The sequence below is a fragment of the Serratia sp. LTN-2 genome (assembly GCF_059740205.1).
This window is the reverse complement of the sequence record NZ_JCAXDO010000011.1, coordinates 55,615-109,741: the sequence shown is the minus strand read 5'-3', so window position 1 is coordinate 109,741 and position 54,127 is coordinate 55,615. Positions and strand designations below refer to the sequence as shown.

The following is a 54,127-nucleotide window of genomic DNA, read 5'->3' as shown; positions in this document are numbered from 1 at the left end:
TTGAGTATAGGCGTGCGGAGGCGTCGACTCAACAGTAAATCGCACTCGGCACGCATATTCTTTAAGTGATTATTAAGCTTGGCAATTATGACGCTGAGTTAGCATGTTCCCGCTGCGCCTTTTGCTGCGCATCGGCCGTTTTCCCCCGCTGCAGGAAATACCCCAGCGCGGCCAGAATCACCGTAGACACCATTACCGTCACCGTCGCCAACAGCGGCTGGGCAATAAACGCCGATACCAGCATGCTCGCCACAAAACACAGCCCCAGCTGCAGCGTATTTTGCAGCGCGGCGGCTTTGCCGCTGCTTTCCGGGAACGGCATCAGCGCATTCGCCACCATAATCGGGTAGCCGGCGCCATTGACCAGCGCCATCACGCAGAACGGGATCAGCAGCGTGGTGAGCGTCGGAGAGGTCAGCGTCGCCACCAGATACAGCGCCACCATGCTGACACCATAAGCTACCAGCAGCCACGGCAGCAGAGTTTTGCCATTGATGCGCTTGAGCGCGGCGCGGCAGCCGTAGCCGCCCAGCAGGAAGGCCAGCGTTTGCGGCACATAGCTCAGACCGATGTCGCTCGGGCTATAGCCCATATCGCCGAGGATAAACGGCGAACCGGTCAGCCAGGCGAAGAAACCGGCCGAGCAGGCGGCGTACATAGTGACGTTGCCGCTGAACACCGGAGATTTCAACAGTTGCCAGAAGCTGACGCCGTTTTTTGGCGCGTCGGTGGCGGGTTGCGTTTTGGCGCGCTCTTTGAGCATCAACGTCGGCAGCAGCAGCAGCGCGGTGATCACCAACAGCGCGGCGAAGATCGCCCGCCAGCTGGCGTGGTTCAGCAGCCAGGCGCCAAGCAGCGGGGCCAACGCCGGTGACAGCGCCACCAGCGGCATTATGGTGGCGAACACGCGGTTGGCCTGACCTTCACGATAACGGTCGACCACCAGCGCTTGCCAGATGGCGGTGGCGGAACAGACGCCGACGGCCTGAATAAAGCGCAGGATCCACAGCTGCAGGGCGTTTTCCACCCACAGCATGCCGAGGCAGCCGAGGGCGAACAGCGTCAGGCCAATCAATAATACCGGTTTACGCCCCAGGCGATCGGAGAGCGGCCCCCACAGCAGCTGCGCGAAGGCGAAGCCGGCCAGGAAGATGCTCAGGCTGGCGCTCACGGCGCCGGCGGAGATTTGCAGTTCTTCGCGCATGGCGCCGAAGGCAGGCAGATACATATCGGTCGCCAGATAACCCAACATGCTCAGGCCGGCGAGGTAGAACATAAAGCCAAAAGAATTTCGCATGGTATTTCTCGTTAATATTTTAGTGTCGCAGGTTTTTAGCGCCGGCCAGTGTATCCGGCTGGATCTCTGCTTGTGAAACGGTAATATTTGCAAAGTGCTGTTAAAAAAATTGAAGGCAAAGCGATGTGGTCTGAATATTCACTTGAAGTCGTCGACGCGGTAGCGCGCACCGGCAGTTTCAGCGCGGCGGCGCAGGAGCTGCACCGGGTGCCGTCGGCGGTGAGTTATACCGTGCGGCAGCTGGAGCAATGGCTGGCGGTGCCGCTGTTTGAGCGGCGTCACCGCGATGTGGAGCTGACGCCGGCCGGTGCGTTGTTTATCAAGGATGCGCGAGCTGTTATCAAAAAAATGCTCGACACCCGCCGGCACTGTCAGCAGGTGGCCAACGGTTGGCGCGGTCAGCTGAATATCGCGGTGGATATCATCGTCAAACCGCAGCGCAGCCGCCAGCTGGTACTGGATTTCTACCGCCATTTCCCCGACGTCGAGTTGATGCTGCAACCCGAGGTGTTCAACGGCGTCTGGGATGCGCTGGCGGACGGCAGGGCGGACATGGCGATCGGTGCCACGCGTGCGGTGCCGGTCGGCGGCGGTTTTGCCTTCCGCGACATGGGCTATATGAACTGGCTGTGCGTAGTCAGCCCGCAACACCCGCTGGCGCAGCTGGCGGGGCCGCTGCACGACGATCAGTTGCGGCCGTACCCTTCGCTTTGTCTGGAGGACACCTCGCGCAATTTGCCCAAGCGCGTCACCTGGACGCTGGATAACCAGCGGCGGCTGGTGGTGCCGGACTGGACGTCGGCGCTCGACTGTTTGTGCGCCGGGCTGTGCGTCGGCATGATGCCGGCACATCGGGCGCTGCCGCTGGTGCAGCGCGGTGAGCTGAAGGCGTTGCAGCTGCAGCAGCCGTTTCCCGCCAGCCCTTGCTGCCTGACCTGGCAGCAGGATAAACCGTCACCGGCGATGAGTTGGCTACTGGCGTATCTGGGCGATGGGGAGACGCTGAATCAGGAGTGGCTGAGCGAGGCGGCACCGGAAGCCGTGCAGGCTTCCGGCTCAGGGGATTAGCGGCGGTAGTCGATGAACGGGCCATCGGCGACCGAGCGGCGTTCGATCAGCTTCGGATGCACTTCGATCACCTGCGACTCTTCGCGCTTGCTGATGATGCGATCCAGCAGCATGGTGAAGGCCATTTCGCCCAGGCGTTCTTTCGGCTGATGAATGGTGGTCAGCGCCGGGGTGAAGTAGCGGGCGTTGCGCACGTTGTCGTAGCCGATTACGGAAATATCCTGCGGCACCCGCAGCCCCAGTTCGTCGGCGGCGCAGATGGCGCCCATCGCCATGATGTCGCCGCCGCAGAATACCGCAGTCGGCCGCTGTTTTTGCGACAGGATCTGGTGCATCGCCTTGTAACCGGATTCCGGCTCGAAGTCGCCCTGCACGATCCACTCTTCGCGAATGTCGATCTGCGCTTCCTGCAGCGCCTTCATAAAGCCTTGATGACGGCCGCCGCCGGTATTGCGCGACAGCTGGCCCGGGATGGCGCCGATATCGCGGTGGCCGCGTTCTATCAGGTAACGGCCGGCCAGATAGCCGCCTTCGAAGGCGTTATCGATGATGGTGTCGGTGAAGTCGCCGCGCGCCGCGCCCCAGTCCATCACCACCATCGGGATGTTACGGTAGTCTTCCAGCATGCCCAGCAGCTGATCCGGGTATTCGGAACACATCACCAGCAGGCCGTCGACGCGCTTTTGCGCCAGCATCGCCAGGTAGGCGCGCTGTTTGTCCAGGTTGTTGTGCGAGTTGCACAGGATCAGGGTGTAGCCTTTGCTGTAGCAACTGTTTTCCACCGCTTCGATCACTTCGGCGAAGTAGGGGGCTTCACTCGAGGTGGCCAGCAGGCCGATCGACTTGGTGTGATTGACTTTCAGGCTGCGCGCCACGGCGCTCGGCGAGTAGTGCAGTTCTTTGATGGCGGCCCACACGGCCGCTTTGGTCTCTTCGGCGACGAAACGAGTCTTATTGATGACGTGCGAAACGGTGGTGGTGGAAACGCCCGCGCGTTTGGCCACATCTTTAATCGTTGCCATGTAAGGAATGACTCCTGAACTCACATGTTTACAGCATGTAAGTGTGATGTTAATCGTTTGCCTACGTAGATCCTTCTCCAGAGAAGCGAAAACTGAGTTTTTAGTGTGTTGAAGTCTTCAGCGCTTAATCAGGAGGGGCATGGATGCCGGTACGCAGTTGTGAACTGCGAATTTTGTCGCATATTGAGCAAAAGTGGAAGAGGTAATCGATATTATAAACCGGGAAATGATAACAAGATTTTATCGGCGAACTGTGGGAAAATGATTTGACGTACTAATTGTACGCCTTTTATCCTTAGGAAAGCCCATTTTAAAGGAGTTGTCATGGATACCGAATTGAAGATGTCGCTGTTCACCACCGTTTGCGCGCTGGCGGTCATTATCGCTTTCAGCTTCGTTGCCGCGTTGAACTGATTTCCCTCCGGCGCTAAAAAAGGCGCAGCTTGGCTGCGCCTCGTCACATCAGAAACCGGTGCTTACGCTAGGTTTTCCGCTGCGAAGGTCCAGTTGACCAACGCCCAGAAGTTTTCCAGGTATTTTGGACGCGCATTGCGGTAATCGATGTAATACGCGTGTTCCCACACGTCAACGGTCAGCAGCGGTTTGTCTTCACCGGTCAGCGGGGTTGCCGCGTTAGAGGTGTTGACGATCGCCAGCGCGCCGTCCGGTTTTTTCACCAGCCAGGTCCAGCCGGCGCCGAAGTTTTTCACGGCGGCATCGGTGAACTGCTCTTTGAACGCAGCGAAAGAGCCGAAGGACTTGACGATCGCCGCCGCCAGTTCGCCCTGCGGTTCACCGCCGCCCTGTGGCGACAGGCAGTGCCAGTAGAAGGTGTGGTTCCACACCTGCGCCGCGTTGTTGAACACGCCGCCGTTAGAGGTCTTGATGATCTCTTCGAGCGATTTGCCCTCGAACTCGCTGCCTTTCACCAGGTTGTTCAGGTTAACCACGTAGGTGTTGTGGTGTTTGCCGTAGTGGTATTCCAGGGTTTCGGCGGAGATGTGCGGCTCGAGCGCGTTTTTCTCATACGGTAATGCAGGTAATTCAAACGACATTGCTTCCTCCTTTACAGCGCCATGTGCTTCCCGCCGGGGCGAGAGCCGGATGGGCCGTTTTTTATTGTGGTCATTCAATCTTAACAATTTTCATCATAAAAAACAGGAGGAAAAGCGAGAAATGCGCGTGGGGAAGTGCGATGGGCGATAGCTTGAGCAGGCGGTTGCGACCGGGCCGCAACCGCGCAGAGCGGGAAATTAACGAATGGTTTTCGGCGTCACTACGCGGCGTGCGCCGATGTAGTGGTTCTGCCAATAGTCGTTGTCGAGCTGGCTGATGCGGATCTCTTCGCCGGTGCGTGGCGACTGGATGAATTTGCCGTTGCCGAGGTAGACGCCGACGTGGTCCGCCACGCCGCGGTTGTTGATGCGGAAGAACACCAGATCGCCGCTTTCCAGCTCGCTTTTCTTGATCGGCGCCGCGTCGCGCAGGTGATACATCTCGTTGGCGGTGCGCGGCATCTTGATTTTCACCACGTCTTTATAGGCGTAATAGATGAGGCCGCTGCAGTCGAAGCCGGTGCGCGGCGAGCTGCCGCCCCAGCGGTAAGGTTTGCCCATCTGGCCCATCAGCTTGGCCATCGCGGTCTGTTTGGCGTGCTGGTAGCGTTTCTTGTGCGCCGGGCTGAGTTTCAACGGCTTTTCTTCACGCGCCAGCTTGGCGGTGGCCATGCCGGCTTCGCGGTGGCGGCCATAGCCTTTTTTGTAGCCCTTTTTCGGCGGGGTGACTTTAATCTTGGCGGTTTTCTGCGCTTTGGCCTTGGGTTTGGCGCTGACGATCTTTTTCGCGCTTTTCTCGCTTTTGGCCTTGGCGGTCTTGGTTTTTTTCTCGGGAGCCGTCACTTTGGCTTTCTTGGCGGCTTTATCCGCTTTCTTTTTTCTGCGGTCATCGGGCCGCGCTTCATTGGCATGGCTTTTACGCTGCTCGGCGGCAACACGCGCCTGTGGCGCAGCGTGCGCCAAATTGAAGAAGAGCTGCGTAAACAGCAGCGCAAAGAGCGTAAGAATTAAACGCATGTCGACGTCACCAACCTTGGCCCCGAAACGGATATCGAAAGAGTTACAGTATTCCCGAATTTCGCCATATAAAACAGCGAAGAACTCAGAAATAATAATCCATATTGTGAGAAAACGTTAATGACATTTTTTTTGGTTTAAAATCAGCCTGTTGGTGTATGAAAAAACGTCAATCCATGGCGGATGGGATAATTAATCCGCGCCGTCGTCGCGGCGCAATATATTAGTGAAATGGTCGGATTAAAAATGTTATTCTCAGCGTATGTTTTGACCGGAATGACGTGGCCGGTGAAACGCGATCGGCGGCGGGTGAATATCCTTGCAAAAGATGGCGTTTTCTTGCGACTGTTCCAGCCGCTACAATAGAGCGCGTGATGCATGTTGTAGCCATGAAATGTGGCTTGAGGAAGCAATAAATGACGACGACAATTGAAAAAATTCAGCACCAGATCGCTGAAAACCCGATTCTGCTGTACATGAAAGGCTCGCCAAAGCTGCCGAGCTGCGGCTTCTCCGCACAGGCTGTGCAAGCGCTGTCCGCCTGCGGCGAGCGTTTCGCCTACGTGGATATTCTGCAGAACCCGGACATCCGCGCCGAGCTGCCAAAATACGCCAACTGGCCGACTTTCCCGCAGCTGTGGGTGGACGGTGAGCTGGTCGGCGGTTGCGATATCATCATCGAAATGTATCAGCGCGGCGAGCTGCAGCAGCTGATCAAAGAGACGGCTGAAAAGTATAAAGCGCAGGAAGACCAGCAGTCTTAATCGACAGGCTTGCGGTTATCGCGTAACGGGCGGCGCCAGTGCAAACTGGGCCGCCTTTTTCATTGGTTTTATTCGGCGAGATCGGCGGCGGGCAGCGGCCAGCCGCCGAGGCGTTTCCAGCGGTTAACCAGCTCACAAAACAGCAGGGCGGTTTGCTCGGTGTCGTACAGCGCGGAGTGCGCCTGGCTGCTGTCGAACGGCATGCCGGCGGCGATGCAGGCTTTGGCCAGCACCGTTTGGCCCAGCACCAGGCCGCTCAGCGCCGCAGTGTCGAAGGTGGCGAACGGATGGAACGGGTTGCGCTTCAGCCCGGCGCGTTCTGCCGCGGCCATCAGGAAGCTGTGATCGAAGTTGGCGTTGTGCGCGACGATAATGGCCCGGTTACAACCGCGATCCTTGAGCCCTTTGCGCACCGCTTTGAAAATGGCGTGCAACGCGTCATATTCGCTGACTGCGCCGCGTAGCGGGTTGTGCGGATCGATGCCGTTAAACGCCAGCGCCTCCGGCTGAAGGTTGGCGCCCTCGAAAGGCTCCACGTGGAAGTGCAGGGTTTCGTCCTGCTGCAGCCAGCCGTCTTCATCCATTTTCAGCGTCACGGCGGCGATTTCCAGCAACGCATCGGTATTGGCGTTGAACCCGGCGGTTTCAACATCTATTACTACGGGATAAAACCCACGAAAACGACCACTCAGGGCGTTAAGATCACTTTTCTCGGCCATCAGTTTCTTATCTTCATCGAATGCAGCGCGCATTATGGCAAATTTTGCGCCCGGTTGCAGGCGCTATCGCGCGGAGAATCAGCAGGGCGCGGGGCGCCCTGAAGGGGAGGCTTAGTGGCCGAGGCCCTGACCGGCGTGTTTGTTTTCGATCAGCTCGATTTTGTAACCGTCCGGATCTTCGACGAAGGCGATCACCGTGGTGCCGCCCTTCACCGGACCGGCTTCGCGGGTGACCTTGCCGCCGGCGCGGCGGATGCTGTCGCAGGTGGCGGCGACGTCGTCCACGCCCAGCGCCAGGTGGCCGAAGGCGGTGCCCATGTCGTAGCTGTCGGTACCCCAGTTATAGGTCAGTTCGATAACCGCGCCTTCGCTCTCTTCCGTATAGCCGACGAAAGCCAGCGAGTATTTGTACTCCGGGTTCTCACTGGTGCGCAGCAGGCGCATGCCTAATACCTTGGTGTAGAAGTCGATGGCGCGTTGCAGGTCACCGACGCGGATCATGGTATGGAGTAAGCGCATAATTCCTCTGAATTAACTGTGCCGTGGCAGACGGCGGGTGGATTGAAGCACAAGCGAGTATAGCCTTGTCCCGCAAGGAAATTCAATGTAACGACTGAGTGACAATGTCACATGTTGTCGTCATGCCGGTGATGCCTAATTATTGATCGAGCGCGCCGATCGATACGAAGTAATTGATCTGCACAATCAATTATCAATCCTGCGTGCAACCGTGTAAAAATTAAACGGCAGTATAAACAACACCAGGGAACAGCGGCCCGCCTTGTGCGGGCCTTTTTGCAAGCGGCGCATAAAAAAACGGCCATGCGCTTGCGTGGCCGTTGGGCGTCAGGACGGGTTACTTCGCCAGAAACGGATAGTCGGTATAGCCTTCGGCACCGCCGCCGTAGAAGCTTTCCGGCTTAGGTTCGTTCAGCGGCGCGTGCTGACGGAAACGCTCGACCAGATCCGGGTTGGCGATATAGCTGCGGCCGAAGGCTACCGCGTCGATGAAACCTTTTTCGATCAGCGCTTCGGCTTTTTCGGCGGTGTAGGCGCCGGCGCCGACGATCACCCCTTTAAAGTGGGCGCGCACCGAGTCGCGGAAGGCGTCGGAATACGGTTTGCCGCCTGCCCAGTCCGGTTCGGAGATGTGCAGGTAGGCGATGTTGCGCTTGTTCAGCTCTTCCACCAGGTACAGCGCCGCTTCCTCCTGATCTTCCCCGTTGTCCAGACCGTTGAACGGCCCCAGCGGCGAGATGCGGATGCCAATATGTTCGGAACCCCATTCGGCGACCGCCGCGTCGACCACTTCCAGCGTCAGGCGGGTGCGATTCTCGATGCTGCCGCCGTATTGATCGGTACGTTGGTTGGAAGCAGGGGACATGAACTGGTGCAGCAGATAGCCATGGGCCGCATGCAGTTCGATGAAGTCGAAGCCGGCCTCGCGCGCGTTGGCGGTCGCCTGACGGAAATCGTTGACGATACCCGGGATCTCGCTGGTTTCCAGCGCACGCGGCGTGGAGGTCGGTACGCGCACCCAGGCGCCGGTTTCATCGCGTACGGTGGTGCGCGATTCGGCGTTGATGGCCGAAGGGGCGACCGGCGCTTGTCCGCCCGGCTGCAGGCTGTCGTGGGAGATGCGCCCTACGTGCCACAGCTGCACTGCGATGTGGCCGTTTTTGTCATGCACCGCCTGCGTGATGTTTTTCCATGCGGCGATCTGTTCCGGAGTGTGCAGGCCCGGTGCACCGGCGTAGCCTTTCGCCTGGAAAGAAACCTGCGTCGCTTCGGTCACGATCAGGCCGGCGCTGGCGCGCTGCGCATAGTATTCCGCCATCAGCGGCGTAGGAATGTCGCCCGGCTCGATGCTGCGCAGACGCGTCAGCGGAGCCATAAACACGCGGTTGGGCAGGGTGACGGCGCCAACTTTCAGCGGAGAGAGCAATTTTTCAGTCTTCATAGTGCATCCTGTATTTAATAGACCGGTCGTCTAGCAATGGGCGATAAAAAAACACGAACTGCATTTTTCAATAAAAAGAGATTGTTACCGTTACGGCTGCGGCGAGCGCAGCAGCAACTCGATGCTTTCCAGCGCGCTGGTCAACGGCGCCAGCGAGCGACGGATCTTGGCGCGCAGCGAGGCGCCTAGCCACAGTGAATACAACGTCTCCGCAGTCGCCGCCGGGCTCATGGCTACCGACAGCGAGCCCTCGGCAATACCGCGCTCAATAGCCGCCTGCAGGTGGCCAATCACGCGAGCGGTCCCGATTTCCAGGGCATGACGCATCGGTTCCGACAGATCGCTCACCTCGGCGGAAAGCTTCACCGCCAGGCAGGCGTTGTGGCACTCGCTGCGGCAATGGTAGCTGATGGCCTGGGCGTAATAGCCGAGCAGCTGGTGGCGGGCATCGCCGCGTTCGTCGGCGAACAGCGCCTGCATTTGCGCGTCATAGTGCGTGAAATAGCGTTGTAGCATCGCTTCGCCGAAGGCTTCCTTCGAGCGAAAATAGTGGTAGAACGAGCCTTTCGGCACGCCCGCGGTGGCCAGCAGCTCGCTCAGCCCCATGCCGGTAAAGCCCAGGCGCAGGCTGAGAGTTTCGCCGGTGGCGAGCAGATGTTCACGTGTGTCCACGTTGCAATGCGTTGATTTGGTCATCATGGTGCCGAGCATAATAGACCGATTGGTCTAGGTCAATGGGAATAAAAAAACCGGCGCACAAAACGCCGGTTGTCTGTAAACCATTGTGCCTCAGCGGCATGAGGAAGTTAAGCGCTTACGCCGCGCTGCGGCAACGCTGCAGGATATCCAACCGGGACTGATATTCGCGGGTTTGTACGTTCAACATGCCCAGCAGGGTGTGGAACAGGTTATCCTGCGAAACCTCGTCTTGTTCCGCCAGCGCGTTCAGGCACTGGCGATCGATGCCGAAGTTGCGTTGATAATCGGCGGACATCCACATCAGGAAAGGCACGTGAGTTTGCTGGCTCGGCGCGAAGACATAAGGCGTGCCGTGCAGATACATGCCGTTTTCACCCAGCGATTCGCCATGATCGGACAAGTAAACCAGCGCGGTATTGAACCTATCGTCATACTGCTGCAGCAGCTTGACGGTGGCATCGAGCATCGCGTCGGTATACAGAATCGAGTTGTCGTAGGTGTTCACCAGCTGTTCATGGCTGCAATCCTGAATCTGATTGCTGTTGCAGGTCGGCGTAAACGTCTGGAACTCTGGCGTGCTGCGACGGTAATAAGCGGGTCCGTGGCTGCCCATCTGATGCAGCACGATGACGCCGTCGTCTTTCAGGCTACTGATGTAGTCGTTCAGCTTGTACAGCAGCGCGTTGTCCATGCACACCTCGCCGTCACAGTCCTGCGGCAGTTTCAGCTTGGTCATGTCGATGTGCGGCACCCGGTCGCAAGCGCCTTTGCAGCCGCCGTCGTTATCGCGCCACAGCACGTTGACGCCGGCGTGCGCCAGCACGTCGAGCATGCCTTCCTGGTGCGCCGCCAGAGTCGCGTCGTACTCTCTGCGCGGCATGTTGGAGAACATGCAGGGCACGGAGATCGCCGTCTCGGTACCGCATGAGCTGGCGTTCTTGAAGTAGACCACGTCGTCCTGCTTCAGGCGCGGGTTGGTTTCGCGCGCGTAGCCGCCGAGGGAGAAGTTTTCGGCGCGGGCGGTTTCGCCTACCACCAGGATCACCAGCGTTTTCTTGGCCTGCCCGGCGATCAGCGGCCCTTTGCGCGCGTCTTCGCCGATTTTGACCAACGGCAGATTGCGGGTGAAGTAACGCTGTTCGGTGAACTTGATAGAGCCGGCGACGAAGTTGGAAGGCGTCAACATTTTCACCACGCTTTTATTGTTGCGGATCAGCGAAGCGTAGTCTTTGTAGAACAGGGCGGCGACGATCAGGATCACCACCAACGACAGCATGACGTTGGCGGCGCGCAGCCCGACCATATACCACCAGGGGCGAGTCTGGCGAATATGGGTGAAGCAGACCGCCAGCGCCGGCAGAATGCCGAGCAGCGCCAGCCACACCCCCATGCGCGGCGTCAGCAGCGCCGTCGCTTCCTGGGTATTGGTTTCGAAGGCGTTTTGCATCATGTTGCCGTCGATCACTACGCCATAGCTGTACATGAAATAGTTGGCTGCGGCGCTGCCGAGCAAGAAAAAGACGATCAGCGGCTTGCGCAGATAGGGCACGGTCAACACGCTGAAGATGATATTCAGCGCACAAAAGATCACCACCGGCATGCTGGCGGCGAAAATCACGCTGTGGACGCTATCGAAGGCGATATACGACCAGGCGCGATGCAGGAATAACGCGTTTTGAAACAGAGTGAAGAACAGGGCGGTGGCGAGGATAAAACCGAGGCTGTTGCACTGTAAGCGTTGACGTAACCACATTGCCAAATCTGGATCCTGAGAGTAGATAATGCCTTGAAATCTACCGGATGAAACTTAAGAAAACCTTAGAAATTCAGAATACTGGCGGCGGTGAACGCGGGGAAAACGCCAGGCCGGGCGGCCTGGCGGCGAGACGGTTTAGTAGGCGGCGGTGAACTGCGTGCGAATAAACTGAGGTTTTTCAATCTCATCAACGATAGCGACCGCCAAATCTTCCACCGAAATGCTGGCCGGTGCTTCGCCGTTCATCAGCAACTGCGTGGTGCCGAGGCGGAACTGACCGGTGCGTTTGCCCGGTTCCAGCAGGGCGGCCGGCGAGAGATAGGTCCAGTCGAGCGCCGACTCGTTGCGCAGTTTGTTGCGCAGATCGCGTACCGCCTGAGCGCCAGGGCGAATTTCTTCCGGGAACTGCGGCGTATCCACCAGTTCAACCCCCGGCGCCACTTCCAGGCTGCCGGCGCCGCCGACCACCAGCAGGCGCTTGACGCCGGCCTGTTCGACCGCGGTGAGGATCTGCTGGGCGCCGCGGACGGTTTTCTCATACAGGTTGTCTTCGCCCCAGCCGGGGTTGTAGGCGCTGATCACCGCATCCTGACCGCGCAACTGTCCCGCCAGCCAGGCGGTATCGGCGACGTCGCCCAGCGCGACGGTCAGATGGGCGTGCTCCGGCAAATCTTTGTTCTGGCGGGCGATCGCCGTCACCTGAATGCCGCGAGCCAGCGCTTCATCCACCACGCGGCGGCCAACAAAACCGGTTGCTCCAATAATGGCTACTTTCATCTGCATGCTCCTTCGGGGATGGGTCAATATCGTGAGGCAGGCCAGTGTGCCTGCTGCGTGGGTTCTACTCTAGCCCTTAACAATAGCCGTGATTAGTGCCATATTCATGCTTTCTTGATTAAGTAAAACTTCCTAATCGTGGATAAACTCAATCGAATGGCGGTATTCGCCACCGTAGTGGCGGAGGGATCGCTGGCCGGCGCCGCGCGGCGGCTGGGCATGACGCCGTCGGCGGTCAGCCAGCACATGCGCTCGCTGGAGAAGGCGCTTGGGGTGCCGCTGCTGCACCGTTCCACCCGTCGTCTGGCGCTGACCGAGGCGGGGGCGGCGTTTTACCCCGGCTGCGAGGCGATGTTGCAACAGGCGCAGCAGGCGGAGCAGCGGTTGGCCGAGCTGCGGGATACGCTGGTGGGCGAGCTGCGCATCGCTACCCCGGTCGGCATCGGCGGCCGCTCGCTGGCGGAGGCGTTGTCGCCGCTGTTGCAGGCGCATCCCAAGCTGACGCTACGGGTGCTGGCGGACGATCGCATCGTCGATATGATAGAACAGCGGGTCGACATTGCGCTGCGAGCCAATCGTCAACTGGCGGACGCCAATATGATCGCCCACCCGCTGACGGAATGGCCGATGGTGCTGTGCGCGGCGCCCCGTTATCTCAGCCAGCATGGGGTGCCGGAAAGGCCGCAGGATTTGGTGCAGCACCGCTGGATCTCCAGCGGCTACAGCGGGGCGCACCTGGACTTGCTGCATCAGTCCGGGCAGCAGGTCAAGCTGCGGCTGGCAGAAGGGCAGATCGTCAGCGAGAGCATGAACGTGATGCGCGCCTTTACCCGCGCCGGGCTGGGGATTTCCGTTCAGCCGCTGTATGAAATTGGCGACGAGTTGCAGCGTGGCGAGCTGTTGTTGCTGCTGCCGGAATGGCGGCCTGCGCCGCTCCGCTTACACGCGCTGACCCTCGAGCGCACCATGCCGGAGAAAAGTCGCCAGGCGCTGCGCTATTTGCGCGACTATTTTCGCCGCAATGGCGAAAAGGGACTTGCCAGCGGCGGCGATGGCGTCTTCAATTAGCAAGAGAATGCAGGAGGCCCCGTGGCGCAGCAGCTTGAATTTTTCGACATCCCCAGCCCGTGTCGCGGCATTTGCCAGGCCGACGATCGCGGTTTCTGCCGTGGCTGCCTGCGCAGCCGCGAGGAGCGCTTCGGCTGGATGAGCATGAGCGACGCGCAAAAGCGCGAGGTGCTGCGCCTGTGCCGTCAACGCTTCCTGCGCCTGCAGCGCGCCAATAAAGCCCCCGACGAGCCGTTGCCGGAACAGCCTTCGTTGTTTTAACCTTTCCTGATCTGCCGCACGTTCGCGCGGCTTAGCGCTTCCCTGGGCCTCACCGGCTTGTGTATGCTGGCTGACAACTAATGTCATGAGGTTTTCGCAATGGTAGAACGTATTCGTCTCGCGCCGCAGGGGCCTGAGTTTTCCCGCATGATTTGCGGTTACTGGCGGTTGATGGAGTGGGGCATGTCGCCGCAGCAGCTGCTGACGTTTATCGAACAGCATGTCGAGTTGGGCGTCACCACCGCCGATCACGCGGATATCTACGGCGGTTATGCCTGCGAACAGGCGTTCGGCGACGCGCTGCGCCTGAAGCCGGCGCTGCGCCAGTCGCTGGAGCTGGTGACCAAGTGCGGCATCGCCACGACCGCCAGGCCCGGCAACCCGATCGGCCACTACATCACCGACCGCGATCATATCGTACAGAGCGCGGAACAGTCGCTGCGCCATCTGCATACCGACTACCTCGATCTGCTGCTGATCCACCGCCCGGACCCGTTGATGGATGCCGACGACGTGGCCGAAGCCTTTGTCGCGCTGCACAAAAGCGGCAAGGTGCGCCATTTCGGCGTCTCCAATTTTACCCCCGCGCAGTTCCAACTGCTGCAGTCGCGCCTGCCGTTCACGCTGGCCACCAATCAGGTGGAAATTTCGCCGATTCATCAACCGGCCATTCTCGACGGCACGCTCGACCAGTGCCAACAGCTGCGCATCAAACCGATGGCCTGGTCTTGTCTGGGCGGCGGGCGCTTGTTCAACGACGCCGAGTTCCAGCCGCTGCGCGATGAGCTGCAGCGGGTGGCGCAAGAGATTGGCGCCGAGACCATCGAGCAGGTGGTGTACGCCTGGGTGATGCGCCTGCCGTCGTCACCGTTGCCGATTATCGGCTCCGGCAAGATTGAGCGGGTGCGTTCGGCGCTGAAGGCGCAGAAATTGGTGTTGAACCGCCAGCAGTGGTTCCGCATTCGCAAGGCGGCGCTGGGGTATGACGTGCCTTAAGGCGGAGCGGCAAGAGCAAAGCCGGGCGGCGCAAGCGCCCGGCTTTTTTTACGTTGGTCCTTAGGCCAACACCACCTGATCGGTGTTGAAGTGATCGAGCGAGACGCCGATCAGCGTTACCTGGCTGTTGCCGAAGGCCAGCACCAGATCGTCGTTTTGCTGCGTGGCGTAGTCGCGGATATTGCCGCTGGCGCCTTCGGTGCCGATAAACACCAGTTTATCGGTGGCGTTGAAGCCATACAGCTGGTCGTGGCCGAAATCGCCGCTGAACAGGAAGGTATTGCCGTTGCCGACGCCCTTCAGGATGTCATCGCCGCTGCCGCCGACGAAGGTCAGGTTGCCGCCGGCGTGGCCGATAAGCGTGTCGTTGCCGGCATTGCCGAACAGCCAGGCGTCGTGGCTGCGAGCCTGCAGGACGTCATCGCCGTCGCCGCCGGTGGTGGCGGCCGCATAGGCTTTGAGGCCCGAATCCGATTTCAATCCGGCGGCGGTCACCTGATGATCCACCTCTTTGCTGAAAATCAGCCAGGAGGTTTCTTTACTGCGCAAGGTGCTGATGTCGTCCGCCAATGTAATGCCGCCCTTGGCGTCGCGCAGGTAAAGCGTATTGCCGTCGTAGGCGACCTCGGTGTTTTTCAACGCCTGCTGGGTATCGAAGATATTGTGACCTTTGCCGCCGGCGATCAGATTATAGCCACCGGCGTCGCGGAAGATATCGTCGCCGTCGCGGCCCTCGAGATAGTCGTTGCCTTTGCCGCCCTTGATCAGGTCATTGCCGTCGCTGCCGATGATAAACGTCGGCCCGCTGTGGGTTTCCGCGTTGCGGTTCAGATCTTCCACCCAGGTATTGCCGCGCGTGACGTTCGACAGGTTGGAGACGATGATGGTCGAGTCTTTGTCGGTCAGCGAATAAAACTCGGAGTTCAGCACCCGCATCAGACCATCCTGATAGAAAAACGGCAGGTGGGACAGCCAGGTCGGAATGTTGAGGATGGAGAACGGCAGCAGGTTCCAGGCGTCCGACGCGTAGTGGTCGTTGAAGTTGACGATATTGTTGGTGGCGGAGGTATGCGGCGCATCGTGGACGCCCAGTGACGGCAGGGTCAGCGAAGTGCCGTCGAGCGCACGGAACACCGGATCGTTCTCATAGCCGATATTGATCACCTTGCCGCCGGCTTCGTACTGGGTCGGCGAGGCGAAGGCGACATAGTTGGACTGCGCGTAGAAACCACCCCAGTTGGCGTCGCTCTGCGCCGCCATGCTGTTGACCGCCAGTCCGCCGAGGCTATGGCCGCTGACCACCACGTCCTCGCCGCTCAGCCCGTGCGCCTGCGCGAATTTTGCCACGTCGCCCAGCAGTTGGCCGAAGGCCTTCAGCGTGTAGCCGTCGGCGTAGCCTTTCGGCCCGAACCCGGCCAACAGATCGTTAATCACATCGCCGATGGTATCGCCGATCAGCGTCTCGCGCGGGCCGCTGGTACCGCGAAATGAGATGCCAATGGCGGTGAGATTGCCTTCGCTGTCATATTTTCCCAGCACCTCGGCCTGCGCGGTGGTGTAACCGGCGGTTTCGCCGTAGTAGGTGCCGCGCGCATCGGTTTTACCGGCGTAGCCCAGCTGCGCGGCGCTGATGACCGACCAGCCGGCATTGTTCACCGCCTCCTGCGCGGCCTGTTCGGAGTCGGGGTTCCAGGGAAGGCCGGGCAGACCGCCCTGTGATTGGGTACTGCCGATGAGCGCGGTGATCAGCGTCAGCGGCAGGCCCAACCCGAAACCGGTTTGGTGGTAGCCTTCATCGAAGCCGTTATCGATATTGTGGTAAGCGTAGGTAGAGATGGCCAAGGCGTCGGAGAACAGCGCCTTCGACGCGTTTTCGTCAAGATCCTTATAGCTAAAGATGCCCATATCAGTTCCTTATGAAGTATGCCGCCTGGCCTGGATGTGAACTCTCATGCGCTGGCGGTAGAAACAGGGAAACAACGTTAGCCGAACGACAGCTGGTCAGAGGACCAACATCGGTAAAATGATTATTAGCGCTAAATATTAGGCCTGCGAATCAAATTGGCGAGATTGTGCGTTGGTTAACAGTGCCGGCACTGGCTCTCCTATACTGATAACTCGATATAGTCATTAAGGAGACTGATTGATGAAACGTTATTGGTATGCGGCGTTTGGCCTGATGGCCTGTGGGGCCGCTCAGGCGGCAACGGTCGACGTTGAGATGAATTTGGTGACCGGGCAGGGCATCGGTCAGGATATCGGCAAAGTGGTCATCAGCGAAACGCCGTACGGCTTGCTGTTCACGCCGGATTTGAAAGCGTTGCCGGCCGGGGTGCACGGTTTCCACGTGCATGAGAAAGGCAGCTGCGAACCGGGCATGAAGGACGGCAAGGCGGTGGCGGCGCTGGCGGCCGGCGGCCATTTCGATCCGCAAAAGACCGGCAAACATCTCGGGCCGTATGCCGACGGGCATCTGGGTGACCTGCCGGCCATCTATGTGACCGCCGACGGCATGGCTACCTATCCGGTGTTGGCGCCGCGGCTGAAGAAAATCAGCGAAATTGAAGGCAAAGCGCTGATGGTGCACGCCGGCGGCGATAATCATTCGGATCATCCACTGCCGCTCGGCGGCGGCGGTGAACGTTTCGCCTGCGGCGTGATTAAGTGATCATCCGCCGCTAACGGCCGGGGCAGCGGCGGGCTGGCCGGTAGCCAGCTGCAGCTGCTGCAGCGAACAGTAGAGCCGCCAAATCAGGCCGGCCAGATCGCGCGCCGCCTGTTCCGGGTGGTGCGCCAGCGCGTTGCTGATGCGCTGCAGCTCCTGCAGCGTGGCGTCGAGCGAGCTGTGCTGCACGCCTTTCTCCGTCATGATGCCGCGCAGGTGGTGAATGCAGACGTTGCGCACCGCCGACAGCGGATCGGAACGGGTTTGCCAGTCGCGCAGTTGCCAGACGATATGGCTGCAGTTGAGCAGCACCACGCCCCAGCGCAACAGCCAGGTGCGCGCCTCTTGATCCTGACTTTGGTTAAGCTGGCTGATGCGGTGGTAGATCAGCGATTCGAACTGACTTTCGCTCTGCTGCGGCCGTTTGCTCAACTGATCGATAAAATCGCGCCGCAGCGCGCGGATAATGCGGCGGCTTTTGCGTTTGTCCGAACTGGGGCGCAGGATTTGAAACGCCAGCCCGGCCAGCAGCACGCCGACGACTTTAGCGATATTGTCATTGATAAAGGACTGGTAGTCATAACTCGGCGGATTGCTGACGGTCAGGAACGAGCCCATAAAGACGATCAGCTGCCCCCAGAGCGCGGCATAAGGCGGATGCTGCAGCTTGAGCATTTGCATGGTCACCAGGATCGGGAACAGGAAGGCGCAGAACACCCAAAAATCGTCGATCTGGATCATCAAACCGAATTTCACCACGAAACAGGCGACCGAGAGCAGCAACACCGCCTTGAGCAAGGTGCTGATGCTGTTGATCGGTGAAGGCGTCGAAGAGTAAAGCACGCAGCTGATGGCGGTGAGCGTCAGCGCCGCGCTGCCGGCGTCCCACTGCGTGTTGATCCAGTAGGCACAGCCGATCACGATGCATAAAAAGGTGCGCAGGCCGTTGTAAGCGGCCTCATAACTGTCGGTGTGGCGCGCCAGCGAGGTGACGCGCGGCGGCTGGAGTTCGCTGACCGCCGTGGCGTTCTCCAGCCGCTGCAGCCAACGGTTGCAGCGCAGGTAAAGCCAGCAGAAATGTCGCAGACGCAGCCAGAAGGCGCGATGGCGATAGTCCGTCGGATCTTGCGGGGCGATTTGCTGGAGCAGGCGCGCCAAACGGTATTTGTCGGTGGCGGGATCGCGCAGTTCGTCCAGCAGCTGCGTCAGCACCGGCATCAGGTTGGCGGGGCGATCCGGCCAGTTCAGCAGCATGCGGCGCAGGCTGGAAATGACGCTGGTAATGCGCAGCTGCTGGTGCAACAGATAATTGAGCAGATTGTTTTGCCGCCGCAGCCGGTAGTGGCTCCAAAACGCCTGAATGCGCAGCAGGTTCATGGTCAGAATCTGGCCGATGACCCCCTCGTGCGAGGTGCGCATCTGCGCGGTGACCTCCGGCTGCCACAGCATGGCGGCGTGTTCCAGCAGGCGCAGCTGCATGCGCCGCAGCGAGGTCAGCAAGGCTTCGCCGTCGGAGGTGCTGGGCAGGATCATCATCATCAACCCGCCGCACAGAATGCCGGTGATCACTTCACAAACCCGCGCCTGGGCAATATCGAAGATCTGCTGGGTATCGGTGACGTTGACCGTACCGAAGGCGATGATGGCGGCGGTATACCCCGCCAGCGCGAAGGCATACGAAACGTTGTTCTGGTAATGGTTGGAGATATAGGTGCACAGCCCGATCCAGGCGGCGATGAACAGCGTGAACAGCCAGGGATCGTTCAGACAGTGGCCGGCGATCGCCACCGACGCAGCGGCGCCCAGCAGGCTGCCGAAGATGCGGCCGATGCTTTTGCTGATCACGCCGCCGATGGTGGGGAAGCTGACCACCGCGGCAGAGGTCAGCGCCCAATAGGGTTCGTCGAGCTCGAGCACGAACGCTACCCACAGCGCCAGACACATCGCCAGCGAATTGCGCAGCGCGTAGCGCCATTGGCCTCCGGTCGCCTTACCCCAAGGGGTGCGGCTCCACTCCAGAAAAGGCAGGTTCACACTTTAGTTCCGCTGATGAATCGAAATGGTGCAGGTGGTGCCGGCGACCAGCGTCAAATCGGCGGGCACGTTGAGCAATTTTATCCGTACCGGCACGCGCTGGGCCAAACGTACCCAGGGAACATTAGGCTTAACGTCCATTAATAGATCGTTGCTGCTGTCAACGCTCTGATCGTAAATGGCGCGGCCGATGCTCTCTACTTCCCCCTGCAGCGGCGTGTTGCCGTTATATAAAACGATGTCCGCTTTATTGCCTTCTTTTATATGCTTCAGCTTGGTTTCTTCGAAATAACCGAGTACATAAAACGAGTGCACATCCACCAGCGCCACCAAAGGCGTGCCGGCGTTGGCGTAGTTTCCGACTCGCGCCTGCAGGTTGGTGATATAACCGTCCGTCGGGGCGTAAATTTTGGTTTTGCTCAAATTCCATTTGGCCTGCTCCAGGTTGGCCTGAGCGGCTTTATAGGCGGCCTTCATTGCCTGAGCGGCTAAATTGGACTCGTCCAAATCTTCAGCGGAAATAACGTTGCGCGGCAAACCGCGGCGGCGGGCGGCCTCGTGGTCCGCCTTGGCCAGATCGGATTGCGCTTTTGCCACAGCGGCCTCGGCATTGTCCAGCGCGATCTGGTAGGGCACCGGGTCGAGGGTAAAAATCAGACTTCCCGCAGGTACGAACTGATTGTCATTCGCGCTTATTTTCTCTAATCTTCCAGAGACTTCAGGGGTGATATTGACGAGTTCGGCGCGCACTTTTCCATCACGGGTCCATGGCGATTGCATATAATAATTCCAGAGCCACCAACCGGCACAGACGGCAATGGCGCAGACGATCACCGTAGAAAAGTATTTTAATGTTTTATGCTGCATGGGTTACCAACTCGCTAAAATCCATAAGGAACCGCTGACGGTAAGAACGAAAATGGACAGATCCATCAACATGGGATGCCAGATTTCGCCGGAATACATCCAGTCTCGCAGCAGCTGATGAATCAGCAGCCATAAGACCAGCCCTAGCAAAAAAGCTTTAAATATAGGCGGAAAATAAAGCGATGCCCCCAGCACCAAATCGGGCAAGGGGGAAGAGGCGTGTAACCATGATGTATTCACATTAACAATCCCTAAGGGTGAATATGTTGAATATTTGCATAACGATTAAACAATAGCGGCTAAAAACAGTGGCTATTTCCACAATATACATTATATACATTTGTGTTTTTAATGTGAGTTACCCAAAATAGTCTAAACTCTGGGAGGTAATGTTAGCATGCTAATTATAAGGAGGGGGAAGTGGAGTCAACATTAGGTTCAGATTTAGCACGATTGGTTCGTGTTTGGCGCGCGCTCATCGATCATCGGCTCAAGCCGTTGGAGCTGACCCAAACACACTGGGTCACTTTGCACAATATCAATCGTTTGCCGCCGGAGCAGTCGCAGATTCAGCTGGCGAAGGCGATCGGTATCGAGCAACCGTCACTGGTTCGTACGCTGGACCAATTGGAGGAGAAGGGGCTGATTACGCGCCACACCTGTGCCAACGATCGCCGTGCGAAGCGCATCAAGCTGACCGAAGCGGCCGATCCGATCATCAGGGAAGTGGACAGCGTGATCACGTCTACGCGCAGTGAGATTTTAAGCGGCATTACCGCCGACGAAGTGCATCTGTTGGTTGGGCTGATTGGCAAGTTAGAACAAAATATCACCGAACTGCAAAGCAAATAATAATATTCTTATTTTTTCTACGATTACAGTTTCACAGCATCAGAAATAAAACCGGAGGCGATTGCCTCCGGTTTGCCGTGTGTCGCCTGCTGACTTACAGCGGAGAGACGGTGATGGTGTCGCCCATGCGCGCCATGCGTACGCGCTGGCCCGGGCTGAACTTGGTGTCGCCCGCTTTTTGTACCACCACGATGTTCTCTTTCTGGTCGGTTTTGATTTCCAGCTCGTAGCCTGAGGTACGGCCGGCCACTTCACCGATGCTGTTGCCTGCCGCGCCGCCGGCGATAGCGCCCGCCGCGGTAGCCAGCGTACGGCCGGTGCCGCCGCCAACGGTGTTACCCAACAGGCCGCCAATCACCGCGCCGCCGATCATCCCCAAGGCGTTGGAGCCTTCGCCGCCCTGAATTTTCACCGGACGCACGGAAACCAGCGTCCCGTAGGTGACGTTTTGCACCTGTTTGGCCTGCGAGGACGAGTAGACATCGCCGGACATGGATTCATTGGCGCACCCAGCCAGCGTAACGGCGGCGACGGCAACGACGAGAAGACGCTTGATCATATAAAACTCCTGATGGTAGTAGTCCATAACCTGGCAATGCTCTCCAGGCAAGATTCAGTGAAAATGATAGACAAAGTATGGCGGAAAGTTGGCATATCACCATGCTTCATCGCTGCACGCAGCTTAACTTTCCTCTGTTCAACCAATAATAAACCGCGGTTTACCTTTATGACAGCCTCGGCGACATTCCGTTGCCGGTTAAGGCACGGTTTAACACATAAAGTGTGCCACAGCGGCGCATCTGGCTCACGCCCCGCAAAAAAAAGCATCATAATTCATGGCGTTAATTCGTCAATTCTGGTTTATTTGTCAGGATGAAATTTGCTTACCGCGCAGGTTAGAGGATGTTGCTATGAAGTCAGGCCGCTATATAGGCGTCATGTCCGGCACCAGTCTGGACGGGATCGATGTGGTATTGGCCGCGATCGACGATCGCATGGTGGCGCAGCAGGCCAGCTATAGCCATCCGATGCCGATCGCGCTGAAAAAAGAGATTCTTGGCATGTGCCAGGGGCAGCAGACCACCCTGGCCGCCGTCGGCCGGTTGGACGCTCAGTTGGGCACGCTGTTCGGCGAAGCGGTGCTCGGCCTGCTGAAGCAAACCGGCATCGACGCGGAGCAGATCACCGCCATCGGTTGTCACGGCCAGACGGTGTGGCACGAACCGGAGGGCGACGCGCGTTTCTCAATGCAGCTCGGCGACAACAACCGCATCGCGGCGTTGACCGATATCACCACCGTCGGCGATTTCCGCCGGCGCGATATGGCCTACGGCGGGCAGGGCGCGCCGCTGGTGCCGGCGTTTCATCAGGCGCTGCTGGGGCATCCGCTCGAACGGCGCATGGTGCTGAACGTTGGCGGCATCGCCAACCTGTCTTTGCTGCTGCCCGGTACGCCGGTGCGCGGTTTCGACACCGGGCCGGGCAACATGCTGATGGATGCCTGGGTGTGGCGCCACCGCGCGCAGCCTTACGATCAGGACGGCGGCTGGGCTATGCAGGGGCGAGTCTGCTTGCCGCTGCTGCAGCAGATGCTGGCGGATCCTTACTTCGCGCTGCCGGCACCGAAAAGCACCGGGCGCGAGTATTTCAATATCGCCTGGCTGGAGCGCCAACTGGCCGGATTGCCGGCGATTGCGCCGGTCGACGTGCAGGCCACGCTCACGGAGTTGACCGCGGTCAGCATCAGCGAGCAGGTGCAGCTGGCCGGCGGGTGTGAAAGGCTGCTGGTGTGCGGCGGCGGGGCGCGCAACACGCTGCTGATGGCGCGTCTGTCGGCGTTGCTGCCGGGGACGGAAGTCGGGTTGACCGACGACTGCGGGGTCAGCGGCGACGACATGGAGGCGCTGGCCTTCGCCTGGCTGGCGTTTCGCACGCTGTCCGGCCAGGCCGGCAACCTGCCGTCGGTGACCGGCGCCAGCCGTGAAACGGTGCTGGGTGGGATTTATCCGGTTTTGCCATTAGGGTGCCGTTAGCTCTGTTAGGATAGCCTGTGAAGGATTTTTCTAAGGAGCAACAGCATGAAAAAAGTCATTTTCGTCGCCGGCGCGTTGGCGCTGTCCGGCTGCAGCTACATCCTGCCGCAGAGCAGCCAGACGATGCACTATCAGTGCGGCACCACGCCGCTGACGGTGGCGCTGGACGGCAAGGCGAGCGAAGTCAGCCTGCTGATGGATGGCGAACAGCTGCATCTCAAGCAGGTGCTGGCGTTGACTGGCGCCAAATACAGCGATGGTAAATACACGTTTTGGTCGAAAGACCGCAACGCCTATCTTGAACGCAACGGCAAAGTTGTGATGAGCGACTGCGTGCTGACGGACTAAAGGCCGGTGGCGGCGTCGGAGCGATTGAGTTCCTGACGCCGCAGGCGCAGAATGTAACGACGGATTTTTTCAGTTGGTCGATAACCCAGATGATTGAAAAGAATGAGTTTGATGTTGCGGACCTGCGCCGTGAATACACCCGAGGCGGCCTGCGCCGCAACGATCTGACCGCCAGCCCGCTCGAGCTGTTCGAGCGTTGGTTGAAACAGGCCTGCGACGCGCGCCTGGCCGATCCCACCGCCATGTGCGTCGCGACCGTCGACGAGCACGGCCAGCCTTATCAACGCATCGTGCTGCTGAAGCACTTCGATGAGCAGGGGCTGGTGTTCTACACCAATCTCGGCAGTCGCAAGGCGCAGCAGCTGGCGCACAACCCGCATATCAGCCTGCTGTTCCCCTGGCACATGCTCGATCGCCAGGTGATTTTCCTCGGCCAGGTGGAGCGCCTGTCGACTTTCGAAGTGCTGAAGTATTTCAACAGCCGGCCGAAAGACAGCCAGATCGGCGCCTGGGTTTCGCAGCAGTCGTCGCGCATTTCCGCGCGCGGCGTGCTGGAAAGCAAATTCCTCGAGCTGAAGCAGAAGTTCCAGCAGGGCGAGGTGCCGCTGCCGAGTTTCTGGGGCGGATTCCGCGTGAAATTCGACTCCGTCGAGTTCTGGCAGGGCGGCGCCCATCGCCTGCATGACCGTTTCCTGTATCAGCGGGACGGGAATGACTGGAAAATTGACCGACTGGCACCCTGAAGACGGAAAATCCCCTCTAAGCGCTGGTGCTGACGCCGCCGGCGCTTTATTCTATGCGCTACCCTGAATTTTTATTTCGCCACTGGGCGAAAGGCCGTGTACCGGCAAAGGTGCATTCGTTTATACATGGAGTCATTGATGGCAAGCAGCAACTTGATTAAACAACTGCAAGAGCGGGGCCTCGTTGCCCAGGTTACGGATGAGGAAGCGTTAGCGGAGCGACTGGCGCAAGGGCCAATTGCACTGTATTGCGGTTTCGATCCGACCGCTGACAGCTTGCATTTGGGCCATCTGGTTCCTCTGTTGTGCCTGAAGCGCTTCCAGCTGGCCGGCCACAAGCCGGTAGCCTTGGTGGGCGGCGCCACTGGCCTCATCGGCGATCCGAGCTTCAAAGCGGCGGAGCGCAAGCTGAACACCACCGATACGGTGAACGAGTGGGTCGAGAAGATCCGCAAGCAGGTTTCCCCGTTCCTCGATTTCGACTGCGGCAGCAACAGCGCTATCGCCGCCAACAACTACGACTGGTTCGGCGGCATGAACGTGCTGACCTTCCTGCGCGACATCGGCAAGCACTTCTCCGTCAACCAGATGATCAACAAGGAAGCGGTCAAGCAGCGCCTGAATCGCGACGACTCCGGCATCTCCTTCACCGAGTTCTCCTACAACCTGCTGCAGGGCTTCGATTTCTCCGAGCTGTATAACCGCCACCAGGTGGAGCTGCAGATCGGCGGTTCCGACCAGTGGGGCAACATCACCTCGGGTATCGATCTGACGCGTCGTCAGCACCAGAAACAGGTGTTCGGCCTGACCGTGCCGTTGATCACCAAAGCGGACGGCACCAAGTTCGGTAAAACCGAAGGCGGCGCGGTCTGGCTGGCACCGGAAAAAACCAGCCCGTACAAGTTCTACCAGTTCTGGATCAACACCGCCGACGCCGACGTCTACCGTTTCCTGAAGTTCTTCACCTTCATGAGCCTGGAAGACATCAACGCGCTGGAAGAAGAAGACAAGAACAGCGGCAAGGCGCCGCGCGCCCAGTACGTGCTGGCGGAAGAAGTGACCGGCATGGTGCACGGTGCGGAAGGTTTGGCGGCCGCCAAGCGCATCACCCAGAGCCTGTTCTCCGGCGCGTTGCATGACATGACCGAAGCGGACTTCGCCCAGTTGGCGCAGGACGGCATGCCAACCATCAAACTGGATAGCGACGCCGATCTGCAGCAGGCGCTGGTGAATGCCGAGCTGGTACCGTCACGTGGCCAGGCGCGCACCATGATCGGCTCCAATGCGGTGACCATCAACGGCGAGAAACAATCCGATGCCGAATACCGCTTCAGCGACGCGGACCGTCTGTTCGGCCGCTACACGCTGCTGCGCCGCGGCAAAAAACACTACTGCCTGGTGGATTGGCAGTAAGCGAATCATGACGGTAAGGGGCCCTGGCGGCCCCTTTATTTTTGGGCAGCCGCCCGGCTGCCGTATCCCGAACGAGTTCTGTCGATGAAAAACATTCTTTCTATCCAGTCGCACGTGGTGTTTGGTCACGCCGGCAACAGTGCGGCGGAGTTTCCAATGCGTCGCATGGGCGTCAACGTCTGGCCGCTGAACACGGTGCAGTTCTCCAACCATACGCAATACGGTCAGTGGACCGGCTGCGTCATGCCGGCCAGCCACCTGACCGAGATCGCGCAGGGCATCGCCAATATCGATCAGTTGAAGCGCTGTGATGCGGTGTTGAGCGGCTATATCGGTTCGCCGGAGCAGGGCGACCATATTCTGGAGATCGTGCGTCAGGTTAAGCAGGCGAACCCGAACGCCTGGTATTTTTGCGATCCGGTGATGGGGCATCCGGAAAAGGGCTGCATCGTGGCGCCGGGCGTGGCCGAGTTTCACTGCCGCCAAGCGCTGCCGTGCAGCGACATGATGGCGCCGAACCTGCTGGAACTGGAGATGCTCAGTCAGATGGCCGTCGCCAATGTGGACGACGCGGTGCAGGCCGCCCGCGCGCTGATCGCCAAAGGGCCGAGGCTGGTGCTGGTCAAGCACCTGGCCCGCGCCGGCTATCACGCCGACTGCTTCGAAATGCTGCTGGTGACGGCGGACGAGGCCTGGCACATCAGCCGGCCGCTGGTGGACTTCGGGGCGCGTCAGCCGGTCGGCGTCGGCGATTTGACCAGCGGTCTGCTGCTGGTGGATCTGCTGAAGGGCGAGGCGCTGGATAAAGCGCTGGAGCACGTGACCGCCGCGGTGTATGAGGTGATGCTGACCACCCAGGAGATGGGCGAGTACGAACTGCAGGTGGTGGCGGCGCAGGATCGGATCGTGCAGCCGCGCAGCGAGTTCAAAGCGGTAAAACTGTAAGTGAAACGGGCCCCGGCGATCGCCGCCGGGGCCGAACCTTTACTTCAAACCTTCGGCGTTCAGCGCCGCATCCACTGCCGGGCGCGCGGCGACGCGATCGAACCAGGCCGCCAGATGGGCGTGCTTGCGCACATCGAACTGCAGGGCGAATGCCCAGCGCAACACGGTGAACAAGTAAGCGTCGGCCACGCTGAAACGGCTTCCCAACAGGAAGTGCTGCTTCGCCAGCACCGAATCCAGATAGCTGAACTGCTGCTCCAGCTTGGCGCGCGCGATGGCTTTGTATTCCTCGGGCGTTTTCGGGTTGAACAGCGGGCTGAACCCTTTGTGCAGCTCGGTGGCGATGTAGTTCAGCCATTCGATCGCGTGGTAGCGCGACAGGGTGCCTGCCGCCGGAATAAGGTTGCGATCCGGCACGCGGTCCGCCAGGTATTGCACGATCGCTACGCCTTCGGTCAGCAGGCTGCCGTCATCCAGCAGCAGCGCCGGTACCTGTCCCTTGGGGTTGATGGCGAGGTAATCGGCGCCGCTCTCGGTTTTCTTGTGCGCCAGGTCGACCTTCTCCGCCGTAAAATCCAGCCCTGCCTCACGCAGCACGATATGCGGGGACAGCGAACAGGCGCCGGCTTTATAGAACAGTTTCATCGGAAGCTCCTTGTTGATGACGAATGACGGGCATGCTTAACCTCTCATCGTAGTCCCATAGCGCCAAAATTACAGCGGCTTAGCTAACAAATTTAACCGACGATCGCCTCGACGGGCTGCAGCTGCGCCAGCGTCGCGGCGATCTGCTGTTGCAGCGCCTGCGGCGCCACCTGCATCGGCGAGCGCAGTTCGTTGACGATCAGCCCTTGTTGGGCCAGCACCGTCTTGACCGGCGCCGGATTCGGGAAGCTGAACATCTGGTGGATCATCGGCAGCAGCTCATAGAAGTTGCTGCGCGCCGCGGCCAGATCGCCGGCGGCGACCTGCTGCGTCAACTGGACGAAACGTTCCGGGTGCACATGGGCGGCGGCGGAGATGGCGCCGGTGCCGCCGAGGCACAGCGTGGTGAGGATCAGATTGTCTTCCCCGGTCATCACATCGATCTCGCCGTCGGCGATCAGCGCCATGGTGGCGTCAGGGTTGCCGCCGCAGTCCTTGATGGCGGTGATGCGCGGATGGCGCGCGAGCCGGCGCAATGTGGCCAGCTCCATGGCGATGCCGGTGCGCTGCGGAATGTTGTACAGGATCACCGGCACGGTTGAGGCGTCGGCCAGCTGGGTAAAATAGTCGATCAGACCGCATTGCGAAGGGCGGATGTAGTAAGGTGCCGGGATCAGCACGCCGGCGATGTCGCGCAGCTGAATGGCCTGCTGCATCTGCAGCGTGGCGGCCATGTTATTGCCGGACAGTCCCATCACCACCTGATGGGCGGGCGCCACTTCCAGCACCGCGTCGAGCACCGCCAGCTGTTCTTCTTTGCTCAGTGCGGCGGCTTCACCGGTGGAGCCGCAGACCACCAGGCCTGAGACGCCGGCGTCGAGCAGGTACCGCGCCAGGCGTTTCACCGCTGGCAGATCGACGGCATCGTGATTGAAAGGGGTAACCATCGCCACCCAAATACCCGAAAATGAGGCCATAAAATATTCCTTCTGTGTGACCGACAGAGAAGCCAGATGAGAAAATTGAAGGCGGGGCGTTGCGTGCCATCCAGTCAGCTCATCTGACGGGACAGCTCGCCCCGGTCAAATGAGCGTCTGTTTCTTCGATTTAACCGCTGCCAAACCGCCAACAGGCAACGCAGGCGTCATCGGAATGTCAACGTTGCGTGGATAGGCCATGGCAGTCTCGCGAAAAGGGGAAGTGGGGTGATAATGAATATTCTTCATCAGGCTGTCAATTTACAACAGATTGATAACATTGTTATTCATGATTCGGCAGCGGGGATGAGTTTGGCTAATAAACCACAATCCCCGCGGCGGCGGGGATTGTTGGGCTGGCTCAGCGCGGTGGGCGGGAACCGATGGTGGCGGACCAGCTGAAGGTATCGCCACTCGGCCGGTAGCGATTGGCCTTGCGTTCCGCACGCTCCGCCTTGGCGAGTTTCGCTCTGGCGGCCATGATGCGCGCCACCGCTTCATCCTTGACCTTGTGCTGTTCGGCGTTGGTCAGTGGCCGCCCGTGGCTCTTGCGTGCCTTGTCCAATTCGGTTTTCACTTCCCGCTGTTCGCTTTCCGTCATCTCTTTCAACGTCAACTTTTTCATCTGTGCCGCCCGTTCGGTGAAGTTGACTTACAGTTTAGCGGCGTTATATGACCGAAAATGTTATGGGCATAACGAAATCGTCGCGCTATACCTCTTCCAACAGCTCGTCGACAAAGCGCCGCATGCGTTGGGTGCGCTGTTCGGCCATGTGCCGCCCGGCGGCGGTCTGGAAGCCGTCTTGCAGCTTGAACAGCTTGGTTTCGAAGTGGTCGAGGCAGAAACGCTTGTCGTCGTATTGACGATGTTCGGCCTGCGGATCGGCGGCGTCATACAGCGCGCTGCGCATGCGGCCGCCGATATAGAAGCAGCGCGCCACGCCGATAAGACCTATGGCGTCGAGGCGATCGGCGTCCTGCAGGATCTTGGCCTCCAGCGTTTGCGGGGGGATGCCGGCGGAAAAACTGTGCGCTTCGATGGCGTGCGCCACCGCCGCGATGTCCGCCGGCGCCCATTCCAGCCGGGCCAGCGTCAGCGTGGCCTGCTGCGCCGCCATGAGCGAGGCCAGATGGCGCTGCGGCGAATTCTTTTCCACCGCCACCGCGTCATGCAGCAGCACCGCCGCACAGAGAATGCGCCGATCGCCGCCTTCCAGCTTGCTGATCCGGCGGCAGTTCTTCCAGACTCGGTGCAGGTGCGCCACATCGTGCGAGCCGTCGTCAGACTCGAGGGTGAGCGGCAGCAGCGCTTGCGCCAACGACTGATAGGGGGAAAACGGTTGTAACAGCTCTTGCGTCAGCGAGGGTAAAGACACGTTCAGCTCCTGTTGGGGGAAATCGGTCAATCAGCATAGCCGCGTCGGATGCCGGGAAAATGACGGCGAAGCGGCTATTGTTTACTAAAGTGCAACTGACTATTGTCATAACTGCGGTTTTTGCAGCGAAACAAGCAACCTAAAATAGCCACGTTCCGCCGTCTCCGCTTGGTGAGAGCCTGTGTCCGCGGAGATGGCCGGAATATCCTCATCAGCCATGGGAGAAGAGACATGCCAACCCCTCTTGAAATAGTGCGCGCGACCTATGAAGGCAGCTCCGAAGAAAACGGCCGTAATCTGCTGGCGGCGCTGGCCCCCGATGCCGAGTGGACCGAAGCCGCCGGTTTCCCTTACGCCGGCACCTACATCGGTCCGGAGAACATCATCAAGAACGTGCATCAGCGTTTAGGCAGCGAATGGCAAGGTTACCGCGCCGACGTCGATCATTTTTACGACGCCGGCGACAATGTGATCGCTCAGGGTTTTTACCACGGCACCTACCGGTCCACCGGCAAATCCTTCAGCGCCTCTTTCGCGCATATTTATACGGTGCGCGCCGGTAAAATCGTGAAGTTCGTGCAGATCGTCGACAGTGCTAAGGTGCTGGAAGCGATGCAGCCTTAATCGCCGCTGCGCTTGCCGAATTTGCGATCGAACTCGCGCCGGTAGCCGCGAGCCTTGTTGCGATCGCGGATCCACAGATAACCGCACACCAGCGCGACCGCTCCCGAGAAGGTGACGTTGCGCATATCCCGGTCATACCAAAACACCAACAACGCATCCAGCGCCGCTACCAGGGCGATCCATTTATACATATGGGATTGGCGCCGCGTGGCGGCGTTGAGTCGCTTTAACTGTCTGGCTTCGTCCAACACCGGTTTTTGCTGCATAGCGTTTCGTTATCATCTGGCTGTTCACGCTAAATTAGCAGAATCCTCCCGGCCGCCGCAAAGATTAACGCGTGCCGTCCTGCGGTTTTCATCGCTCCTGGCGCGATGCTGAAAATTTCTGCGCAGACGCTTGAATTGTCCATTGGGCATGATAGGTTATTTATTCGCTATTTCTGTGTTTTTATTCAATTGCCGCGTGTCATCAAGCTGCCGCATTGAGCGGTTATGGTGAGGGGTTCGACGCATGCGGCGGTTAACTTCGGCAGGAGGATGTGATGAACGATAAAACGGTACGCCCGCAGGATGTGGTTCAACGCCAGCTCGACGCTTATAACGCCCGTGACATCGAGGCCTTTATGGCCTGCTGGGCGGACGATGCGCAGTATTACGAGCACCCCGACACGCTGTTGGCCAGCGGCAAGGCGGCGATCCGCGAACGGCACCTGGCGCGTTTTCGCGAGCCGAGCCTGTATGGTGAACGGATAAAACGCATGGCGGTGGGGAATATGGTGGTCGATCAGGAAGTGGTGACGCGCAACTTCCCGCAGGGGCGCGGCAAAATGGATGTTATCGCCATTTACGAAGTGGAGCAGGGGCGGATCGCCAAAGCCTGGTTCAAAATCGGCCCCTGCGTACCGGACGAAGGCGCGCTCTAACGCTGCGCTATTGCAACGCCATCACCGCCTCTATCTCCACGCACACCGCAGGTGAGAACAACGCGCTGACCGCCATCAATGAGCAGGCCGGCAGCGCGCCGTCGAAGTAGTCAAACAGCACCGGGCGCACGCCCGCCAGATCGGCGATGTCGGTCAGGAACACGCTGATTTTAATCAATGCCTTGAGATTCACGCCTTCGCTGGCGGCGATGGTCGCCAGCTGTTCGAGGATTTCCTGCGTTTGCTCTGACGCGCTCAACCCCTGAGCGTCGGTGGCGAAGGCGGTCAAGCCCGACACGTACAGGCGATCGCCGTGACGCACGGCGTGCACGTAAGGGCCACCCGGCGTAGGCAATTGCGGATAATTAATGCGTTTTAATGATGTCATGGTCGAACCCCGCGCAAGACCGGTTAATAAAATCGACAAACTTGGTTAGGATACTGATGAAACGGCGGTCAGACGCCGCGCACCGATGATATTTGAGAGTATCATCTCTCTTTATTTTATACGTCGTCTCTCACCTGAATGTGACAGTGCGGCGCAGCTCGGCCACAAGGACGCATGAGACGATGAACCCGCTTTTTACTCCCTACCTGCAACGCTGGCAACTGGAGCAGGACGGCAAAGCCTTCGAAACCCACAGCAGCTTGCTGATGCCGGTGCGTTACCGCGGCGAGGCGGCCATGCTGAAGATCGCCCGCGAGCAGGAAGAGCGCTTCGGCGGTCAACTGATGTGCTGGTGGCGCGGGGAAGGTGCCGCGCAGGTGCTGGCATGGCATGACGACGGCATTCTGCTGGAGCGCGCGCAGGGCGAAGGTTCGTTGGCACAGTTGGTGCGCGACGGCGACGATGAGCAGGCCACGCGGATCCTGTGTCGGGCGATCGCCGCCCTGCATGCGCCGCGTGCCGCGCCGTTGCCCGAGCTGATCCCGCTGCAGGAGTGGTTCAGCTCGCTGTGGCCGGCGGCGCAGGCGCACGGCGGCATGCTGCGCCTCAGCGCCACGGCGGCGGCGGAGCTGCTGAGCAGCCCGCGAGAAGAAAGCGTGCTGCACGGCGATATCCACCATGACAACGTGCTGGACTTCGGCGAACGCGGCTGGCTGGCGATCGATCCCAAGCGCTTGTTCGGCGAACGGGGCTTCGATTACGCCAATATCTTCTGTAATCCCAACTACGGCATCGCGACCGATCCGGCCATTTTCCAGCGGCGCGTGGAACAGGTGTGCCGCCTGGCCGGGCTGGAGCGCCGGCGCTTGCTGCAATGGGTCCTGGCCTGGTCGGGGCTGTCCGCCGCCTGGTTTATGGAAGACGGCCAGGCGGCGGATATCGACTTCCGCGTGGCCGAGCTGGCGGCGCGCGCATTGGATCTCCCGCTGCCGGACGGCGATTCAGGGTTCATCCTGCCAGTAATCGAGCGAGGTTGAAGGGCGTTGCAGGTAGCGTACCTGCTCGCCATCATTGCCGCGCGCCATCGCCTGGTATTTGCCGGAGTCCGGGTACATCACCAGCTCCGGCTGCTCGCGCGTGCTGACGGACAGGTACTTCAGCGGCGCATCGGAGGTGTTGATGATCTGGTGCGGGTATTCCGGGCCGGGCGGAATGAAGATGACATCCCCGCTGACGATCGGCAGCATTTCTCCGGCCACCCGCAGCGTACCGCTGCCTTCCAGAATGATGAACATTTCCTCCTGAGCGTAGTGAAAATGGTAGGGGCAGGAACGCATGCCCGGCGCCACGCAATCGAAAGAGGCACCCAGCTTGTCGGCGGCGGTGCCGGTGCCGAGGCGCGCGCCGACGCTGTCATACAGCGGCGGCCGCCGATCGTGCTGCTTATCTACCCGTTCGACATTGCGTATCAGGCGCTGAGCCAACAGCGCCGCTTTCTCAGTCATAAGCTTCCTTGGTGACATTGTCACTTAAAAGTTGACGATAGCCAGAGAGAATCCGTCCCAGCCCTTGCTGCCCACGGTTTGCAATGCGGTGGCGCTCAGGCGGGGTTCCGCAGCCATCATCGTGAAGAATTCGCGTACGCCTTGTACACGGGCGTCGGTACTGGCAGCGTCGGTGACTGTGCCATCGCGCACCACGTTGTCACCGATAATCACCGTGCCCGGGCGCGCGAGTTTAAGCGCCCAACGCAGGTAATCCGGATTGCTCGGTTTGTCGGCGTCGATGAAGATCAGATCAAAGGGAGCCAAGGCTTGCAGCGCGGGCAGGTGAGCGAGAGCGGGGCCGACGCGCAGTTCGACCTGGCCGGCGAGCCCGGCGCGAGCGATATTCTGGCGGGCGATGGCGGCGTGGTTTTCATCCGCTTCCAGGGTGACCAACGTGCCATCCGCCGGCAGCGCGCGCGCCAGCCAGATGGTGCTGTAGCCGCCCAACGTACCGATTTCCAAAATGCGTTTGGCGTTAATCATGCGGGCGAACAGCTGCAGCAACTTGCCCTGATTCGGCGCCACGTCATGGGCCGGCAGCCCGGCGGCGGCGTTGGCCGCCAGCGCCTGCAACAGGGCATCGTCTTGTTCTACCAGGCTGTCCGCGATATAGCGATCGACCTGGGACCATTGTTCCTTTTCTTGCATGTGGGCCTCGTGCGTAAATCGCAGTGTGCCCATCCAGTGAAGGTGCCGCCGCGCTGCTTGTCAATGCACCGCGTGCGTTTGGCATTTTATGTTGCTGTTCCTCGCCGCGGCAGCGATAGCAGCAGATGCGCGATGGCGCCGCCGACAATGCCCCAGAACGCGGAGCCGATGCCGAGCAGCGTGACGCCGGAGGCGGTGATGAGAAAGGCGATCAGCGCCGCATCGCGCTGTTTTTCATCCTGCAGCGCGCGCTGCAGGCTGCCGCCGATGGTGCCGAGCAGCGCCAGCCCGGCGATGGTGTGGATCAGCGCGGTCGGCAGCGCGCTGAACAGCAGACCGATGGCGCCGCCGAACAGGCCCGCCAGCAGGTAGAAGCCGCCGGCGGTCACCGCGCCCATGTAACGCCGCTGCGGATCGGGATGTACGTCCGGCCCCATGCAGATGGCGGCGGTAATGGCGGCGATGCACACCGAGAAGCCGCCGAACGGCGCCAGCAGCAGCGCGGTCAGCGCCGTCCAGGCGATCAGCGGCGAGGTGGGAACACGGTAGCCCGCCGCCTGCAGCGTAGCGATGCCGGGCGCGTTCTGCGAAGCCATGGTCACCACGAAGAACGGCACGCCGATGCCGAGCAGCGTCGGCCAGCTGAAGTGCGGTGCGATAAATTCCGGCATGGCGAACGCCGGCGCCTGCTGCGCCAGATGGATATTGCCCTGCAGTGCGGCGATCGCCAGCCCGACTGCCAGCGTCAGCACGATGGCGTAGCGCGGCAGATAACGGCGGCTGAGCAGATAGGCCAGCCCCATACCGGCGCTGAGAAGGAAATTGAGCTGCAGCGAAGCGAAGGCGTCCAGCCCGAAACGCAGCAGGATCCCCGCCAACATCGCGGCAGAAATCGCCTGCGGAATATAATCCATCAGGCGAGCGAACAGTCCGGTGACGCCGCACAGCAGGATCAGACCCGAGGCAAAGATAAACACGCCGATCGCGTCGTTGATCGGCGTGCCGGGCAGGCTGGTGACCAGCAGCGCCGCGCCGGGCGTCGACCAGGCGGTGAGGATCGGGGTGCGGTAGTAAAGCGAGAGCCCCAGCGAAGTGACGCCCATCGCGATCCCCAGCACGCTCAGCCAACCGCCGATCTGCGCCGGTGTCGCGCCCGCGGCGGCGGCGGCCTGGAAAATAATCGCGGCAGAGCTGGTGTAACCGACCAGAACGGCGACGAAGCCGGCCATTACGGCAGGCAGGGTCAGATGGCGCAGGGAGAGGGCTGGGCGCATGAGTGGCTCCAATCGGTGATTGTGCGTTATAGCGCACGGTAAGAAATCAGCATAGCACCGTGCGCTATAGCGCACAAGCGGGTATAATCGGGCGCGATACGCAGAGGAGAACAGGATGCAGGAACTTGCCGGCCATTTGGCGCACACCCTTCGCACGTTGCGCGCGCAGCGCGGCTGGAGCCTGACGCAGGCGGCGGAATACACCGGCGTCAGCAAAGCGATGCTCGGGCAGATCGAACGCGGCGAATCCAGCCCGACGGTAGCGACGCTATGGAAGATCGCCACCGGTTTCAACGTGGCGTTCTCCGCCTTTCTTGAGGCGTCTCCCGCCCAGCAGCAGGCGACGCTGCACCGTTACGGCGAGCTGCCGGTGTACGATCAGGACAACGCCGATATGCGCGTAGTGCCGCTGTTTCCCTACGATCGCCAGCTGGGTTTCGATATGTTCGTCATCGATCTGGCGCCGGGCGCGCTCAGCGAATCGTCGCCCCATGAGCCGGGGGTGATAGAGCATGTGATCGTGATCAGCGGGCGGTTGGAGTTGGCGATAGACGGCGAATGGCACAGCCTGGCGGCCGGCGAGGCGATGCGCTTTCAGGCCGATCGGCCGCACGCCTACCGCAACGCCGGTTCACAAACGGTGCGCATCCACGATCTGATCCACTATCCTCAATCCTGACTCAACGCGGCGGCCATGGGCTTTGACTCCGCGCCGCCAAACGCCTACCTTGTTGAAAATGACTCTTATTTCACAGGCTGTCGCCCACGACGGGGCGGCGTTGCAGCCGACTCAAAAGGAGCTTGATTTTGCCGGTCACCAATCGACGTCAGTTCATTAAACTCAGTGCGCAAACCGCAGGAGCCGTATTCGCGATGACTTCATTACCCAACAGTATCCGCCTGGCGATGGCGGCGGAGGGCGGCGCGGCCGCCGGCGATGAATTCCTGTGGCTGGAAGAGCTGCAGGGTAAAAAAGCGCTGCACTGGGTGCAGCAGGAAAATCAACGCACCACTGCGCGCTTCGCCCAGGGCGAAGACTTTCAGCGCATTGAGCGCGAGGTCCTGGATATCCTCAATAAAGACACCCAGATCCCGTGGGTGAGCAAACGCGGCGAGTTCTATTACAACTTCTGGCAGGATAAAGCCAACCCGCGTGGCCTGCTGCGGCGCACCACGCTGGACGAGTATCGCAAGGCCAAACCGGCCTGGGAGACGGTGCTGGATATCGATGCGTTGGGCAAAGCCGAGGGCAAGGATTGGGTCTATCAGGGCTCGCAGCCGTTGGCGCCGGAATACCGCTATTGCCTGATGCAGCTGTCGCCGGACGGCGGTGACGCCACCGAAATCCGCGAATTCGATCTGGTGGCCAAACGCTTCGTCAAAGACGGCTTCAACGTGCCGGTGGCGAAAAGCCGGGTCTCCTGGGTCGATCGGGACACGCTGTTCATCGCCACCGACTTCGGCCCCGGCTCGATGACCCAGTCCGGCTACGCGCGCATCGCCAAACGCTGGCGGCGCGGTACGCCGCTGAGCGCGGCCGAAACGCTGTACGAAGCGCAGCCCGAGGACATGGCGGTCTTCGCCTATCACGACCGCACGCCGGGCTTTGAACGCGATTTCGTCGGCCGCAGCCTGGACTTCTATCGCCGCGACTATTTCTTGCTGGCTCAGGACGGCCGGCAGAAAAAAATCGATATCCCGGCCGATGCCGAACTGGATACGCATCGCGAATGGCTGCTGATCAAACCGAGCAGCGATTGGGAAGTGGGGGGCAAACGCTATCCGTCCGGCGCACTGCTGGCGGCCAACTTCGATGACTATCTGGCGGGCAAGCGCGAGCTGCAGCTGCTGTTTACCCCGACCGCCGAGCAGGCGCTGAGCGGCTACAGCGGCACTCGCGATCATTTGATCCTCAGCATCATGGATAACGTGGTCAACCGGCTGGAGGTGCTGACGCCGCAGGGCGGCAGCTGGCAACGTCGCCCGCTGGGCAACCCCGGCGCCATCAGCACCATTTCCGCCGGCGGCATCGACGAAGAGAGCAACGCCTATTTCCTGACCGTCAGTGGGTTCCTGCAGCCGACCTCGCTGTACATGGGCAATCTCGACGGCGGTGAGGCGACGCTGCTGAAACAGGCGCCGCAGGACTTTGACGCCGCCGGCTATCAGGTCAGCCAGCATTTCGCGCGCTCCAAAGATGGCACCCGCGTGCCGTATTTCCAGATCGCCGCCAAAGATCTCAAGCTGGACGGCAGCACGCCGACGCTGCTGTATGGCTACGGCGGGTTTGAGGTGCCGCTGTTGCCGGGCTATCTCGGCGGCAAGGCGCCGGCCTGGCTGGAACGCGGCGGGGTATACGTGGTGGCCAACATCCGCGGCGGCGGCGAGTATGGTCCGGCGTGGCATCAGGCGGCGCTCAAGCAGAATCGCCATCGCGCCTATGAGGATTTCGCCGCCGTGGCCGAAGATCTTATCGCACGCAAGGTGACCTCGGCGCCGCATCTCGGCGCACGCGGCGGCAGCAACGGCGGCCTGCTGGTGGGCAATATGCTGACGCTGTATCCGCAGCTGTTCGGCTGCATCGTCTGCGAAGTGCCGCTGTTGGACATGCAGCGCTATACCCAGCTCTCCGCCGGCGCGTCGTGGATCGCGGAATACGGCGATCCGAGCAAGCCAGAGCAGTGGGCCTACCTCAAAACCTTCTCGCCGTACCACAATATTCAGGCGCAGACGGCCTACCCACCGGTGCTGTTCTATACCGCCACCAGCGACGATCGGGTCAACCCGGCCCACGCCCGCAAAATGGCGGCGCGCATGCAGGCGATGGGGTATCAACAGGCTTACTTCTACGAGAATACCGAAGGCGGTCACAGCGCCGCCGCCGACAAGCAGCAGGCAGCGTTCCACAGTGCGCTGGTGAGTGAATTCATGTGGGCTAATCTAAGCGGCAAGCCCAAGTCAGCGTAAGCACTTTTCTCGCGGGCATAAAAAAACACCGGGGCGTTAACCCCGGTGTTTTTATTTACGCGCTATTCGCCCGGCGATCAGTGAGTCGCAGTGGCTTCCTGCGCTTTCTGATTGGCGTCTTCGCTGGTGTCCAGCGTCATGCGGTACAGTTTCGGCGCGGTCAGCATCATCAGGATAGCGATGACGGCGGTGGCGATACCGATCTGCATAAACACATGGCTGTAGATGGCCAGTGAAGCGTGCGCGTCGTTAATGTCGCTCGGGACGGCGGTCAGACCGGCGACTTTACCGGCGATCAGCGCCGCGGCGGCGGTGGTCAGGAACCAGGAGCCCATGATGAAGCCCATCAGACGCTGCGGCACCAACTGCGCCACCATCGCCAGGCCCAGACCGGAAATCATCAGCTCGCCGATGCTCTGCAGCGCGTAGCTGAGGATCAGCCAGTTGACCGATACGATGCCCTGTTCGTTGGCGAAGCTGGCGCCCCATGGCAGCACCAGGAAGGCGCAGGAGCACAGGATCATGCCGAAAGCGAACTTGTGCGGCATCGGCAGGCGATCGCCCATTTTGTTATACAGCGCGGCCAGAATCGGGCTGGCGAGCATGATCCAGAACGGGTTCAGCGCCTGGTACTGCTCCGGCTCGAAGGCGACGCCGAGGATGCTGTGTTCCACGTTGTGGATGGCGAAGAAGTTCAGCGAGGTTGGCATCTGGCTGTACAGCACAAAGAACACCACCGCTTCCAGCATCAGCAGGAAGGCGACGATCATCTTGCGGCGTGCGGCGCCGTGCAGGGCGAAGGTTTCCTTGGCGAACACCAGAACGATGCCGGCGGAGATGAGGGCCAGCGCCCAGCGCGCAATCACCTGGTTGTGCAGCAGCCAGCTGGAAACGGCGACCAGCGCCACGATGCCGACCAGCACCATCAGCAGTTTCGGCAGATGCAGCGGCTTGAAGTCAGGTTTGGAGCCGTTTTTCTTCACCCATTTGTGGCACAGCATAAAGTTGACCAGGGTGATCAGCATGCCGACCACGCTCAGGGAGAACGCCACGCTCCAGCCGTATTTCGCCGCCAGCCAAGGGGTCGCCAGCATGGAGAAGAAGGAACCGATGTTCACCGACATATAGTACATGGTGAAGGCGCCATCGAGACGCGGGTCGTCTTTCTCATAGCAGGTGGACAGCAGGGAGGACGGGTTGGCCTTGAACAGGCCGCTGCCCACGGCGATGGTCGCCATGCCCAGATAGACCCAGAAGATGTCGTGACCGGAGTAGGCCACCATGGCGTAACCGGCGGCCAGCACCAACGCGCCGAGCACGATCACGCGCTTGGAGCCCAGCACTTTGTCGCCCAGCCAGCCGCCGATGGCGACGAAGCCGTACACCAGGGCGCTGAAGGAAGAGAACAGGGTGATGGAGTCGGCTTCGCTCAGGCCGAGCATCTTGACCAGATAAACCGCCATGATGCCCTGCAGGCCGTAGTAGCCGAAACGCTCCCACAGTTCGATCGAGAAGATCAGATAGAACGCTTTCGGTTGTTTGAACGCGTTAAGGCTCACGCTCTCCGGATGTTGGTTGTTTGCTGTTGACACTGGTACCTCTGTTTTTTCGCAGCCCGTCTTTTGAGGACGGGAAAGTACAAAAGTTGATGCGGAACGGCATCCTTTTGCGTTGTTATAGGATGGGGACGGCGGTTAATGTTCACTATCTTTGTCAACGTGGCAAGCAGTTTGTCATATTCGGTTACATTTAACGCCGACAGGATTATGCCGCGATGTTGCAAATGTTATGCAGTATTAACTTTCGGGTTTTAATGGTTTGCCGATTTTTTGTTTTGATTAAAAGCTATACCAATTTTAAACAGGGATATATTCTGCTGAATTGCTATTTTTTAGCGCATCAGTGTATGTGTGGTTATTAATCCGTTGGAATGTTGTGTATATGGCGTGTTTTGTAAAATTAAAGAAATTTAGGAAAATGGGGCTGGCATTTGTGAACGCCTTGTGATCCTCAAAGCGTGACGGTCACCGCAATTTTCGACTAATTTTTCGCTTGAAAATAACGCAGCGATGGTTTTTGCACTGAAAACCGCGATAACGCCGGGGTTACTGCTGCGCGATATCACATTTCCGATAAAAAAGAGGCGCTGGCGAGGGGAGAGGAAGCGGCGGGTGCGGTTTGCCGCACCCAACTGACTCAGGATTCCGGATAAACCTTCTCTTTATATTCACACAGGTCTTCGATAATGCAGGAGCCGCAGCGCGGTTTGCGCGCGATGCAGGTGTAGCGGCCGTGCAGGATCAGCCAGTGATGGCAATCGACCTTGAATTCGGCGGGCACCACCTTCAACAGCTTCTCTTCCACCTGATCGACGTTCTTGCCCGGCGCAAAGTGGGTGCGGTTGCACACCCGGAAGATATGGGTGTCCACGGCGATGGTCGCCCAGCCGAAGGCGGTGTTGAGCACCACGTTGGCGGTCTTGCGGCCGACGCCCGGCAGCGCTTCCAGCGCGGCGCGATCCTCCGGCACTTCGCCACCGTGCAGCTCCAGCAGCATGCGGCAGGTTTTGATCACGTTTTCGGCCTTGCTGTTGAACAGGCCGATGGTCTTGATGTATTCCTTGACGCCATCAACCCCCAGCGCCAGCATGGCGGCGGGGGTATTGGCGACCGGATAAAGTTTGGCGGTCGCCTTGTTGACGCTCACGTCGGTGGCCTGCGCGGACAGCAGCACGGCGATCAGCAGCTCAAACGGCGTGGTGTACACCAGTTCGGTGGTCGGGTGCGGATTGTTGTCGCGCAGCCGGGTCAGAATTTCCAGTCGCTTCTGTTTATTCATCAGGCCTTCTCAGCGTGTCCTTGCTCCAGCAGCGGCTCCACCGCCACGGCGCGGGCTTTGCGCGCCTTCATTTTTTCGTCGATCAGATATTTGACCGCCAGCAGCAACCCCAGGCCGATAAAGGCGCCCGGCGGCAGCATGGCCAGCAGGAACGGGCTGTCGAAATGCACCACTTCGATGCGCAGCGATTTGGCCCAGCCGCCCAACAGCTGATCGGCGCCGTCGAACAGCGTACCGTTGCCCAACAGTTCACGCATCGAGCCCAGCGTCACCATCACGCCGGTGGCGCCAAGGCCGATGGCCATACCGTCCAGCGCCGAGAGGCCGACCGGTTTCTTGGCGGCCACCGCTTCGGCGCGGCCCACCACGATGCAGTTAGTCACGATCAGCGGAATAAAAATACCGAGCGATTGATACAGGCCGAAGGCATAGGCGTTGATCAGCATCTGCACGATGCTTACCACCGCAGCGATGATCATCACGTAGATCGGAATACGCACTTCGCTCGGCACCCAGCGGCGCACCGCGGAGATGGAGGCGTTGGTCAGCGTCAACACCAGCGTGGTGGCCAGCCCCAGCCCCAGCGCGTTAGTGACGGTGGAGGTCACCGCCAGCAGCGGACACATGCCCAGCAGCTGCACCAGGGCGGAGTTGTTCTTCCACAGCCCCTGGACGATCAATTCTTTGGCTTCACTCATTCGGCGGCTCCACACACAGGTAAGCTTTCAAGTTTAGGCGGCAACGTTTCCATATACAACGCGGTGCGGCGCACCGCATTGACCACCGCTCGCGGGGTGATGGTGGCGCCGGTGAATTGGTCGAACATGCCGCCGTCTTTCTTCACCGCCCAGCGTTTGTCTGCCGGGCCTTCGATTTTCTTGCCGCTGAAGAAGGAAATCCAGTCGGAAATGCGCAGTTCAATTTTGTCACCCAGCCCCGGCGTTTCGTGGTGTTCAATCACCCGGGTGCCGAGCACCGTGCCGCTGAAATCGGCGCCGACCAGCAGCTTGATGGCGCCGGAATAGCCGTCCGGCGCGGTGGTTTCCAGCGCGGCGGCGGTCGGTTGCCCGTTTTTGCGCGCCAGATACAAACGGTGCGGCGCGCTGTCGCCCAGCGCCGGATCGCTGACCAGGAAGCATTCGTTCTGCATGACGTTGTCGTAGTTTTCCGGCGGCACCACCTGATCGAGCAGCGCTTTTTGCTGTAGCGCGGCCTGATGGGCGATGGTGGTTTTCGTCAGGGCGTAGACCACGGCGGTCAGGCCGGTGGTGACCGCCGCAAACACCGCCAGCGTGGTGCCGTGCTTTCTCATGGAATTCAGCATGACGGCTCCTTAGCGATGGCCATACACGCGCGGCTGCGTGTAGTGGTCGATTAATGGGACGGTGATGTTGGCCAACAGCACGGCGAAGGCCACGCCGTCAGGGTAGCCGCCATAAACGCGGATCAGCCAGACCAGCACGCCGATCAGCGCGCCGTAGATCAGGCGGCCCTTCGGCGTCGTGGAGGCGCTGACCGGATCGGTGGCGATAAAGAACGCGCCCAGCATGCTGGCGCCAGAAAACAGGTGGATCAGCGGCGAAGCCTGATGCGCAGGATCGAGCCACCAGGCCAGACCGGAACAGAAGGCGATGGCGGCCAACATGCTGAAGGGGATCTGCCAATGGATCAGACGACGCGCCAGCATAAACAGACCGCTGGCCAGGAAACCGAGGTTGACCCACTGCCAGCCGATGCCGGCCAGCGCGCCGCCGAACAGCGGTTGCTGCAGCACCTGTTCGACGCTGTGGCCGCTGCGCAGGCCGGTTTTGAAGCCGTCGAGCGGGGTAGCCTGGCTGATGCCGTCAACGCCCATTTGCAGTTCGTGCAGCGTCGCGCCCTGTGTGGTATGGCCGCTGAAAATGGTCAGCAGCACGTCGTGGAACGACAGCGCGGCGGCGCGCAGTTCATCCGGCGGCAACCAGCTGGTCATTTGCACCGGGAAGGAGATCAGCAGCACCACGTAACCGACCATCGCCGGATTGAACGGGTTTTGCCCAAGGCCGCCGTACAGCTGTTTGGCGATAACGATGGCGAAGAAGGTGCCGATGACGATCATCCACCACGGGGCCAGCGGCGGCAGGCTGATGCCGAGCAGCAGCGCGGTCAGCAGGGCGGAGTTATCCGCGAGCCGGCTGCGCACCGGCAGCTTGCGCAGCCTGAGGATCGCGCCTTCTGCAACCAGCGCGACGATCGCCGCCAGCGCCACCTGAATCAGCACGCCGTAGCCGAAGAACCAAATCTGCGCCGCGATGCCGGGAATGCAGGCCAACATGACCCACAGCATAATGCGGCTGGTGCTTTGCTGGTTGTGGGTGAAAGGCGAGCTGGCGATGTGTAAGCCTTTGGCGGCTGTGGGTGTGGGTGATACCGGCCTGAACTTCATAGAGTAACGATACCTTCTGCGCCGCGCCTGCGGCAGTTTCGATGCGCCGTTTAGCGGGCGCGGCAAAAATGATAGCCGAGCATTCTACCTGATTCGATGCGAGGGTAATACGCCTTAATGATAGGGGTATTCGGCTTTTCGCACCTGCGGCGATCGGGGTGGCGCGATTTGATTTTTTTTTGGCCGTAAAATCGGCTAACGTGAGGAAATGTCAGTGGAACTTACGCCGCCAGTGGCTACGGAAAACGGGGTAACCGTATGAATGAGATATCATTTTTCTCCAGATTTCCGCACAAAATAACAACTTTCACATAATCCGTGTAGGTTACTATCGCGAACATTATTGAGTTAGTGAATCCATAATAATGACAAATGAAGATATTTTTTTTATTGAAGAGCTAATTGAGTGGGTGGAAATACATCTGGAGAAACGGCCAAACCTGGATGAAGTCGCGCGTATTTCGGGCTATTCCAAGTGGCATCTGCAGCGTAAATTCAAGCGTATTACCGGCATTCAACTCGCCACCTATATCCGTTCGCGCATCCTGACGCGCGCCGCGGTGGCGCTGCGCATTACCCGCCGTTCCATCATCGACATCTCCGACGAGCTGGGCTTTGACTCGCAGCAGACCTTTACCCGCATGTTCAAGCAGCGCTTCGGCACCACGCCCAACCGCTATCGCTCGATGGAGCACTGGGACGTGAAAAACCTGATGCCGCGCTTTAACTTCGAAGCCAGCTATGGCGCCGGCTATTATCCAGAGGTGAAGCGGCTGACGCTGCCCGAGATGCAACTGGTCGGCTTCTCGCGCCGGCTGGATTTCGCCTCGGAACAGGAGCTGGAGTACTCCTCCTGCATGGCGATGAAGGATGAAATTTTCAACGATTTCTTCAAGGGGCTGCATGTCGACTGCCGGCGGATTTATAGCATCTATTCCCCGCAAGCCGGGGAAGGCGACGAGCTGTCATCCACCCTGGTCATGGCGGTCGACCCTGAGCACAGAAAGGATATTCTTTCCAACCATCAGATAGACACCATCCATTTGCCAAGCCGCGAGTTTATCTCCATCAACCACAAGGGTACGGCGAAAGAGTGCCTGCAGTTCTTCGGTTACCTGATGTCGCATGTGATGCCGGGGCTGAAGGATAAGGTGCGCGGCAGTTTAGAAATGGAGATCATTCAAACCAAAGAGTGGAACCCAGAGTCTAAGCTGCGTCAGATTGAAGTGGATTACACCTACCTGATCTCTATCGATTAAACGGCGCCCGGGTTCGGCCAGGCGCCGCTGTCATCATTTGTCTTCCGTTTCCGCCGCCAGCGATTCTCTGGCGGCTTTTTTGGCTTTGGCGCGGGCGATGGCCGCCGCAACCGCCGCCTTGCGCGGGTCTTCCTCGGCGGCAGCCGGGGCCGGTTCTGCCGATGCCGGGGCGTCCGCCTGCTGCGCGGCTTTCTTGGCTTTGGCGCGGGCGATGGCCGCCGCAACCGCCGCCTTGCGCGGATCTTCCTCGGCGGTAGCCGGGGCCGGTTCTGCCGATGCCGGGGCGTCCGCCTGCTGCGCGGCTTTCTTGGCTTTGGCGCGGGCGATGGCCGCCGCAACCGCCGCCTTGCGCGGATCTTCCTCGGCGGTAGCCGGGGCCGGTTCTGCCGATGCCGGGGCGTCCGCCTGCTGCGCGGCTTTCTTGGCTTTGGCGCGGGCGATGGCCGCCGCAACCGCAGCCTTGCGCGGATCTTCCTCGGTGGCCGCCGGGGCCGGTTCCGCCGCCGCCGGGGCGTCCGCCTGCTGCGCGGCTTTTTTGGCTTTTACACGTGCCAACGCCGCCGCGACCGCCGCCTTGCGCGGATCTTCTTCGGTGGCAGCCGGGGCAGGTTCCGCCTCAGCTGGCGTGCCAGCCTGCTGCTCCGCTTTTTTGGCTTTCACGCGGGCCAGGGCGGCCGCAACGGCTGCTTTACGCGGATCGTCCTCTGTGGCGGCAGGGGCGGAGCCGTCTGCGGCCGGCGCTTCTTTGCGGGCTTTCACGCGGGCCAGCGCCGCGGCCACGGCGGCTTTACGCGCGTCGTCGCCGGCGGCCGCCGGTGGCGTTTCTGTTTCCGCTTCGGTTGCCAACTGGGCGCGACGCTCGCGCGCCTGCGCTTTACGCGCCTCGCGGGCGGCGATCATCTCGCTGTTATCCGGCTGTTGGCCGTCGACCGGCATGACTGTCGCTTCGGCATTCTTGCTGCGCACCCGCGCCAGCGCAGCCTGCACCGCACCCTGATCGTCATCGGTCAGTTTGACGGCGGCCTTTTTATGTCGCTCTTCACGCGCCAGTTTTTCACGCTCCAGGCGCGCCAGTTTGGCTTCGTAACGCGCCTTGGCCTCGGCGGTGCGCGCCGCTTCCAGATCGATGGCCTTGATCTCGGCCTTTTCCTGGCGGTAGTACTGCACCAACGGAATGTTGCTGGGGCAGACGAACGCACAGGCGCCGCATTCGATGCAGTCGAACAGGTTATGGTTGCGTGCCTTGTCGTGCTCCTGCCCGCGGCTGAACCAGTACAGCTGCTGCGGCAGCAGCCCGGCGGGGCAAGCGTCTACGCACAGGCCGCAGCGAATGCAGGATTGCTCCGGCTCCTGCGGCGTCATTTCATCGACCGTCGGCGCCAGAATGCAGTTGCTGATCTTGACGATCGGCACGTTCAGCGCGGGCAGGGTGAAGCCCATCAGCGGGCCGCCCATCACCACCATTTGCTGTGCCTGCGGGCGGAAACCGACGAAGTCGAGCAGGTGCTGCACCGGCGTGCCGATGCGGGCCCACAGGTTGCCCGGGCGCTCGATTGCTTCGCCGGTCAGGGTTACCACGCGCTCAATCAGCGGTTCGCCGTCGACGATCGCTCGCTTGATGGCGAAGGCGGTGCCGACGTTTTGCATCAGTACGCCGATAGCCGAGGAGTGCTTGCCGTGCGGCACTTCCTTGCCGGTCAAAATTTTGGTCAGCTGCTTGGCGCCGCCGGACGGGTATTTGGTGGGGATGACGCGCAGCGCAATGCCGGACTGGCCGCGCAGCGCCTGTTTCAGCGCCGCGATCGCCTCCGGCTTGTTGTCTTCGATACCGATCAGCGTGACCTTGGGCTGCAGAATGTGTTGCAGGATCTGCGTACCTTCAACGATCTGGTCGGCGTGCTCCTGCATCAGGCGATCGTCGGCGGTGATGTAAGGCTCGCACTCGGCGGCGTTGAGGATCAGCGTTTCCACGCCGCTCATGCCGCCATGCAGTTTGCTGGCGGTCGGGAAACCGGCGCCGCCCAGACCGGCGATGCCGGCCTGATGGATACGCTCAATCAACTCGGCTGCGGGCGATTGGCGATAGTCCGCCACCGGATCGCGATCGCACCAGCGATCTTCTCCGTCCGCCTCGATGATCACGCACAGCTCCGTCAGTCCGGAAGGATGGGCGGTGATGTGCGGCGCGATGGCGCTAACGGTGCCCGAGGTGGGCGCGTGCACCGGCACGGTGCGGCCGCGGCCGACGGTCAACGGTTGGCCTTTCAGCACCCGATCGCCGGGGTTGACGCACAGTTCGCCTTCCGGCCCCAGATGCTGCTGCAGCGGGATGATAAAGGTGTTGGGCAGAGGAGCGACACGCAGCGGCGCACCGCTGGACTGAGTCTTCATTTCCGGCGGATGGATCCCGCCGTCGAAATCCCAGATCCGGTCTTTTTTAAAGGCGGCGAACAGATTAAGCATGTTGCTCCACGTGGATCACTTGCACCGGGATCGTCTTCATGTCCCACTTCCAGTTGGCGGTGGTGGTGGCGACCGGTCTCATTTCAATACAGTCGGTAGGGCAAGGGGCGACGCACAGATCGCAGCCGGTACAGAGGTCGGTGATGACGGTGTGCATGGCGCGAGTGGCGCCGACGATGGCGTCCACCGGGCAGGCCTGAATGCATTTGGTACAGCCGATGCAGTTGGACTCGTCGATATAGGCCACCTTACGCTCCGGCTCGGCGGCGGCTTCGCTGCCCAGCGGCTGCGGTTCGACGTTGAGCAGCTCCGCCAGTTTCAGCATCACCTGTTCACCGCCCGGCGCGCATTTGTTGATCATCTCGCCGTTGGCCACCGCCTCGGCGTAAGGGCGGCAACCGGGGTAGCCGCACTGCCCGCACTGGCTCTGCGGCAGGATCGCGTCGACCTGCTCGGCGACCGGATCCTCTTCCACCTCAAAACGGCGCGCGGCGTAGCCCAGCACCAGTCCGAACAGCAGCCCGAGCGCGCTTAAAGCCGCGATAGCTATCCACAACGCAGTCATTAGAATTTCACCAGCCCGGTAAAGCCCATAAAGGCCAGCGACATCAGCCCGGCGGTGATCAGCGCGATCGAGGAGCCGCGGAACGGCGCCGGCACGTCGGCGACCGCCAGACGTTCGCGGATGGCGGCGAACAGCACCATCACCAGCGAGAAACCGGCGGCTGCGCTGAAGCCGTAAACGGCGGACTGCAGGAAGTTATAGCCGAGGTTAACGTTAAGCAACGCCACGCCAAGCACCGCGCAGTTGGTGGTGATCAGCGGCAGGAAGATGCCCAGCAGGCGGTAGAGCGCCGGGCTGGTCTTGCGCACCACCATCTCGGTGAACTGCACCACGACGGCGATCACCAGAATGAAGGAGAGCGTGCGCAGATACACCAGATCCAGCGGAACCAGAATAAAGGTGTTGATCACCCAGGCGCTGACGGAGGCCAGCGTCATGACGAAGGTGGTGGCCATTCCCATGCCGATGGCGCTTTCCAGCTTCTTGGAAACGCCGAGGAACGGGCACAGGCCAAGAAACTTCACCAGAACGAAGTTGTTCACCAGTACGGTGCCGACAAACAGGAGCAGGTATTCGGTCATTGCGATGCCTAAAAAAATAAAAGCCGCCTATTATCGGGAATCGGCGGCCGGACGACAACATATGAATCGCAGGGGTATTGCCTTTTTTGGTGAAAATTTACACAAATCACCCAATAAAACGTGCTGCAAGCGCCATTAACGCTCGGTAAAGGTACCTTTAACCCGCTGCGAACGCTTGATGTAAGGCACCAGTAGCGCCGCCATCAGCAACGGCCAGCCGAGGCTGCGCACCGCCACTTCGTCCGGCACCGGCGCGAAGGCGAAGGCTTTCACCGCCAGGAGCACGGTTATCAGCAGCCACAGCAGGAACAGTTTGGGGAAGCGCTGCGAGCGTTGGCAAAACAGCCACAGCAGCCACAGGGTGAAGCACCACATCAAGAGCGTGGTCAGCACCGAAAAATACCACTGCAGGGTAAACGCCTGGGCGTTGGTCAGCAGATAGTCGCGCGATTCGGGCATGAAGATCGCCATGGCGTACAGGAGCAGCATCAGGCTGGCGCTGAGCAGGGTGACGATCAGATAGGCCATCGGGGCCAACAACCAACCGCCGATACGAGAGTATTCAGCTTGAGACATAAACGGCTTCCTGATTGAAACGGGGATCACAGGCGGCATAGCTTAGCGGGTAATAGCGGCTTCGTCATCCCTATCAACCAGATAGCCCGGCATTGCGGCGCCGGGCCGCACGTTTGGCCACTCCGGCGCCGGGGCGTCCCCCGTGTCGAATTAACATCTCATTTACTTCTTGTTCCATCCGGCCGCATGGTGTCAAATCGAAAGGGTCTGTCGTGAGCCTGCAAGAGGAAATTCCATGGCTGAGAAAATTCGTGTCGGGCTGGTCGGTTACGGCTACGCCGGCAAAACCTTTCATGCGCCGCTGATCGCCGGCACGCCGGGGCTGGAGCTGGCCGCCGTTTCCAGCAGCGATGCCGGCAAAGTGCACGCCGACTGGCCGTCGATGACGGTGGTGGGCGATGCGCAGGCGCTGTTCGCCGATCCGGCCCTCGATCTGATCGTGATACCCACCCCTAATGACACCCATTTCCCGCTGGCGCAACAGGCGCTGGCCGCCGGCAAGCATGTGGTGGTGGATAAACCCTTAACCGTGACGCTGTCACAAGCTCAGGCGCTGCAACAGCAGGCGCAGCAGAGCGGTTTACTGCTGTCGGTGTTCCACAACCGCCGCTGGGACAGCGATTTCCTGACCCTTAAAGCGTTGCTGAACGACGGTTCGCTGGGTGAGGTGGTGTACTTCGAATCGCACTTCGATCGCTACCGGCCGCAGGTGCGTCAGCGCTGGCGCGAACAGGGCGGCGTCGGCAGCGGCATCTGGTTCGATTTGGGGCCGCATCTGCTCGATCAGGCGCTGCAATTATTCGGCAAGCCCGACCGGCTGTTTGTCGATCTGGGTGAGCTGCGGCCGGGGGCGCAGGCGGTGGACTATTTCCACGCGCTGCTGAACTATGGCGATCGGCGCGTGGTGCTGCACGCCAGCATGCTGGCGGCGGCGGAGAGCCCGCGTTACGTGGTGCACGGCACCCGCGGCAGCTATGTCAAATATGGCCTGGATCCGCAGGAAGACCGACTGAAGGCCGGCGAGCGCCTGCCGCAGGCCGACTGGGGCTATGACATGCGCGATGGTGTAGTGACGCTGTCACGTAGTGATCTGTTGGCGGAACAGCCGCTGCTCAATATTCCCGGCAATTATCCGGCTTATTACGCCGCGGTGCGCGACGCCATCGCCGGCATCGCTGAAAATCCGGTGCCGGCCGCCGATGCTATCGCGGTGATGGCGTTGATCGAACTGGGGTTGGAATCGGCCCGGCTGCAGCAGGCGCTGCCGGTGGCCTGATCCCGTCCGTTTCTCAGCGGCTCGGTGCACAACGCCGGGCCTTTTCATGATGTTAGGTGCAAGGAAATCCGTTTCATGTCCTGGTTGCAGCGTTTGCGCATTGATAAATTTTTACTGGTTCTGATTTTGGTGGTGATCGTCGCCTCGCTGTTCCCCTGCGAAGGCATCTGGAAAACCTTCTTCGAACACCTGACCACCGCCGCCATCGCGCTGCTGTTCTTTATGCACGGCGCCAAGCTGTCGCGCGAGGCGATCGTTGCCGGCATGAGCCACTGGAAGCTGCATCTGCTGGTGTTCCTCAGCACCTTTGCGCTGTTCCCGCTGCTCGGGCTGGCGATGAACCTGCTGGTGCCGGGCGTCATGACGCCGACGGTCTATCTCGGCTTCCTCTATCTGTGCGCGCTGCCGGCTACGGTGCAGTCTGCCATCGCCTTTACTTCGGCGGCGGGCGGCAACGTGGCGGCGGCGATTTGCAGCGCCTCGGCGTCGAGCATTCTTGGCGTGTTTCTCTCGCCGCTGCTGGTGGGGGCGTTGATGCATACCCAGGGCGGCAATACCGACGTACTGCACGCCATCGGTTCGATCATTCTGCAATTGATGGTGCCGTTTGTGGTCGGCCACCTGGCGCGGCCGCTGATCGGCAAGTGGGTCGATCGCCATCGCAAGCTCATCAATCTGACCGACCGCTCGTCGATCCTGCTGGTCGTCTACACCGCGTTCAGCGCGGCGGTGGTGGAAGGCATTTGGCATCGCATTGACGGCTGGTCGCTGTTGACCATTCTGGTGATGTCGCTGGTGCTGTTGACGGTGGTGTTGGTGATCAATACCTACGCGGCGCGCTGGCTGGGCTTCAACACCGCCGACGAGATCACCATCGTGTTCTGCGGCTCGAAAAAGAGTCTGGCGAACGGCATTCCGATGGCCAATGTGCTGTTCCCGGCTGCGGCGGTGGGCGCCATGGTGCTGCCACTGATGATTTTCCACCAGGTTCAACTGATGGTGTGTGCGGTGTTGGCGCAGCGCTATGCGCGCAAAACCGCCAAACAGCGGGAGCAGGCCGAGGCGCTGGCGACCAAATAGACCGTAGGCCGCTAGCGGCAGCACAGCGCGTCGAGCAGAAAGTCGGCGCGCTCGTCGGGTGAGGCACGCGGCAGTTCCTGCAGTCGATAACCCGATCGGCGGTAGACGGCCACCATCGCTTGGTAGGTCTGCTCGGCTTCGGCGAAAGATTGTTTTCTCTCGCTGTCCTGCGCGTAGACCGCTCGCCATGGTGGGGCGATGAACACCGTATCGGCATAGCGAAAATCGGCGACCGCCGCCGTTAAGGGAGCGGGGATCGATAATCCGCACAGCGTCAGGTAACCGGCGATATCCGGCAGGCCGCGATCGAAGAACCAGCATGTTGCGCCCGTCGCTTCCCGCCATGAACGCAGTTCCCAATCCAGCATCCGCTCGGCGAAAGCCTGGCGATCGCCCCATGGCAGCGCATTGCCGCCAATACTCACCTGATCCTGAATAATCGCCCGACCCGCCTCCTGCGAATGCGGGTAACCGCGGCGATGGAGAACGTCGATGAGCGTGCTTTTGCCCGAACCCGGGCCGCCGGTCAGCACGATGCGGCGTAGTTTGTCAGACATACGGAATTCCTCTATTGCGTCAGAGTTATGGATGAAAACAGCGAGAAAGACGGGCAGGCGGAAGAAAACGGGAGGTGAGAAGAAGGCGCCGTTTGGCGCCTTGGGGGGATTTAACCCTGAACTTTGGCGCGCAGCGCCTGTTTTTCCTGCTCGCTGAGGAACGCCAGCTTGAGGCCGTTTTCCTGCGCGGTGCGGATTTCTTCCGGCGTCAGCCCGGCCTGCGGCGCGGCGACGCGGTATTCGTGCTCGATCTCGATGCCCTGAACCGCCGGATCGTCGGTGTTGATCGACGCCAGCACGCCGTGGCGCAGGAAGGTGGCCAGCGGATGCTGCGCCAGTGATGGCACGGTGCTGGTCTGGATGTTGGAGGTCAGGCAGGACTCGATGCCGATGCCATGTTCCGCCAGGAAGTCCATCAGCGCCGGATCTTCGACCGCTTTCACCCCGTGGCCGATACGCTCGGCGCCCAGCTCGCGGATCGCCTGCCAGATGCTTTCCGGGCCGGCGGCTTCGCCCGCGTGTACGGTGATGCGCAGACCGGCGTCGCGCGCGCGGTTGAAGTGGTTGAGGAACAGGCTGCCGGGGAAGCCAAGCTCATCGCCCGCCAAATCCAACGCGGTAATGCCGTCGCGGTGCGCCAGCAGTCCTTCCAGCTCCTGCAGACAGGCAGCCTCGCCAAAGGTGCGGCTCATGATGCCGATCAGGCGAATGTCGATGTCGCGATCGCGGCAGCCCGAACGGATCCCGTCGATCACCGCTTCCACCACGCCGGCGACCGGCAGCTGGTGCTTCATCGCCATGTAGTAAGGGGAAAAGCGCAGCTCGGCGTAGTGCAGGCCGGCATTGGCGGCATCCTCGACGTTTTCATAAGCCACCCGGCGGCAGGCGTCCAGATCGCCCAGCACCGCCACACCCCAGTCCAGTTTCTGCAGGAAGCTGACCAGATCCGGTTCGGCGTGGGTGATCTGCACGTGCGGGCGCAGGCTCTCCAAATCGTTGGCCGGCAGGGCGAGATTGAACTGGCGACCGAGGTCGAGAATCGTCTGCGCGCGGATGTTGCCGTCGAGATGGCGGTGAATATCGGTAAGCGGAAGGCGGGGATCGATCATGCTGGGCACTCGCTGATTATCGTAGGTAAAGTGCAGAACAGTATAAAAACAAATGGATGAAACTTGCCATTGCGTTGCATAAAAAAGTGACTTACATCACAAATAATCCCAAGGATAGCGCATTATCACCCTCATTCAGGCCTTCAACACGCTGATGCCCGCCTGCTGCAACGGCGCGATCAATGCGTCGTCGGTGGCGCGTTCAACGATGACGGTGTGCGCCAACGTAATATCGCCGATCGCATATTGTGAGGCGGCATTGAGTTTGGCGGCAGAGGCCAGCACGACGGTTTCCGCCGCACGGGCCGCCAGCGCGCGCTTGATGTAGGCTTCTTCCAGATCGCCGGTGCTCAGCCCCGCAGTGGGGTGTACGCCGGTTACGCCCATAAAATAGATATCGGCGCGGATATGCGACATCGCTTCCACCGCGGCGGCGCCGACGCTAACGATCGAATGCTTATACAGCCGGCCGCCGATCAGGATCACCTCCACCGTAGGGTGATCGGCCAAACCTACGGCGACGCTGGGGCTGTGGGTGACGACGGTGGCGTTGAGGTTGGCCGGCAGTTGCCTGACCAACTCGGCGGAAGTGGTGCCACCATCGATGATCACCACCTGGCCGGGGGCGATCAGCGCCGCCGCCGCTTTGGCGATCGCGCGTTTGGCGCCGGATTCCAAGTGATTGCGTTCGGCGAAGCTGGCGATGGCGGAAGAAACCGGCAGGGCGCCGCCGTGTACCCGCTGCAATAACCCCTCTGCGTCCAGTTCGCGCAGATCGCGCCGGACAGTGTCTTCCGACAGCCCGAACAGCTCGCTGAGTTGCTTGGCCAACACCTGGCCGTCCTGAGCCAGTTTCTCCAGGATGATTTTCTTGCGCTGACTGGTCAACATGGCTATTTTCCCCTCAAATTTGCTTTGCACGAAATATCTTGATCATACACGAAATTGCACGATAGTATCAATTTCCTTCCTATGGCGGAGAAAAACCATGATTGCCACCAAAGACCGAGTCCGCATTGTCGAAACCCGGGTGTTGTCCGATGACTGGTATCTGCTGAAAAAAACCACCTTTGATTTTCTGCGGCGCGACGGCGTCTGGCAGCGGCAGAGCCGCGAGACTTACGATCGCGGTGATGGCGCCACCATTTTGCTGTTCAACCGGCAGACGAAGACGGTGATCCTGACGCGCCAGTTTCGCTTTCCGGTCTTCGTCAACGGCCATGATGGCATGTTGATTGAAGCTGCCGCCGGGTTATTGGACGACGCGTCTCCTGAGGCGCGCATTCGCGCAGAAGCCGAAGAGGAAACCGGCTATTTCGTGCAGAACGTGGAGAAAGTGTTCGAGGCGTACATGAGCCCCGGCTCGGTCACCGAGAAGCTGCACTTTTTCGTCGGCGAATATCAGGCGGCCGACCGCATCAACGAGGGCGGTGGGGTGGCGGCGGAGGGCGAAGATCTGGAGGTGATCGAGCTGCCGCTGACGCAGGCCCTGCAGGCGATTCGTCAAGGCGCGATCGTTGACGCCAAAACCATCATGCTGCTGCAGTTTGTCGCTTTGAATCGGATGCTGGAGGAAGAACCATGAAGGCCCAACAAATTTTGATCGCCGGCCCCTATCGCAGCGGCACCGAGGGCGATCCGGCGCGCATCGCCGCCAATCTGGCGCGCCTG

59 protein-coding genes (1 of these 59 cut by a window edge) are annotated in these 54,127 nt (G+C 60.3%); 23 read left to right on the top strand and 36 right to left on the bottom strand.

The features are described 5' to 3' along the window. Positions 1-85: 85 nt before the first annotated feature. Entirely contained in the window at positions 86-1,297 is a 1,212-nt protein-coding gene (punC, locus tag AC6BYQ_RS19705) for a purine nucleoside transporter PunC (RefSeq protein WP_498057399.1), read from the bottom strand. Positions 1,298-1,420: 123 nt separating this feature from the next. Between punC and punR the strand changes: the two genes are divergently transcribed. Then, positions 1,421-2,365 carry a DNA-binding transcriptional activator PunR gene (gene punR, locus AC6BYQ_RS19700; protein WP_019455991.1) on the top strand — a complete coding sequence of 315 codons (945 nt, stop codon included), beginning with the start codon at positions 1,421-1,423 and terminating at the stop codon, positions 2,363-2,365. On the opposite strand, the gene purR is transcribed toward punR, so the two are convergent. Next, positions 2,362-3,387, bottom strand: coding sequence for an HTH-type transcriptional repressor PurR (gene purR / locus AC6BYQ_RS19695; RefSeq protein WP_063919363.1), 1,026 nt, complete (start codon positions 3,385-3,387; stop codon positions 2,362-2,364). The two genes, punR and purR, sit on opposite strands and share 4 nt — an antisense overlap. Positions 3,388-3,711: 324 nt before the next feature. Here purR and cydH point away from each other — a divergent pair, with 324 nt between their 5' ends. Further along, positions 3,712-3,801, top strand: a complete 90-nt coding sequence (gene cydH, locus AC6BYQ_RS19690) for a cytochrome bd-I oxidase subunit CydH (RefSeq protein ID WP_019455989.1) — start codon at positions 3,712-3,714, stop codon at positions 3,799-3,801. Between the two features lie 62 nt (positions 3,802-3,863). Here the strand turns inward: cydH and sodB are convergent, their stop codons facing one another. Together sodB and AC6BYQ_RS19680 are read right to left on the bottom strand one after the other, a co-directional pair. Next, positions 3,864-4,442 carry a superoxide dismutase [Fe] gene (sodB, locus tag AC6BYQ_RS19685; protein ID WP_004931333.1) on the bottom strand — a complete coding sequence of 193 codons (579 nt, stop codon included), beginning with the start codon at positions 4,440-4,442 and terminating at the stop codon, positions 3,864-3,866. Positions 4,443-4,640: 198 nt separating this feature from the next. Further along, the gene (locus tag AC6BYQ_RS19680; RefSeq protein ID WP_048233575.1) at positions 4,641-5,459 is read right to left on the bottom strand and encodes a C40 family peptidase; all 819 of its coding nucleotides are present in this window, start codon (positions 5,457-5,459) and stop codon (positions 4,641-4,643) included. Between the two features lie 416 nt (positions 5,460-5,875). On the opposite strand from AC6BYQ_RS19680, the gene AC6BYQ_RS19675 reads away from it, so the two are divergent. Then, a complete protein-coding gene (locus tag AC6BYQ_RS19675) occupies positions 5,876-6,223 on the top strand; it encodes a Grx4 family monothiol glutaredoxin (RefSeq protein WP_019455987.1) in 348 nt (115 codons plus the stop codon). A gap of 68 nt (positions 6,224-6,291) precedes the next feature. Here AC6BYQ_RS19675 and rnt read toward each other — a convergent pair whose 3' ends face one another. From rnt to AC6BYQ_RS19645, 6 genes are all read right to left on the bottom strand, one after another. Further along, positions 6,292-6,975 carry a ribonuclease T gene (gene rnt, locus AC6BYQ_RS19670; RefSeq protein WP_019455986.1) on the bottom strand — a complete coding sequence of 228 codons (684 nt, stop codon included), beginning with the start codon at positions 6,973-6,975 and terminating at the stop codon, positions 6,292-6,294. Between the two features lie 78 nt (positions 6,976-7,053). Beyond that, complete coding sequence (gene gloA / locus AC6BYQ_RS19665) at positions 7,054-7,461, bottom strand: lactoylglutathione lyase (protein ID WP_004931325.1); 408 nt, start codon at positions 7,459-7,461, stop codon at positions 7,054-7,056. Between the two features lie 337 nt (positions 7,462-7,798). After that, positions 7,799-8,902 carry an alkene reductase gene (locus AC6BYQ_RS19660; protein ID WP_498057398.1) on the bottom strand — a complete coding sequence of 368 codons (1,104 nt, stop codon included), beginning with the start codon at positions 8,900-8,902 and terminating at the stop codon, positions 7,799-7,801. Between the two features lie 90 nt (positions 8,903-8,992). Continuing rightward, entirely contained in the window at positions 8,993-9,613 is a 621-nt protein-coding gene (locus AC6BYQ_RS19655) for a TetR/AcrR family transcriptional regulator (RefSeq protein WP_019455984.1), read from the bottom strand. Between the two features lie 103 nt (positions 9,614-9,716). Beyond that, a complete protein-coding gene (eptA, locus tag AC6BYQ_RS19650) occupies positions 9,717-11,354 on the bottom strand; it encodes a phosphoethanolamine transferase EptA (protein WP_063919365.1) in 1,638 nt (545 codons plus the stop codon). A gap of 138 nt (positions 11,355-11,492) precedes the next feature. Continuing rightward, complete coding sequence (locus AC6BYQ_RS19645) at positions 11,493-12,134, bottom strand: NAD(P)-dependent oxidoreductase (RefSeq protein WP_498057397.1); 642 nt, start codon at positions 12,132-12,134, stop codon at positions 11,493-11,495. Positions 12,135-12,272: 138 nt separating this feature from the next. On the opposite strand from AC6BYQ_RS19645, the gene AC6BYQ_RS19640 reads away from it, so the two are divergent. The 3 genes from AC6BYQ_RS19640 to AC6BYQ_RS19630 all read left to right on the top strand — a co-directional run bounded on the left by AC6BYQ_RS19640 (position 12,273) and on the right by AC6BYQ_RS19630 (position 14,459). Further along, positions 12,273-13,202: a LysR substrate-binding domain-containing protein gene (locus AC6BYQ_RS19640; RefSeq protein WP_025159706.1), complete on the top strand. Its 930-nt coding sequence runs from the start codon at positions 12,273-12,275 to the stop codon at positions 13,200-13,202. A gap of 21 nt (positions 13,203-13,223) precedes the next feature. After that, positions 13,224-13,463 carry a DUF1289 domain-containing protein gene (locus AC6BYQ_RS19635; RefSeq protein ID WP_019455980.1) on the top strand — a complete coding sequence of 80 codons (240 nt, stop codon included), beginning with the start codon at positions 13,224-13,226 and terminating at the stop codon, positions 13,461-13,463. 99 nt (positions 13,464-13,562) lie between these two features. After that, positions 13,563-14,459: an aldo/keto reductase gene (locus tag AC6BYQ_RS19630; RefSeq protein ID WP_019455979.1), complete on the top strand. Its 897-nt coding sequence runs from the start codon at positions 13,563-13,565 to the stop codon at positions 14,457-14,459. 60 nt (positions 14,460-14,519) lie between these two features. On the opposite strand, the gene AC6BYQ_RS19625 is transcribed toward AC6BYQ_RS19630, so the two are convergent. Then, positions 14,520-16,364, bottom strand: coding sequence for a polyurethane esterase (locus tag AC6BYQ_RS19625; RefSeq protein ID WP_063919368.1), 1,845 nt, complete (start codon positions 16,362-16,364; stop codon positions 14,520-14,522). Positions 16,365-16,605: 241 nt separating this feature from the next. Here AC6BYQ_RS19625 and sodC point away from each other — a divergent pair, with 241 nt between their 5' ends. Continuing rightward, positions 16,606-17,127, top strand: a complete 522-nt coding sequence (gene sodC / locus AC6BYQ_RS19620) for a superoxide dismutase family protein (protein WP_019455977.1) — start codon at positions 16,606-16,608, stop codon at positions 17,125-17,127. On the opposite strand, the gene AC6BYQ_RS19615 is transcribed toward sodC, so the two are convergent. Genes AC6BYQ_RS19615 through AC6BYQ_RS19605 form a run of 3 tightly spaced genes read right to left on the bottom strand, consistent with a single transcriptional unit; the run spans position 17,128 to position 20,265 of the window. Then, positions 17,128-19,158, bottom strand: coding sequence for an FUSC family protein (locus tag AC6BYQ_RS19615; RefSeq protein ID WP_498057396.1), 2,031 nt, complete (start codon positions 19,156-19,158; stop codon positions 17,128-17,130). Positions 19,159-19,161: 3 nt separating this feature from the next. Next, on the bottom strand, positions 19,162-20,025 hold the full coding sequence (locus AC6BYQ_RS19610; protein WP_025159707.1) for an efflux RND transporter periplasmic adaptor subunit: 864 nt from the start codon (positions 20,023-20,025) through the stop codon (positions 19,162-19,164). A gap of 3 nt (positions 20,026-20,028) precedes the next feature. Further along, positions 20,029-20,265: a DUF1656 domain-containing protein gene (locus tag AC6BYQ_RS19605; RefSeq protein ID WP_025159708.1), complete on the bottom strand. Its 237-nt coding sequence runs from the start codon at positions 20,263-20,265 to the stop codon at positions 20,029-20,031. Positions 20,266-20,445: 180 nt separating this feature from the next. Here AC6BYQ_RS19605 and slyA point away from each other — a divergent pair, with 180 nt between their 5' ends. After that, positions 20,446-20,877 (top strand): transcriptional regulator SlyA, encoded by a 432-nt coding sequence (slyA, locus tag AC6BYQ_RS19600; RefSeq protein WP_025159709.1) that lies wholly within the window; start codon positions 20,446-20,448, stop codon positions 20,875-20,877. 94 nt (positions 20,878-20,971) lie between these two features. Here the strand turns inward: slyA and AC6BYQ_RS19595 are convergent, their stop codons facing one another. Then, positions 20,972-21,436 carry an outer membrane lipoprotein gene (locus tag AC6BYQ_RS19595; RefSeq protein WP_025159710.1) on the bottom strand — a complete coding sequence of 155 codons (465 nt, stop codon included), beginning with the start codon at positions 21,434-21,436 and terminating at the stop codon, positions 20,972-20,974. A gap of 352 nt (positions 21,437-21,788) precedes the next feature. On the opposite strand from AC6BYQ_RS19595, the gene anmK reads away from it, so the two are divergent. From anmK to pdxY, 5 genes are all read left to right on the top strand, one after another. Next, entirely contained in the window at positions 21,789-22,910 is a 1,122-nt protein-coding gene (gene anmK / locus AC6BYQ_RS19590; protein WP_154746137.1) for an anhydro-N-acetylmuramic acid kinase, read from the top strand. Between the two features lie 45 nt (positions 22,911-22,955). Beyond that, positions 22,956-23,258, top strand: coding sequence for an MliC family protein (locus AC6BYQ_RS19585; RefSeq protein ID WP_019455971.1), 303 nt, complete (start codon positions 22,956-22,958; stop codon positions 23,256-23,258). Positions 23,259-23,347: 89 nt separating this feature from the next. Next, complete coding sequence (pdxH, locus tag AC6BYQ_RS19580; RefSeq protein ID WP_063919370.1) at positions 23,348-24,001, top strand: pyridoxamine 5'-phosphate oxidase; 654 nt, start codon at positions 23,348-23,350, stop codon at positions 23,999-24,001. Between the two features lie 138 nt (positions 24,002-24,139). After that, a complete protein-coding gene (gene tyrS / locus AC6BYQ_RS19575) occupies positions 24,140-25,414 on the top strand; it encodes a tyrosine--tRNA ligase (protein ID WP_154746138.1) in 1,275 nt (424 codons plus the stop codon). A gap of 84 nt (positions 25,415-25,498) precedes the next feature. After that, a complete protein-coding gene (gene pdxY, locus AC6BYQ_RS19570; protein WP_435981217.1) occupies positions 25,499-26,359 on the top strand; it encodes a pyridoxal kinase PdxY in 861 nt (286 codons plus the stop codon). Positions 26,360-26,398: 39 nt separating this feature from the next. Here pdxY and gstA read toward each other — a convergent pair whose 3' ends face one another. From gstA to AC6BYQ_RS19550, 4 genes are all read right to left on the bottom strand, one after another. Continuing rightward, positions 26,399-27,004, bottom strand: a complete 606-nt coding sequence (gene gstA, locus AC6BYQ_RS19565) for a glutathione transferase GstA (protein WP_498057395.1) — start codon at positions 27,002-27,004, stop codon at positions 26,399-26,401. Positions 27,005-27,096: 92 nt separating this feature from the next. Beyond that, on the bottom strand, positions 27,097-27,981 hold the full coding sequence (gene dapA, locus AC6BYQ_RS19560; RefSeq protein WP_498057394.1) for a 4-hydroxy-tetrahydrodipicolinate synthase: 885 nt from the start codon (positions 27,979-27,981) through the stop codon (positions 27,097-27,099). 361 nt (positions 27,982-28,342) lie between these two features. Further along, a complete protein-coding gene (locus AC6BYQ_RS19555; protein WP_019455965.1) occupies positions 28,343-28,606 on the bottom strand; it encodes a YjbD family protein in 264 nt (87 codons plus the stop codon). A gap of 85 nt (positions 28,607-28,691) precedes the next feature. Further along, positions 28,692-29,387, bottom strand: coding sequence for an HD domain-containing protein (locus AC6BYQ_RS19550; RefSeq protein ID WP_498057393.1), 696 nt, complete (start codon positions 29,385-29,387; stop codon positions 28,692-28,694). A 201-nt stretch (positions 29,388-29,588) separates the two neighbouring features. Between AC6BYQ_RS19550 and AC6BYQ_RS19545 the strand changes: the two genes are divergently transcribed. Beyond that, positions 29,589-29,981, top strand: a complete 393-nt coding sequence (locus AC6BYQ_RS19545; RefSeq protein ID WP_063919374.1) for a nuclear transport factor 2 family protein — start codon at positions 29,589-29,591, stop codon at positions 29,979-29,981. On the opposite strand, the gene AC6BYQ_RS19540 is transcribed toward AC6BYQ_RS19545, so the two are convergent. Continuing rightward, a complete protein-coding gene (locus AC6BYQ_RS19540) occupies positions 29,978-30,247 on the bottom strand; it encodes a hypothetical protein (RefSeq protein ID WP_019455962.1) in 270 nt (89 codons plus the stop codon). The genes AC6BYQ_RS19545 and AC6BYQ_RS19540 overlap by 4 nt on opposite strands. Before the next feature lie 275 nt (positions 30,248-30,522). Here AC6BYQ_RS19540 and AC6BYQ_RS19535 point away from each other — a divergent pair, with 275 nt between their 5' ends. Further along, positions 30,523-30,903: a nuclear transport factor 2 family protein gene (locus AC6BYQ_RS19535; protein WP_019455961.1), complete on the top strand. Its 381-nt coding sequence runs from the start codon at positions 30,523-30,525 to the stop codon at positions 30,901-30,903. Positions 30,904-30,910: 7 nt separating this feature from the next. Here the strand turns inward: AC6BYQ_RS19535 and AC6BYQ_RS19530 are convergent, their stop codons facing one another. Continuing rightward, positions 30,911-31,291 (bottom strand): RidA family protein, encoded by a 381-nt coding sequence (locus tag AC6BYQ_RS19530; RefSeq protein WP_019455960.1) that lies wholly within the window; start codon positions 31,289-31,291, stop codon positions 30,911-30,913. Positions 31,292-31,473: 182 nt separating this feature from the next. Here AC6BYQ_RS19530 and AC6BYQ_RS19525 point away from each other — a divergent pair, with 182 nt between their 5' ends. Further along, on the top strand, positions 31,474-32,328 hold the full coding sequence (locus AC6BYQ_RS19525; protein WP_019455959.1) for an aminoglycoside phosphotransferase family protein: 855 nt from the start codon (positions 31,474-31,476) through the stop codon (positions 32,326-32,328). On the opposite strand, the gene AC6BYQ_RS19520 is transcribed toward AC6BYQ_RS19525, so the two are convergent. From AC6BYQ_RS19520 to AC6BYQ_RS19510, 3 genes are read right to left on the bottom strand one after another with little or no spacing between them, the layout of a single operon-like run. Beyond that, complete coding sequence (locus AC6BYQ_RS19520) at positions 32,293-32,796, bottom strand: cupin domain-containing protein (protein WP_063919376.1); 504 nt, start codon at positions 32,794-32,796, stop codon at positions 32,293-32,295. The genes AC6BYQ_RS19525 and AC6BYQ_RS19520 overlap by 36 nt on opposite strands. A gap of 24 nt (positions 32,797-32,820) precedes the next feature. After that, the gene (locus AC6BYQ_RS19515) at positions 32,821-33,519 is read right to left on the bottom strand and encodes an O-methyltransferase (protein ID WP_498057392.1); all 699 of its coding nucleotides are present in this window, start codon (positions 33,517-33,519) and stop codon (positions 32,821-32,823) included. A 53-nt stretch (positions 33,520-33,572) separates the two neighbouring features. After that, positions 33,573-34,760, bottom strand: a complete 1,188-nt coding sequence (locus tag AC6BYQ_RS19510) for a benzoate/H(+) symporter BenE family transporter (protein WP_498057391.1) — start codon at positions 34,758-34,760, stop codon at positions 33,573-33,575. A gap of 115 nt (positions 34,761-34,875) precedes the next feature. Between AC6BYQ_RS19510 and AC6BYQ_RS19505 the strand changes: the two genes are divergently transcribed. Together AC6BYQ_RS19505 and AC6BYQ_RS19500 are read left to right on the top strand one after the other, a co-directional pair. Further along, positions 34,876-35,439 (top strand): helix-turn-helix domain-containing protein, encoded by a 564-nt coding sequence (locus tag AC6BYQ_RS19505; protein ID WP_033640484.1) that lies wholly within the window; start codon positions 34,876-34,878, stop codon positions 35,437-35,439. A 194-nt stretch (positions 35,440-35,633) separates the two neighbouring features. After that, positions 35,634-37,727, top strand: a complete 2,094-nt coding sequence (locus AC6BYQ_RS19500) for a prolyl oligopeptidase family serine peptidase (RefSeq protein ID WP_019455954.1) — start codon at positions 35,634-35,636, stop codon at positions 37,725-37,727. 77 nt (positions 37,728-37,804) lie between these two features. On the opposite strand, the gene dtpA is transcribed toward AC6BYQ_RS19500, so the two are convergent. The 5 genes from dtpA to rsxD form a co-directional block, all read right to left on the bottom strand. Continuing rightward, complete coding sequence (gene dtpA / locus AC6BYQ_RS19495; protein WP_063919378.1) at positions 37,805-39,319, bottom strand: dipeptide/tripeptide permease DtpA; 1,515 nt, start codon at positions 39,317-39,319, stop codon at positions 37,805-37,807. Positions 39,320-39,923: 604 nt separating this feature from the next. Next, positions 39,924-40,565 (bottom strand): endonuclease III, encoded by a 642-nt coding sequence (nth, locus tag AC6BYQ_RS19490; RefSeq protein ID WP_019455952.1) that lies wholly within the window; start codon positions 40,563-40,565, stop codon positions 39,924-39,926. Then, positions 40,565-41,263 (bottom strand): electron transport complex subunit E, encoded by a 699-nt coding sequence (locus tag AC6BYQ_RS19485; RefSeq protein WP_019455951.1) that lies wholly within the window; start codon positions 41,261-41,263, stop codon positions 40,565-40,567. Before AC6BYQ_RS19485 ends, nth begins: the two co-directional genes overlap by 1 nt. Then, the gene (rsxG, locus tag AC6BYQ_RS19480; protein ID WP_019455950.1) at positions 41,260-41,889 is read right to left on the bottom strand and encodes an electron transport complex subunit RsxG; all 630 of its coding nucleotides are present in this window, start codon (positions 41,887-41,889) and stop codon (positions 41,260-41,262) included. The genes AC6BYQ_RS19485 and rsxG overlap by 4 nt, the downstream gene beginning before the upstream one ends. A gap of 9 nt (positions 41,890-41,898) precedes the next feature. Continuing rightward, on the bottom strand, positions 41,899-42,990 hold the full coding sequence (gene rsxD / locus AC6BYQ_RS19475) for an electron transport complex subunit RsxD (protein ID WP_498057390.1): 1,092 nt from the start codon (positions 42,988-42,990) through the stop codon (positions 41,899-41,901). A 365-nt stretch (positions 42,991-43,355) separates the two neighbouring features. Here rsxD and AC6BYQ_RS19470 point away from each other — a divergent pair, with 365 nt between their 5' ends. Beyond that, complete coding sequence (locus AC6BYQ_RS19470) at positions 43,356-44,249, top strand: helix-turn-helix domain-containing protein (protein WP_019455948.1); 894 nt, start codon at positions 43,356-43,358, stop codon at positions 44,247-44,249. Positions 44,250-44,282: 33 nt separating this feature from the next. Here the strand turns inward: AC6BYQ_RS19470 and rsxC are convergent, their stop codons facing one another. From rsxC to AC6BYQ_RS19450, 4 genes are all read right to left on the bottom strand, one after another. Beyond that, positions 44,283-46,712, bottom strand: coding sequence for an electron transport complex subunit RsxC (gene rsxC / locus AC6BYQ_RS19465; RefSeq protein ID WP_498057389.1), 2,430 nt, complete (start codon positions 46,710-46,712; stop codon positions 44,283-44,285). Further along, positions 46,705-47,277 carry an electron transport complex subunit RsxB gene (gene rsxB / locus AC6BYQ_RS19460; RefSeq protein ID WP_432525236.1) on the bottom strand — a complete coding sequence of 191 codons (573 nt, stop codon included), beginning with the start codon at positions 47,275-47,277 and terminating at the stop codon, positions 46,705-46,707. The genes rsxC and rsxB overlap by 8 nt, the downstream gene beginning before the upstream one ends. Further along, positions 47,277-47,858: an electron transport complex subunit RsxA gene (rsxA, locus tag AC6BYQ_RS19455; RefSeq protein ID WP_004938443.1), complete on the bottom strand. Its 582-nt coding sequence runs from the start codon at positions 47,856-47,858 to the stop codon at positions 47,277-47,279. Before rsxA ends, rsxB begins: the two co-directional genes overlap by 1 nt. 135 nt (positions 47,859-47,993) lie before the next feature. Next, positions 47,994-48,434 carry a DUF2569 domain-containing protein gene (locus tag AC6BYQ_RS19450; RefSeq protein WP_019455945.1) on the bottom strand — a complete coding sequence of 147 codons (441 nt, stop codon included), beginning with the start codon at positions 48,432-48,434 and terminating at the stop codon, positions 47,994-47,996. Between the two features lie 235 nt (positions 48,435-48,669). Between AC6BYQ_RS19450 and AC6BYQ_RS19445 the strand changes: the two genes are divergently transcribed. Then, the gene (locus tag AC6BYQ_RS19445) at positions 48,670-49,710 is read left to right on the top strand and encodes an oxidoreductase (protein ID WP_498057388.1); all 1,041 of its coding nucleotides are present in this window, start codon (positions 48,670-48,672) and stop codon (positions 49,708-49,710) included. A gap of 75 nt (positions 49,711-49,785) precedes the next feature. Next, positions 49,786-50,790, top strand: a complete 1,005-nt coding sequence (locus AC6BYQ_RS19440) for a bile acid:sodium symporter family protein (protein ID WP_019455943.1) — start codon at positions 49,786-49,788, stop codon at positions 50,788-50,790. A gap of 11 nt (positions 50,791-50,801) precedes the next feature. On the opposite strand, the gene AC6BYQ_RS19435 is transcribed toward AC6BYQ_RS19440, so the two are convergent. The 3 genes from AC6BYQ_RS19435 to AC6BYQ_RS19425 form a co-directional block, all read right to left on the bottom strand. After that, positions 50,802-51,347 carry an AAA family ATPase gene (locus tag AC6BYQ_RS19435; RefSeq protein ID WP_498057387.1) on the bottom strand — a complete coding sequence of 182 codons (546 nt, stop codon included), beginning with the start codon at positions 51,345-51,347 and terminating at the stop codon, positions 50,802-50,804. Between the two features lie 110 nt (positions 51,348-51,457). Further along, positions 51,458-52,456, bottom strand: a complete 999-nt coding sequence (gene add, locus AC6BYQ_RS19430; RefSeq protein ID WP_019455941.1) for an adenosine deaminase — start codon at positions 52,454-52,456, stop codon at positions 51,458-51,460. 135 nt (positions 52,457-52,591) lie between these two features. Continuing rightward, entirely contained in the window at positions 52,592-53,347 is a 756-nt protein-coding gene (locus AC6BYQ_RS19425; protein WP_025159715.1) for a DeoR/GlpR family DNA-binding transcription regulator, read from the bottom strand. A gap of 97 nt (positions 53,348-53,444) precedes the next feature. Between AC6BYQ_RS19425 and AC6BYQ_RS19420 the strand changes: the two genes are divergently transcribed. Both AC6BYQ_RS19420 and AC6BYQ_RS19415 read left to right on the top strand, forming a co-directional pair. Then, the gene (locus tag AC6BYQ_RS19420; protein ID WP_498057386.1) at positions 53,445-54,041 is read left to right on the top strand and encodes an NUDIX domain-containing protein; all 597 of its coding nucleotides are present in this window, start codon (positions 53,445-53,447) and stop codon (positions 54,039-54,041) included. Next, positions 54,038-54,127 carry the start of a hypothetical protein gene (locus AC6BYQ_RS19415; protein WP_019455938.1) on the top strand. Its footprint extends 279 nt past the window's final position, so only the first 90 of its 369 coding nucleotides appear in the window; its start codon is at positions 54,038-54,040; its stop codon lies beyond the right edge, outside the window. The genes AC6BYQ_RS19420 and AC6BYQ_RS19415 overlap by 4 nt, the downstream gene beginning before the upstream one ends.

Excerpts from the sequence above, each read along its gene's own strand:
- punC (WP_498057399.1), bottom strand. The coding sequence starts at position 1,297 with ATGCGAAATTCTTTTGGCTTTATGTTCTACCTCGCCGGCCTGAGCATG.
- punR (WP_019455991.1), top strand. The coding sequence starts at position 1,421 with ATGTGGTCTGAATATTCACTTGAAGTCGTCGACGCGGTAGCGCGCACC.
- purR (WP_063919363.1), bottom strand. The coding sequence starts at position 3,387 with ATGGCAACGATTAAAGATGTGGCCAAACGCGCGGGCGTTTCCACCACC.
- cydH (WP_019455989.1), top strand. The coding sequence starts at position 3,712 with ATGGATACCGAATTGAAGATGTCGCTGTTCACCACCGTTTGCGCGCTG.
- sodB (WP_004931333.1), bottom strand. The coding sequence starts at position 4,442 with ATGTCGTTTGAATTACCTGCATTACCGTATGAGAAAAACGCGCTCGAG.
- AC6BYQ_RS19680 (WP_048233575.1), bottom strand. The coding sequence starts at position 5,459 with ATGCGTTTAATTCTTACGCTCTTTGCGCTGCTGTTTACGCAGCTCTTC.
- AC6BYQ_RS19675 (WP_019455987.1), top strand. The coding sequence starts at position 5,876 with ATGACGACGACAATTGAAAAAATTCAGCACCAGATCGCTGAAAACCCG.
- rnt (WP_019455986.1), bottom strand. The coding sequence starts at position 6,975 with ATGCGCGCTGCATTCGATGAAGATAAGAAACTGATGGCCGAGAAAAGT.
- gloA (WP_004931325.1), bottom strand. The coding sequence starts at position 7,461 with ATGCGCTTACTCCATACCATGATCCGCGTCGGTGACCTGCAACGCGCC.
- AC6BYQ_RS19660 (WP_498057398.1), bottom strand. The coding sequence starts at position 8,902 with ATGAAGACTGAAAAATTGCTCTCTCCGCTGAAAGTTGGCGCCGTCACC.
- AC6BYQ_RS19655 (WP_019455984.1), bottom strand. The coding sequence starts at position 9,613 with ATGCTCGGCACCATGATGACCAAATCAACGCATTGCAACGTGGACACA.
- eptA (WP_063919365.1), bottom strand. The coding sequence starts at position 11,354 with ATGTGGTTACGTCAACGCTTACAGTGCAACAGCCTCGGTTTTATCCTC.
- AC6BYQ_RS19645 (WP_498057397.1), bottom strand. The coding sequence starts at position 12,134 with ATGAAAGTAGCCATTATTGGAGCAACCGGTTTTGTTGGCCGCCGCGTG.
- AC6BYQ_RS19630 (WP_019455979.1), top strand. The coding sequence starts at position 13,563 with ATGGTAGAACGTATTCGTCTCGCGCCGCAGGGGCCTGAGTTTTCCCGC.
- AC6BYQ_RS19625 (WP_063919368.1), bottom strand. The coding sequence starts at position 16,364 with ATGGGCATCTTTAGCTATAAGGATCTTGACGAAAACGCGTCGAAGGCG.
- sodC (WP_019455977.1), top strand. The coding sequence starts at position 16,606 with ATGAAACGTTATTGGTATGCGGCGTTTGGCCTGATGGCCTGTGGGGCC.
- AC6BYQ_RS19610 (WP_025159707.1), bottom strand. The coding sequence starts at position 20,025 with ATGCAGCATAAAACATTAAAATACTTTTCTACGGTGATCGTCTGCGCC.
- AC6BYQ_RS19595 (WP_025159710.1), bottom strand. The coding sequence starts at position 21,436 with ATGATCAAGCGTCTTCTCGTCGTTGCCGTCGCCGCCGTTACGCTGGCT.
- anmK (WP_154746137.1), top strand. The coding sequence starts at position 21,789 with ATGAAGTCAGGCCGCTATATAGGCGTCATGTCCGGCACCAGTCTGGAC.
- AC6BYQ_RS19585 (WP_019455971.1), top strand. The coding sequence starts at position 22,956 with ATGAAAAAAGTCATTTTCGTCGCCGGCGCGTTGGCGCTGTCCGGCTGC.
- pdxH (WP_063919370.1), top strand. The coding sequence starts at position 23,348 with ATGATTGAAAAGAATGAGTTTGATGTTGCGGACCTGCGCCGTGAATAC.
- tyrS (WP_154746138.1), top strand. The coding sequence starts at position 24,140 with ATGGCAAGCAGCAACTTGATTAAACAACTGCAAGAGCGGGGCCTCGTT.
- pdxY (WP_435981217.1), top strand. The coding sequence starts at position 25,499 with ATGAAAAACATTCTTTCTATCCAGTCGCACGTGGTGTTTGGTCACGCC.
- gstA (WP_498057395.1), bottom strand. The coding sequence starts at position 27,004 with ATGAAACTGTTCTATAAAGCCGGCGCCTGTTCGCTGTCCCCGCATATC.
- dapA (WP_498057394.1), bottom strand. The coding sequence starts at position 27,981 with ATGGCCTCATTTTCGGGTATTTGGGTGGCGATGGTTACCCCTTTCAAT.
- AC6BYQ_RS19555 (WP_019455965.1), bottom strand. The coding sequence starts at position 28,606 with ATGAAAAAGTTGACGTTGAAAGAGATGACGGAAAGCGAACAGCGGGAA.
- AC6BYQ_RS19545 (WP_063919374.1), top strand. The coding sequence starts at position 29,589 with ATGCCAACCCCTCTTGAAATAGTGCGCGCGACCTATGAAGGCAGCTCC.
- AC6BYQ_RS19540 (WP_019455962.1), bottom strand. The coding sequence starts at position 30,247 with ATGCAGCAAAAACCGGTGTTGGACGAAGCCAGACAGTTAAAGCGACTC.
- AC6BYQ_RS19535 (WP_019455961.1), top strand. The coding sequence starts at position 30,523 with ATGAACGATAAAACGGTACGCCCGCAGGATGTGGTTCAACGCCAGCTC.
- AC6BYQ_RS19530 (WP_019455960.1), bottom strand. The coding sequence starts at position 31,291 with ATGACATCATTAAAACGCATTAATTATCCGCAATTGCCTACGCCGGGT.
- AC6BYQ_RS19525 (WP_019455959.1), top strand. The coding sequence starts at position 31,474 with ATGAACCCGCTTTTTACTCCCTACCTGCAACGCTGGCAACTGGAGCAG.
- AC6BYQ_RS19520 (WP_063919376.1), bottom strand. The coding sequence starts at position 32,796 with ATGACTGAGAAAGCGGCGCTGTTGGCTCAGCGCCTGATACGCAATGTC.
- AC6BYQ_RS19515 (WP_498057392.1), bottom strand. The coding sequence starts at position 33,519 with ATGGGCACACTGCGATTTACGCACGAGGCCCACATGCAAGAAAAGGAA.
- AC6BYQ_RS19510 (WP_498057391.1), bottom strand. The coding sequence starts at position 34,760 with ATGCGCCCAGCCCTCTCCCTGCGCCATCTGACCCTGCCTGCCGTAATG.
- AC6BYQ_RS19505 (WP_033640484.1), top strand. The coding sequence starts at position 34,876 with ATGCAGGAACTTGCCGGCCATTTGGCGCACACCCTTCGCACGTTGCGC.
- AC6BYQ_RS19500 (WP_019455954.1), top strand. The coding sequence starts at position 35,634 with ATGACTTCATTACCCAACAGTATCCGCCTGGCGATGGCGGCGGAGGGC.
- nth (WP_019455952.1), bottom strand. The coding sequence starts at position 40,565 with ATGAATAAACAGAAGCGACTGGAAATTCTGACCCGGCTGCGCGACAAC.
- AC6BYQ_RS19485 (WP_019455951.1), bottom strand. The coding sequence starts at position 41,263 with ATGAGTGAAGCCAAAGAATTGATCGTCCAGGGGCTGTGGAAGAACAAC.
- rsxG (WP_019455950.1), bottom strand. The coding sequence starts at position 41,889 with ATGCTGAATTCCATGAGAAAGCACGGCACCACGCTGGCGGTGTTTGCG.
- rsxD (WP_498057390.1), bottom strand. The coding sequence starts at position 42,990 with ATGAAGTTCAGGCCGGTATCACCCACACCCACAGCCGCCAAAGGCTTA.
- AC6BYQ_RS19470 (WP_019455948.1), top strand. The coding sequence starts at position 43,356 with ATGACAAATGAAGATATTTTTTTTATTGAAGAGCTAATTGAGTGGGTG.
- rsxC (WP_498057389.1), bottom strand. The coding sequence starts at position 46,712 with ATGCTTAATCTGTTCGCCGCCTTTAAAAAAGACCGGATCTGGGATTTC.
- rsxB (WP_432525236.1), bottom strand. The coding sequence starts at position 47,277 with ATGACTGCGTTGTGGATAGCTATCGCGGCTTTAAGCGCGCTCGGGCTG.
- rsxA (WP_004938443.1), bottom strand. The coding sequence starts at position 47,858 with ATGACCGAATACCTGCTCCTGTTTGTCGGCACCGTACTGGTGAACAAC.
- AC6BYQ_RS19450 (WP_019455945.1), bottom strand. The coding sequence starts at position 48,434 with ATGTCTCAAGCTGAATACTCTCGTATCGGCGGTTGGTTGTTGGCCCCG.
- AC6BYQ_RS19445 (WP_498057388.1), top strand. The coding sequence starts at position 48,670 with ATGGCTGAGAAAATTCGTGTCGGGCTGGTCGGTTACGGCTACGCCGGC.
- AC6BYQ_RS19440 (WP_019455943.1), top strand. The coding sequence starts at position 49,786 with ATGTCCTGGTTGCAGCGTTTGCGCATTGATAAATTTTTACTGGTTCTG.
- AC6BYQ_RS19435 (WP_498057387.1), bottom strand. The coding sequence starts at position 51,347 with ATGTCTGACAAACTACGCCGCATCGTGCTGACCGGCGGCCCGGGTTCG.
- add (WP_019455941.1), bottom strand. The coding sequence starts at position 52,456 with ATGATCGATCCCCGCCTTCCGCTTACCGATATTCACCGCCATCTCGAC.
- AC6BYQ_RS19425 (WP_025159715.1), bottom strand. The coding sequence starts at position 53,347 with ATGTTGACCAGTCAGCGCAAGAAAATCATCCTGGAGAAACTGGCTCAG.
- AC6BYQ_RS19420 (WP_498057386.1), top strand. The coding sequence starts at position 53,445 with ATGATTGCCACCAAAGACCGAGTCCGCATTGTCGAAACCCGGGTGTTG.